This is a genomic window from Halomonas icarae, from assembly GCF_009901955.1.
Lineage (GTDB): Bacteria > Pseudomonadota > Gammaproteobacteria > Pseudomonadales > Halomonadaceae > Halomonas > Halomonas icarae.
Map to the genome: position 1 here is coordinate 1381067 of NZ_WUTS01000001.1, position 56402 is coordinate 1437468.

Annotated in this window: 51 protein-coding genes (2 of these 51 running past the window's edge); 24 read left to right on the forward strand and 27 right to left on the reverse strand. The window is 65.4% G+C overall.

Translation table 11 applies throughout. From position 1 onward, the window contains the following. On the forward strand, positions 1-720 hold the 3' portion of the coding sequence (locus tag GRB80_RS06480; protein ID WP_161422960.1) for a DUF2235 domain-containing protein. It extends 375 nt beyond the left edge of the window; only the last 720 of its 1095 coding nucleotides appear in the window; its start codon lies beyond the left edge, outside the window; the stop codon is at positions 718-720. A 131-nt stretch (positions 721-851) separates the two neighbouring features. On the opposite strand, the gene GRB80_RS06485 is transcribed toward GRB80_RS06480, so the two are convergent. Next, entirely contained in the window at positions 852-2399 is a 1548-nt protein-coding gene (locus tag GRB80_RS06485) for an alkaline phosphatase D family protein (protein WP_161422961.1), read from the reverse strand. 182 nt (positions 2400-2581) lie between these two features. Here GRB80_RS06485 and GRB80_RS06490 point away from each other — a divergent pair, with 182 nt between their 5' ends. The 3 genes from GRB80_RS06490 to GRB80_RS06500 are packed head-to-tail and all read left to right on the forward strand — an operon-like array spanning position 2582 to position 4808. After that, positions 2582-3055: a molybdopterin-dependent oxidoreductase gene (locus GRB80_RS06490; RefSeq protein ID WP_161422962.1), complete on the forward strand. Its 474-nt coding sequence runs from the start codon at positions 2582-2584 to the stop codon at positions 3053-3055. After that, positions 3055-4179, forward strand: a complete 1125-nt coding sequence (locus GRB80_RS06495) for a GGDEF domain-containing protein (protein WP_161422963.1) — start codon at positions 3055-3057, stop codon at positions 4177-4179. The genes GRB80_RS06490 and GRB80_RS06495 overlap by 1 nt, the downstream gene beginning before the upstream one ends. 26 nt (positions 4180-4205) lie before the next feature. After that, a complete protein-coding gene (locus GRB80_RS06500) occupies positions 4206-4808 on the forward strand; it encodes a DUF4202 domain-containing protein (protein WP_161422964.1) in 603 nt (200 codons plus the stop codon). A 16-nt stretch (positions 4809-4824) separates the two neighbouring features. Here GRB80_RS06500 and GRB80_RS06505 read toward each other — a convergent pair whose 3' ends face one another. The 3 genes from GRB80_RS06505 to GRB80_RS06515 form a co-directional block, all read right to left on the reverse strand. Beyond that, entirely contained in the window at positions 4825-5193 is a 369-nt protein-coding gene (locus tag GRB80_RS06505) for a DUF6746 family protein (protein WP_132041620.1), read from the reverse strand. Between the two features lie 104 nt (positions 5194-5297). Next, complete coding sequence (locus GRB80_RS06510; RefSeq protein WP_161422965.1) at positions 5298-6350, reverse strand: C45 family autoproteolytic acyltransferase/hydrolase; 1053 nt, start codon at positions 6348-6350, stop codon at positions 5298-5300. An 82-nt stretch (positions 6351-6432) separates the two neighbouring features. Next, positions 6433-7689, reverse strand: a complete 1257-nt coding sequence (locus GRB80_RS06515) for a dicarboxylate/amino acid:cation symporter (protein ID WP_132041618.1) — start codon at positions 7687-7689, stop codon at positions 6433-6435. A 403-nt stretch (positions 7690-8092) separates the two neighbouring features. Between GRB80_RS06515 and GRB80_RS06520 the strand changes: the two genes are divergently transcribed. Continuing rightward, positions 8093-9313: an ABC transporter substrate-binding protein gene (locus tag GRB80_RS06520; RefSeq protein ID WP_237561930.1), complete on the forward strand. Its 1221-nt coding sequence runs from the start codon at positions 8093-8095 to the stop codon at positions 9311-9313. Positions 9314-9410: 97 nt separating this feature from the next. Here the strand turns inward: GRB80_RS06520 and GRB80_RS06525 are convergent, their stop codons facing one another. From GRB80_RS06525 to GRB80_RS06560, 8 genes are all read right to left on the reverse strand, one after another. After that, a complete protein-coding gene (locus GRB80_RS06525) occupies positions 9411-10721 on the reverse strand; it encodes a branched-chain amino acid ABC transporter permease (RefSeq protein ID WP_161422966.1) in 1311 nt (436 codons plus the stop codon). Then, a complete protein-coding gene (locus GRB80_RS06530) occupies positions 10721-11725 on the reverse strand; it encodes a branched-chain amino acid ABC transporter permease (protein ID WP_161422967.1) in 1005 nt (334 codons plus the stop codon). The genes GRB80_RS06525 and GRB80_RS06530 overlap by 1 nt, the downstream gene beginning before the upstream one ends. A gap of 31 nt (positions 11726-11756) precedes the next feature. Continuing rightward, the gene (locus GRB80_RS06535) at positions 11757-12461 is read right to left on the reverse strand and encodes an ABC transporter ATP-binding protein (RefSeq protein WP_161422968.1); all 705 of its coding nucleotides are present in this window, start codon (positions 12459-12461) and stop codon (positions 11757-11759) included. After that, positions 12448-13227, reverse strand: coding sequence for an ABC transporter ATP-binding protein (locus GRB80_RS06540; protein ID WP_161422969.1), 780 nt, complete (start codon positions 13225-13227; stop codon positions 12448-12450). Before GRB80_RS06540 ends, GRB80_RS06535 begins: the two co-directional genes overlap by 14 nt. A gap of 140 nt (positions 13228-13367) precedes the next feature. Then, positions 13368-14813: a sodium-dependent transporter gene (locus tag GRB80_RS06545; protein WP_161422970.1), complete on the reverse strand. Its 1446-nt coding sequence runs from the start codon at positions 14811-14813 to the stop codon at positions 13368-13370. A gap of 121 nt (positions 14814-14934) precedes the next feature. Further along, positions 14935-15258, reverse strand: coding sequence for a hypothetical protein (locus GRB80_RS06550; protein WP_161422971.1), 324 nt, complete (start codon positions 15256-15258; stop codon positions 14935-14937). A gap of 160 nt (positions 15259-15418) precedes the next feature. Further along, positions 15419-17269: a translational GTPase TypA gene (typA, locus tag GRB80_RS06555; protein WP_161422972.1), complete on the reverse strand. Its 1851-nt coding sequence runs from the start codon at positions 17267-17269 to the stop codon at positions 15419-15421. A gap of 158 nt (positions 17270-17427) precedes the next feature. Then, entirely contained in the window at positions 17428-17979 is a 552-nt protein-coding gene (locus GRB80_RS06560) for a glycosyltransferase family A protein (RefSeq protein WP_132041605.1), read from the reverse strand. Between the two features lie 433 nt (positions 17980-18412). Here GRB80_RS06560 and glnA point away from each other — a divergent pair, with 433 nt between their 5' ends. Continuing rightward, positions 18413-19819 carry a glutamate--ammonia ligase gene (gene glnA, locus GRB80_RS06565; protein WP_132041604.1) on the forward strand — a complete coding sequence of 469 codons (1407 nt, stop codon included), beginning with the start codon at positions 18413-18415 and terminating at the stop codon, positions 19817-19819. 168 nt (positions 19820-19987) lie between these two features. Here the strand turns inward: glnA and GRB80_RS06570 are convergent, their stop codons facing one another. Further along, positions 19988-20701, reverse strand: coding sequence for a ZIP family metal transporter (locus GRB80_RS06570; protein WP_161422973.1), 714 nt, complete (start codon positions 20699-20701; stop codon positions 19988-19990). A gap of 168 nt (positions 20702-20869) precedes the next feature. Here GRB80_RS06570 and GRB80_RS06575 point away from each other — a divergent pair, with 168 nt between their 5' ends. The 8 genes from GRB80_RS06575 to GRB80_RS06610 all read left to right on the forward strand — a co-directional run bounded on the left by GRB80_RS06575 (position 20870) and on the right by GRB80_RS06610 (position 29699). Beyond that, entirely contained in the window at positions 20870-21430 is a 561-nt protein-coding gene (locus GRB80_RS06575) for a DUF4124 domain-containing protein (RefSeq protein WP_132041602.1), read from the forward strand. Positions 21431-21745: 315 nt separating this feature from the next. Continuing rightward, positions 21746-22792 (forward strand): nitrogen regulation protein NR(II), encoded by a 1047-nt coding sequence (glnL, locus tag GRB80_RS06580; RefSeq protein WP_161424255.1) that lies wholly within the window; start codon positions 21746-21748, stop codon positions 22790-22792. Further along, positions 22785-24200, forward strand: a complete 1416-nt coding sequence (gene ntrC / locus GRB80_RS06585; RefSeq protein ID WP_132041601.1) for a nitrogen regulation protein NR(I) — start codon at positions 22785-22787, stop codon at positions 24198-24200. Before glnL ends, ntrC begins: the two co-directional genes overlap by 8 nt. Positions 24201-24500: 300 nt before the next feature. Next, positions 24501-25451, forward strand: coding sequence for a hydroxymethylglutaryl-CoA lyase (locus GRB80_RS06590; RefSeq protein ID WP_161422974.1), 951 nt, complete (start codon positions 24501-24503; stop codon positions 25449-25451). Between the two features lie 8 nt (positions 25452-25459). Next, positions 25460-26662 (forward strand): CaiB/BaiF CoA transferase family protein, encoded by a 1203-nt coding sequence (locus GRB80_RS06595; protein ID WP_161422975.1) that lies wholly within the window; start codon positions 25460-25462, stop codon positions 26660-26662. A 90-nt stretch (positions 26663-26752) separates the two neighbouring features. Then, positions 26753-27748: a Bug family tripartite tricarboxylate transporter substrate binding protein gene (locus tag GRB80_RS06600; protein WP_132041598.1), complete on the forward strand. Its 996-nt coding sequence runs from the start codon at positions 26753-26755 to the stop codon at positions 27746-27748. After that, a complete protein-coding gene (locus tag GRB80_RS06605; RefSeq protein ID WP_161422976.1) occupies positions 27745-28197 on the forward strand; it encodes a tripartite tricarboxylate transporter TctB family protein in 453 nt (150 codons plus the stop codon). The genes GRB80_RS06600 and GRB80_RS06605 overlap by 4 nt, the downstream gene beginning before the upstream one ends. Before the next feature lie 8 nt (positions 28198-28205). Continuing rightward, entirely contained in the window at positions 28206-29699 is a 1494-nt protein-coding gene (locus tag GRB80_RS06610; RefSeq protein ID WP_161422977.1) for a tripartite tricarboxylate transporter permease, read from the forward strand. 135 nt (positions 29700-29834) lie between these two features. Here the strand turns inward: GRB80_RS06610 and GRB80_RS06615 are convergent, their stop codons facing one another. Next, positions 29835-31649 carry an aminopeptidase P family protein gene (locus GRB80_RS06615; RefSeq protein WP_161422978.1) on the reverse strand — a complete coding sequence of 605 codons (1815 nt, stop codon included), beginning with the start codon at positions 31647-31649 and terminating at the stop codon, positions 29835-29837. Position 31650: 1 nt separating this feature from the next. Continuing rightward, a complete protein-coding gene (locus tag GRB80_RS06620) occupies positions 31651-33225 on the reverse strand; it encodes a peptide MFS transporter (protein ID WP_132041594.1) in 1575 nt (524 codons plus the stop codon). Between the two features lie 239 nt (positions 33226-33464). Here GRB80_RS06620 and GRB80_RS06625 point away from each other — a divergent pair, with 239 nt between their 5' ends. Next, positions 33465-34814 carry a deoxyguanosinetriphosphate triphosphohydrolase gene (locus GRB80_RS06625; protein ID WP_161422979.1) on the forward strand — a complete coding sequence of 450 codons (1350 nt, stop codon included), beginning with the start codon at positions 33465-33467 and terminating at the stop codon, positions 34812-34814. 135 nt (positions 34815-34949) lie between these two features. Here GRB80_RS06625 and GRB80_RS06630 read toward each other — a convergent pair whose 3' ends face one another. After that, complete coding sequence (locus GRB80_RS06630; protein WP_161422980.1) at positions 34950-35222, reverse strand: EF-hand domain-containing protein; 273 nt, start codon at positions 35220-35222, stop codon at positions 34950-34952. A gap of 377 nt (positions 35223-35599) precedes the next feature. Continuing rightward, the gene (locus GRB80_RS06635; protein ID WP_132041591.1) at positions 35600-36496 is read right to left on the reverse strand and encodes a nuclease-related domain-containing protein; all 897 of its coding nucleotides are present in this window, start codon (positions 36494-36496) and stop codon (positions 35600-35602) included. A 99-nt stretch (positions 36497-36595) separates the two neighbouring features. On the opposite strand from GRB80_RS06635, the gene GRB80_RS06640 reads away from it, so the two are divergent. After that, positions 36596-37489: an NAD-dependent protein deacetylase gene (locus tag GRB80_RS06640; RefSeq protein WP_161422981.1), complete on the forward strand. Its 894-nt coding sequence runs from the start codon at positions 36596-36598 to the stop codon at positions 37487-37489. Here the strand turns inward: GRB80_RS06640 and GRB80_RS06645 are convergent. Next, entirely contained in the window at positions 37470-37844 is a 375-nt protein-coding gene (locus GRB80_RS06645; RefSeq protein ID WP_132041589.1) for a translation initiation factor Sui1, read from the reverse strand. The genes GRB80_RS06640 and GRB80_RS06645 overlap by 20 nt on opposite strands. Before the next feature lie 68 nt (positions 37845-37912). Further along, positions 37913-38599, reverse strand: coding sequence for an HAD-IA family hydrolase (locus GRB80_RS06650; protein ID WP_161422982.1), 687 nt, complete (start codon positions 38597-38599; stop codon positions 37913-37915). A gap of 211 nt (positions 38600-38810) precedes the next feature. Between GRB80_RS06650 and GRB80_RS06655 the strand changes: the two genes are divergently transcribed. The 4 genes from GRB80_RS06655 (at position 38811) to GRB80_RS06670 (ending at position 42784) form a co-directional block, all read left to right on the forward strand. After that, a complete protein-coding gene (locus tag GRB80_RS06655; RefSeq protein ID WP_132041587.1) occupies positions 38811-39194 on the forward strand; it encodes a DUF6394 family protein in 384 nt (127 codons plus the stop codon). Positions 39195-39210: 16 nt separating this feature from the next. Continuing rightward, positions 39211-40971 carry a potassium channel family protein gene (locus GRB80_RS06660; protein WP_161422983.1) on the forward strand — a complete coding sequence of 587 codons (1761 nt, stop codon included), beginning with the start codon at positions 39211-39213 and terminating at the stop codon, positions 40969-40971. Between the two features lie 165 nt (positions 40972-41136). Further along, a complete protein-coding gene (locus tag GRB80_RS06665) occupies positions 41137-41427 on the forward strand; it encodes a DUF4235 domain-containing protein (RefSeq protein ID WP_132041585.1) in 291 nt (96 codons plus the stop codon). A gap of 124 nt (positions 41428-41551) precedes the next feature. Next, entirely contained in the window at positions 41552-42784 is a 1233-nt protein-coding gene (locus GRB80_RS06670) for an amino acid deaminase (RefSeq protein ID WP_161422984.1), read from the forward strand. Positions 42785-42789: 5 nt separating this feature from the next. Here GRB80_RS06670 and GRB80_RS06675 read toward each other — a convergent pair whose 3' ends face one another. The 7 genes from GRB80_RS06675 to tkt form a co-directional block, all read right to left on the reverse strand. After that, entirely contained in the window at positions 42790-43767 is a 978-nt protein-coding gene (locus GRB80_RS06675; RefSeq protein ID WP_161422985.1) for a 2-hydroxyacid dehydrogenase, read from the reverse strand. 192 nt (positions 43768-43959) lie between these two features. Continuing rightward, positions 43960-45024 (reverse strand): class II fructose-bisphosphate aldolase, encoded by a 1065-nt coding sequence (gene fba / locus GRB80_RS06680; RefSeq protein WP_161422986.1) that lies wholly within the window; start codon positions 45022-45024, stop codon positions 43960-43962. Positions 45025-45106: 82 nt separating this feature from the next. After that, on the reverse strand, positions 45107-46276 hold the full coding sequence (locus GRB80_RS06685) for a phosphoglycerate kinase (RefSeq protein ID WP_161422987.1): 1170 nt from the start codon (positions 46274-46276) through the stop codon (positions 45107-45109). A gap of 38 nt (positions 46277-46314) precedes the next feature. Next, positions 46315-47340, reverse strand: coding sequence for a type I glyceraldehyde-3-phosphate dehydrogenase (locus GRB80_RS06690; RefSeq protein ID WP_161422988.1), 1026 nt, complete (start codon positions 47338-47340; stop codon positions 46315-46317). Positions 47341-47392: 52 nt separating this feature from the next. Then, positions 47393-48109, reverse strand: a complete 717-nt coding sequence (locus GRB80_RS06695) for an LrgB family protein (RefSeq protein WP_161422989.1) — start codon at positions 48107-48109, stop codon at positions 47393-47395. Then, a complete protein-coding gene (locus GRB80_RS06700) occupies positions 48102-48476 on the reverse strand; it encodes a CidA/LrgA family protein (RefSeq protein WP_161422990.1) in 375 nt (124 codons plus the stop codon). Before GRB80_RS06700 ends, GRB80_RS06695 begins: the two co-directional genes overlap by 8 nt. 113 nt (positions 48477-48589) lie before the next feature. After that, complete coding sequence (tkt, locus tag GRB80_RS06705; RefSeq protein WP_161422991.1) at positions 48590-50602, reverse strand: transketolase; 2013 nt, start codon at positions 50600-50602, stop codon at positions 48590-48592. A 253-nt stretch (positions 50603-50855) separates the two neighbouring features. Here tkt and metK point away from each other — a divergent pair, with 253 nt between their 5' ends. The 3 genes from metK to ahcY all read left to right on the forward strand — a co-directional run bounded on the left by metK (position 50856) and on the right by ahcY (position 55356). Next, positions 50856-52076, forward strand: a complete 1221-nt coding sequence (gene metK, locus GRB80_RS06710) for a methionine adenosyltransferase (RefSeq protein WP_161422992.1) — start codon at positions 50856-50858, stop codon at positions 52074-52076. 112 nt (positions 52077-52188) lie between these two features. Further along, entirely contained in the window at positions 52189-53880 is a 1692-nt protein-coding gene (ligB, locus tag GRB80_RS06715; RefSeq protein WP_132041575.1) for an NAD-dependent DNA ligase LigB, read from the forward strand. Positions 53881-53946: 66 nt separating this feature from the next. Then, a complete protein-coding gene (ahcY, locus tag GRB80_RS06720) occupies positions 53947-55356 on the forward strand; it encodes an adenosylhomocysteinase (protein ID WP_161422993.1) in 1410 nt (469 codons plus the stop codon). 31 nt (positions 55357-55387) lie between these two features. On the opposite strand, the gene GRB80_RS06725 is transcribed toward ahcY, so the two are convergent. After that, the gene (locus GRB80_RS06725) at positions 55388-56191 is read right to left on the reverse strand and encodes an AraC family transcriptional regulator (protein WP_161422994.1); all 804 of its coding nucleotides are present in this window, start codon (positions 56189-56191) and stop codon (positions 55388-55390) included. Positions 56192-56283: 92 nt separating this feature from the next. Here GRB80_RS06725 and GRB80_RS06730 point away from each other — a divergent pair, with 92 nt between their 5' ends. Continuing rightward, positions 56284-56402: the 5' portion of a bile acid:sodium symporter family protein gene (locus GRB80_RS06730; RefSeq protein ID WP_132041572.1), read on the forward strand. 898 nt of this gene lie beyond the right edge of the window; only the first 119 of its 1017 coding nucleotides appear in the window; its start codon is at positions 56284-56286; its stop codon lies beyond the right edge, outside the window.

Below are 56402 nucleotides of genomic sequence, written 5' to 3' on the forward strand. Positions count from 1 at the left end.
TCGCTCTATCGCAACAAGCGCATCGCCCCCGATGCGGTGCCCTGTAGTGTCTTTCGCCGCCACTACAGCCGCGAGATCACGATCGACTTCATCGGCGTCTGGGAAACCGTGGGTGCCCTGGGGATCCCCGGCACCCAGCTTTCCGAACATGGCCGCTTCTCCTGGCACGATACCGAGCTCTCCTCCATCGTGCGGCGGGCCTATCAGGCACTCGCGCTGGACGAGCATCGCGCGGCCTACGATGCGGCCCTGTGGTCGCACCCCACCGGCAAGTTGAAGGAACGCCAGCGTGAGGTGGAGCAGCGCTGGTTTGTCGGTGCGCACGCCAATGTGGGAGGGGGATACGAGATGCCCGACGGCGGCGTCGACCCGCTGGCCGACCTGGCCTATGCGTGGCTGTGCCGCAAGGCTCATGAGGCGGGGCTGGCGGTGGATCTGTCGGAGGCGGCGGAAGCGGCGCACCGCGGCGAGATACGGGACTCCCATGCCGAGTTCTTGAAGGGGCTCTATCGCTGGTACCGTTCGCTGCGCGATCGTGATGGCAGCGGTCGTCACTTTCGGCACTATGGCCGGGACTCGCAAGGACTGCCCGCCGTGGGCGTCAGCGTGGATCCCTCGGTGTGGCGGCGCTGGCAGGAGAATTCGAATTACCGGCCGCCCACCCTGGTACGGGCCGGCTGCACGCCGCCGTCTTCTTCCCCTTCCCCTGCGGAGGAGTGACACGGCCTGGGTTGAAGCGCCAGCATTGCCGCTTACCATTGGATAGGCTGTCTTGCATGTTTGAGCTGCCCCTGTTGATCGCCATCGCTGCCCTGATCGGGGCGGCGCTTCGTTGCAGAGTGGCCGATGCTTTACGCCCGTTGGGGCGCCAGTGCCTGGGTATGCAGGGCGTTCCCGGCCGCATCCATCAGGGTGACGGTGAGGATCTCGCTCTCGCCGTCGAGGTCCACCTGGCCGAAGAACTGGTAGCCGTCGGAGGGCGGCAGGTTGGACTGTCCCGCCGGTGGTGCCTTCTGGAACACCACCTCGGGACCGAAGGTGCCATCCAGCTCGCCGGGCCCGAAGGTGCCGGCGTGGAGAGGACCGCTGACAAACTCCCAGAAGGGGGCGAACTCCTTGAAGCTGGCGCGTTCGGGTGAGTAGTGGTGGGCGGCGGTGTAGTGCACATCGGCGGTGAGCCACACCACGTTGTGAATGGCGTCATCGCGGATGGCGCGCAGCAGCTCGGCGATCTCCATCTCACGTCCCAGCGGCTCACCATGGTGATCGTTGGCGATGGCCTCGAAGTGCTCGCCGTCGCGCACGACCAGCCCGATCGGCATATCGGCGGCGATGATCTTCCAGGTGGCGGTGGAGCGGCGCAGGCCCTCGAGCAGCCAGCGTAGCTGATCCTGCCCCAGGAAGGTGGCTGCCTCACCCTCGGCCTGCCGGTTGGGACTGTTGGCCGCGCGGTAGGTGCGCATGTCGAGCATGAAGACCTCTAGGCTGGGACCATAGGCGAAGCGTCGATGGATCCTGCCGGGCGCCTCGGGCAGCTCGCGCAGCGGCATGTACTCGAAGAAGGCACGCCGCGCGCGAGCCGCCAGCAGGCTGGCGTTCTTCTCGGTGTAGCGGTCGTCGTCGAGGAGTTCGCCCGGGTACCAGTTGTTGGTGGTCTCGTGGTCGTCCCACTGGGCGAGCATGGGGACCTCGGCGTTGAACTGGCGAACGTTGGCGTCCATCAGGTTGTAGGCGTACTGGCCGCGGAACTCCCTCAGCGTTTCCGCCACCTTGAGCTTCTCCGGCGTGACCAGGTTGCGCCAGGTCTCACCGTTGGCCAGCGTCACACTCTCCTTGAGCGGGCCATCGGCGTAGACGGTGTCGCCGGAGTGGATAAAGAAGTCGGGACGCTGTCGGCGCATGGTAGCGTAGGTGGTCATGCCGCCGCGCGATTCGTCGATGCCCCAGCCCTGACCGACGGTGTCGCCAGACCAGACGAAGCGCACGTCGCGGCGGGTGGCGGGCGGTAGGCGCAGCCGGCCGGTGATCGGTTCACTGATGGCGCGATGGTCGTCGAGGGCGGCGAAGCGCACACGGTAGTGAGCGGTATCCATGCCGCCAAGGCCGGTGACGTCGAGCTTGGCGGTGAGGTCGGTGGCAGGCAGGACCTCGGGCCCCATCAATTGACGAGCGTGACGAAACTCAGGGTTGTCGGCGACTTCCACCAGCATGCGTGCGGGCCGGTCGGCGCGTGCCCAGAGCATGGCGCGGTCGTGACGCATGTCGCCGCTCATCACGCCGTAGGGCAGTATCGGGCGGCGGTCCTGGGCCAGCACGATGGAGGGAGCGGCCAGGCAGGCCCCGAGGGTGCTGCCTGCCCTGAGACCGAGCTTGAGGGCATCACGACGAGTGATATTCATGAGTAACTCCGAGGGTGATGAGGTCGGCCACCGCATCATCCGCGGCGATGATGACAACCTCTTGTCGGCGTCATGACATCTGGCTTTCCTTGTTAAGCCATTGATGTTTCGGCGTCAGGCTAACCTTGAAAGTTGGGGTCAAGCTGCGCATAGTCAAAATGATCAAGATTGAGGAGCTCAGCTTGCCCCGTTTACGCCAATATCTTATCCATGCGGCATGGCTGCTGCTGATGGTCGGGGGAGTGGCGCTGGCTTCCCCGGCTGGGTTGATACTTTCTCAGGGCACCACGAAACGCACCCTGACGCTGGACGAGGTGGAGGCTGTGCCAACGACCAGCATCGATATGCGGCATCCGGAAGGTTTCGAGGGGCGCTTCGCCGGGGTCTGGCTGGATGATTTCCTGCGCGAGTATGGCCTGGATTCGGCGCCTCGGGTGCGCTTCGTCGCCCATGATGGCTACACCACCTTTCTGACGCCTGCTCAGCGTCGCGAGAAGGCCTATCTGCTGGTGACCCGGATCGATGGAGAGCCGCTTACCGTCAGGAGCCATGGGCCCTTCATGCTGGTGGTGCCGGAGGAAGCCGAGGCCGTGATCGAAGGCAGCGAGCCCATGACACGCTGGATCTGGGCCATTCGCGAGATCAACGTCAGGTGATGTCACGCCTGTGGGCAAGAGGCCTGCTGCTGGCTTATTTGCTGGTCGTGCTGCTGTGTCTCTCGACCTTCGGGGTCTACTACTCCGAGGCGCGGCGGCTGGTGGGTGCCAACTACGCGGCGATGGTGACCGATCTGGTGCGTGCCCAGCATGACCCCGATCGATTGCGGCTGATCCTGGAGAGCCTGGTCGAGAGGCCCGACCCTATCTATCTGGAGCAGCTGCGTGATCTGACCTGGAGGATCCCACTCAGGATACAGGGGCTTGATAACCACCTGCGGCACAGCGATCTGCCCCCCCAGGATTATCGGCCCTTCGTGGCGGAGCTGGCGGATGCGGAAGGCCGCCTGTCGGAGCTGGAGCGGGTGATTGACCGTGTGGGCCGCGACAGCACCCTGACACCCCAGGAGGCCCACCTGCTGCGCGAACTGGGGCTGGATATCGAGGAGTCGCTGGCCTGGTCCTATAGCGAGCTGAATCAACTGCTGCACCAGGCCTCGGCCGATCAGCGGCACTTCATGCAGCGCCTTACCCTGGCTGTCGCCGTGTTGATGTGGTCACTGCTGGTGGCCATCGGGGGTGTGCTGTTGATGCTGTGGCGTTTGCAGGTGCAGAGCGAGGCGATGCAGCGCCTTAGCCTGACCGACCAGCTGACCGGACTGGGTAATCGCCGCCGCCTGCTGCAGGAGGCGGAGGGGGCCTTCGCGCGCCGTGAGCGAAGTGATGAGCCTCTCGGCCTGGTCCTGCTGGATCTGGATCATTTCAAACGCTTCAACGATACCTATGGCCACCCTCAGGGCGATGAGGTCCTGGTGCGGTTTGCCCGGCTGTTGCAGGAGAGTGTGCGTCGCATGGATGTGGTGGCTCGCATGGGCGGAGAGGAGTTCGCCATTCTGATGCCTCACAGCGACCTCGATGCGGCCCATCGCCTCGCCGATCGCCTGCTGGAAGCGGTAGGGAAGATGCCCCTGCCTGGAGCGGCGGCCACCGGTGAGCTTAGTGTGAGTATCGGCATCGCCGAGGCGGGCGAACAGGATGACTTCGACAGGCTCTATGCCCGCGCCGACCGTCGGCTCTATCGTGCCAAGGAACTCGGCCGCGACCGCGTGGAGTGGGCGACATAGCGAGTGAATCTTCGGGAGATGTGTAAATGACGGTTCCGTCTATCGACGAAGCCCCCTTCCAGCAGGTCATGGCGGCGCTCGATGCGCTGCATGCCCAGGACCCTCGCCACGTCACCGTGGAGGGCGAGAGCGTGCCTCGGGAGCTATGGCATGCCGGGCGCATGAGTGCCTGGTTGGAGCGGTTGCACGACCACCCCGAAGCACGCATGCGGCTGGCCGTGCGGGGTCAGCATCTGCAGCGCTGGGAGGTACCGCGCAGCGACTATCCCGAGGGCCGGGTGGGCTACCTGACCTGGCGTCGCGATCAGGGGCAGCGCGCCGGCGCGACCACCGCGGCGCTGATGCGCGAGGCGGGCTATGCAGAAGAGGATGCCGAGGCGGTGGCGCGGATGATTCGCAAGCAGGGGCTGGGGCGAGAGGCGGGTGCCCAGGCAGTGGAGGACTGTGCCTGCCTGGTCTTCCTGGAGAACTATTTCGCCGACTTCTCCAGGCAGATCGACCATGATCACCTGATCCGCATCGTCCAGAAGACCTGGAAGAAGATGTCGCCGCGGGCTCACGAACTGGCGCTTGAACTGCCGATGAGCGAGGAGGCGCGAGCCCTGGTGGAGGAGGCGCTGGCGGGCTGAGGCCCGCCGCGCGTGATTAGTCGAGCAGCGGGGCCATGCCGTCCAGGTAGGCCTCGCCGTTGCTGCGTACCCGTTCGCGATCGAAGGCCTCGGAGCCGAGGTGGACCTCTTCCAGGGTGCCTTCCAGCTGGTAGACCTCCTCGTGGATCCGCCCCAGGGCGTTTTCCATGGTGTAGGAGAGCTGGTGGATCCTGGCCAGGTCGGCGTCGCTGAGCTCGCCGTCCAGCAGCTCGGCAAGCTCCCGGTTGGCTTCGCTGGCGTTGGCCACGGCCTCGGCCATGGTGTCGGCCGGCTTGCCGCTGAAGTGCTGGGGCTGGTCGTCGTCGGCCAGGGCGGGGGTGGCCATCAGGCCGGCGAGCAGCAGGGGCAGCAGATGACGCGTCATTGGTAGTTCCTTCTTGCAGAGTAATGAGAATCGGTCGCGTATGCAAACTATGCGCTTTCACGGGCCTCGTCGCAAGGCCCCCTTCGCGACTCCGTTGATCCAGATCAGGCCGGCGTCAGGCGTATTTCGAGGCTATCTTCGCTCTCGCACGGCTTGCCGTGGCGCAGCGTCAGGCGTCGCTCGGTGAGATTCATGACCACGCCGAACAGCGTCTCCATGCGCTCCTCGGCGGGTTGATCGGGATTGAAGTGGCGGCAGATCGACAGCGGATGGTGCTGGTGGTCGGCGAGAACCTCGAACAGCTGGGTTTCATTCACCGGGGCGTCTTCCGCCAGGCTACCCAGCAGCGTATCCAGGCGCTCCAGGCGAGGGCGTGAGTCGGGGCGCGGGAAGTCCTCGATCTGGCAGGTCACGGCGGCGTCATAGAGATGGTTGGTGTGGGTGACCGCGCCGCCGCGGGGGGAGAGCACGCCGGGCTCGCCGGGGTGAACCTCGAGGCCCACCGCCCGGCCATCGGCACTCGCCACCAGGAAGTGCGCCGGAGAACAGACCCGGCTGTCGGTGGCCACCGCCCGGGCGGAGGCCAGGTCGGGGCTCTCGAGTATCCGGCGCAGCGCCACATGGATCGGCAGCCCCTCGCCGCAGGTGCGGGAACGGATGGCATTGAGGCAGACGCCGATGCCGTGGGCATTCATGCCGATCTTGGCCACCATGCCGGCCTCGCCGATGCTGACCAGCGGCGGGGCGTCGTCGCCCTCGATATGCAGCGCCACCACATTGTCGAGCTGGTCGGCGCGCCAGTCCCAGTTCTGGGCTAGCCACTGTGTTTCAGCGCGTTCGAGGGCGAAGGCGGAGCAGCCGCCGCTGGCCTGGGTGAGCGATATCTCGCTGCGGCAGTTGAGGGTCAGGATATCGGCAAGCTCGAGTCCGGCGCCCTCGGCGATGCCGGCCATCTCTTCGAGAATGGCGGGAAAGCGTTGCTCGATCATGCCGCCGAAGCGCTCGGCCTGGTGGCGCGCCTGGGGCCAGTCGAGGCCGACGAAGTCCCGGAACAGGCGGTCGTAGACCTCAATGCTGGCGTGGATCAGTGGCGCATGGGCACGACCGTGCCCCAGGCCGATAGCGCGGCGGCTGCCGCTGAGGTGAGTGATCTGCATGGTGACCTCCGCACGCGGATGTGTCGGGTCACTCTAGCATGGGGAGGCGGGCGGGGCCGGCAGGGTGCCGGCCCCGGATGGATCAGCTCTTGCGCGGGGCGTTGTAGATGCTCTCGTCGAGCTCGCCTTCGCTCTTGCCGACCAGGGTGGTGACCATCAGGTCGCCGGCCACGTTCACGCTGGTGCGGGCCATGTCGAGGATGCGGTCGATGCCGGCGATCACGGCGATCGCCTCCAGCGGCAGACCGATCTGGGCCATGACGATGGAGAGCATCACCAGGCCGGCACCGGGTACACCGGCGGTGCCGATGGAGGCCAGGGTGCCGGTGACGATGATCATCCCGTAGTCCATCAGGCTGAGGTCGACGCCGAGCAGCTGGGCGATAAATACCGCGACCACACCCTGATAGATGGCGGTACCGTCCATGTTGATGGTGGCACCGACCGGCAGCACGAAACCGGAGACACCCTCCGAGACGCCGAGGTTCTTCTGGGCGCAGCGGATGGAGACCGGCAGGGTGCCCGACGAGGAGGCGGAGGAGTAGGCCACGACCAGGGCGTCGAGGATGCCCTGCAGGTAGCGCAGCGGATTGAGCTTGCCGATCAGGGCGAGCATGCCGGAGTAGACCACCAGCACATGCAGGATACTGGCCAGGTAGGCGACTGCGATCACCTTGGCCAACGGTAGCAGCACCTCGAGGCCATAGCTGCCGGCCACATGGGCGATCAGGCCGAAGACGCCGAACGGGGCGAAGGCCATGACGATACCGGTGAGCTTGTACATCGCCTCGGCGAAGCTGTCGAAGACGCGTACCGCCGGTTCCCCTCTCTCGCCGATCAGGGTCAGCGAGATGCCCAGGCCGATCGCAAACACGATGATCTGCAGGATATTGCCGCTGGCCAGGGCGCTGACAGGGTTCTGAGGCACCAGGCCGACGATGATCTCCACCAGGCTGGGAGCCTCCTTGGCCTCGGCACCGGCCTCGAAGCTCAGCTCCAGGCCGACCCCCGGCTGGAAGATCCAGGAGGCCAGCAGGCCGATGCTGATGGCGAAGGCGGTGGTGATCAGATAGAGGGCGATGGTGCGGGCCCCGATGCGTCCCATCTTCTGCGGGTCGCGCATGGCGGTGATGCCGACCACCAGGGTCGAGAACACCAGCGGCACGATCAACATCTTGATGGCGCTGATGAAGATATCGCCGATGGGTTTGAAGACGCTGGCGCTTTCGCCCATCAGGGCGCCGACCAGCACACCGAGTACCAGGCCGGCCAGGATCTTCTGCCAGAGCGGCGTGCGCCGCCAGAAGTTGCCCCTGGGGCTATGCGAGGATCGGGTCATTGCATGACTCCTTGCCGGATAAATGCAGCTTTATGGTGAACTTGTTATGCAGGGCGGTGATTCTACAGAAAGAAGTTCTGTCGTTTCCGCTACAACGATGCTTTTCACGTCAACGTTAGGCTGCCTGCTGCAAGGCAGGCCGTGCCGGCGACGGTGTCGTCACGTCAGTCTGTGATGAACCGGAATTACAGGGTGACGAATCATATCGGTAAACTCCCACAGGTGGGGTTGCCTGGCTCAGTACCCGCAGGTGGGGTTGCCTGGCTCAGTATAGGTGCCACTTCGCCACCCTGAGGGGCCGAGCGTTGGCTGGGCAGACTTGAGTTTTTTCCTTTGCCCTTCCAGATTTAGGGGGTGTGGCATCCTTGCAAACCATCCTTGAAAACCAAGCGAGACGAACAATATGAATAAGAGCCCGGTACAGAAGAGTCTGGTAGCGATGGCGGTGGCGGCTTCCGCCCTGGCCATGGGGTCGGCCCAGGCCGAGGTGAAGGTTGGCTTCCTGGGCGGCTTCACCGGTCCGATCGAGACCCTCACTCCACCGGTCTATGATGCGGCGCAGCTGGCCATTCAGCATGTCAACGAGCAGGGCGGCGTGCTGGGCGGTGAGCAGATCAGCATGCCCAGCGGCGATACCACTTGCTCCGATGCCTCGGCGGCCTCCAACGCGGCCGACCGCCTGGTCAACAGCGAGCAGGTCACGGCCATCGTCGGTGCCCTGTGCACCGGTGCCACGATTGCCGCGGCCAACAACGCCGCCATTCCGGGTGGGGTGGTGATGGTCTCGCCGGCCTCCACGGCGCCGGCGGTGACCGAGCTGGACGACAACGACCTGGTATTCCGTACCGTGCCCTCCGATGCCTTCCAGGGTGAGGCGCTGGCCAAGATGCTGCTGGAGAAGGGCATCGATGAGGTCGCGGTCACCTACGTGAACAACGACTACGGGCGCGGCCTGGCCGATGCCTTCGTGGCCACCTATGAGGCCGAGGGCGGCACGGTGGCCGAGAACCTGGCCCACGAGGACAACCGCGCCGACTACCGCTCCGAGCTGGGTACGCTCTCGGCCACCGGGGTCCCGGATCTGGTAGTGCTGGCCTATGGCGATACCTCCGGCCAGACCGTGGTTCGCCAGGCCTACGAGAGCGGCATGTTCAACCGCTATATCGGCGCCGATGGCATGGTGATCTCGGGGCTGCTCGATGGCGTGGGTGAGGAGGTGTTGAACGACAGCTTTATCGCCACGCGGCCGGGCAACCCCGACAGCCCCGGCACCGAGCGCTTCGTCGAACTGGCCGAGGCGGGGGCTATCTCCCACGAGGCGGTATTCGCCGGCCAGGGCTACGACGCCGCCTTCCTGCTGGCGCTGGCCATCGAGCAGAACGGCAGCGCCGAGCGCGAGGGCCTCTCCGAGGCGCTGCGCAGCGTCTCCTCCGCCCCGGGCGAGGTGATCCTGCCCGGCGAGTGGGAGAAGGCCGTGGAGTTGATCGCCGCCGGTGAGGAGATCAACTACGAAGGCGCCTCGGGCAGCCATGAGTTCGACGAGAAGGGCGACGTGCCGGGCATCGTCGAGGAGATGGCGGTCGAGGACGGCAAGTTCGTCAGCAAGGGCTTCCTGGACAAGTAAGTCCGCTCTCGGTGTTGATATCCACACCCTGAAAGCATCGGCCCCGGCGGGAAACCGCCGGGGCCGATGTGTTTGTATTGCTTACAGCTTATGGCCATCAGCCATGATGCTTGACCTTCTCGGGCAGCAGTCCCTTGGGCGCGAAGCGCAGCACCAGGGAGATCAGCAGGCCGATCACGAACACGCGGGCCTGCAGGGCGCGGCTGTCGAGGTTGGTAGTGGCCTCCCAGCCGAAGCTGCTTTCGCCCAGGGTGACTGCCAGTTCGAGCACCGCCAGCGCCAGGGGCTCCGACATCACCCAGATGATATAGACCGCGAAGGCGCCGAAGATGGTGCCGAGGTTGTTGCCCGGACCGCCGAGGATCACCATCACCAGCACCAGGAAGGTGTGGTTGAGGGGCAGGTAGCCCTGAGGGTCGAAGAGACCGTTGAAACTGCCCAGCGCGGCGCCACCGACCCCCATCAGGATGCAGCCCAGCACGAAGATCTCCAGGCGGCGGTGGTTGATATCCTTGCCCATGGCCGCGGCGGAGATCTCGTTGTCGCGAATGGCGCGGATCATGCGTCCCCAGGGGGCGTGATAGGCGCGGGTGAGCAGATAGAAGATCGCCACGATCATCACCGCGGTCACCGAGAAGTAGAGTGCCCGTGCCAGGGTGAAGCCAACCTCGGCGGGGCCCGGCACCGGCCAGGGCAGCGGTGAGACGGTGGCGGTGCCACGGGTCAGCCAGTCGGCATTCTTGAGCACCGCCTTGATGATCTCGGCGATGCCCAGGGTGGCGATGGCCAGGTAGTCACTGCGTAGCCCCAGGCAGACCTTGCCGATGAAGTAGCCCACCACTCCGGCTACCACACCGCCGACGATCCAGCCCAGCCAGGGGGGCAGTCCCAGGCCGCCGATATAGTCGTACTGCGACTCGATCTGCTCGGTGACCACGCCGAGGCGGGCCGAGACCAGCATGTAAAAGAGGAGCGCCAGGACCACCGCCAGAGCGGTGCGCAGGCGCTTGGGGACGCCCAGGTGATGCAGGCGACTGGCGCCGACCACCACCAGCAGGCCTCCCAGGGCCATCAGGGCCACCATGCCCAGCTCGCCGGCGAGGGGGCTTGCCCAGAACTCGCCATTGACCGGCATGCTGAAGGCCATGGCGCAGTAGCCGCCGAGCGCCACGAAACCCATCACGCCGGCATTGAACTGGCCGGCGTAGCCCCACTGAATGGTCAGGCCCAGGGCCAGGATGGCGTAACAGGCGGCCTCCACCAGCATGCGGGTGCTGTAGGCGGCGCCCATGGTGGTAAACACCCCGAGGATGGCGGCCATCAGGATGGCGAAGAGTATCACCTCGCGCAGGGGGAAGCGCGACGGCGCGGCGACCAGATCCTCTCGTTGTGTTTGCTGTGTGCTCATCAGATCACCTTACCCTTGAAGATGCCGGTGGGGCGCCATACCAGGATGGCGACGAGGATGAAGAAGGGCACCACGATCTTGTACTCGGAGCCGACGAAGGCCAGGTTGCCGGCAGCTGAGAGCCACTCCGGCAGGCTGTCGCGGAAGGGCCGCAGCAGCACGCCCCAGTTGAAGACCGCCAGGGTCTCGGCGAATCCCACCAGGAAGCCGCCGGCGATGGCGCCGTAGGGGTGACCGACGCCGCCGACGATGGCCGCGGCGAAGATCGGCAGCAGCAGGAAGAAGCTGAGGTCAGGCTTGAAGGTGACGTCCAGTGATAGCAGGGTGCCGGCGATGGCCGCCAGCCCCCCGACGATCACCCAGGTCACCGCCACGATCAGGTTGGTGTTGATGCCCGAGGCGCGGGCCAGATCGGGGTTGTCGGACATCGCCCGCATCGCCTTGCCCAGCCGCGAGCGCGACAGGAACAGGTGCAGCCCCACCACGCAGATCACGGTCAGCACGAACAGGATGAGCTGCGGCTCGGTGACCACGATCGGCGCTCGGGCGCCCTCGAAGGGCAGGGCGAGGCGGAAGATCTCCTTGCGGTCGTCGACATAGAGGCTCTCGCCGCTGGTACCGGCGAAGACCCGGATCAGCCCCTGCAGCATCAGGGTCACCCCCAGCGAGGCGATGACCATGACGATGGGCTTCACGCCGTGGGCGCGCAGCGGCTTGTAGAACACCCGGTCGATGCTTACGGCCAGCAGAGCGGTCAGCAGCATGGCCAGCGGCAGCATCACCACGGCGGTGGGTAGCCCGACGGCGGCGCCGGCCTGGGGAAAGGCCATGGTCAGCAGCAGCACCATGAAGGCGCCGAAGGTCATCATGTCGGCATGGGCGAAGTGGGCGAAGCGCATGATGCTGAAGACCAGGGTCACCCCCACCGCGCCGATGGCGTAGATCGAGCCGGTCACGCTGCCGGCGACGATCACGTTGTTGATAAAGAAGACGAGTTCATTCACGAGGCTGATTCTCCTTGTCCTCCCGGGCCGCTCAGCCGCCCAGGAAGCTCCTGGCCACTTCCGGATCCGCCAGCAGGGCGGCGCCGGTATCGGTGAAGCGGTTCTGGCCGGCGGCCAGCACGAAGCCCTTGTCGGCGATGGCCAGGGCCTGCTTGGCGTTCTGTTCGACCATCAAAATGCCGACGCCGGCGGCATTGACCTGCTTCACCTGGGCGAAGATCTCGTTCATGTAAAGCGGCGAGAGGCCGGCGGTGGGCTCGTCGAGCAGCAGCACGCTGGGCTCGGCCATCAGTGCACGGCCCATGGCGACCATCTGCCGCTGGCCGCCGGAGAGTTCGCCGGCCGGCTGGTGTCGCTTGTCGTATAGGGGCGGGAAGAAGTCGTAGATCTGCTTGAGCATGCGCTTGACGTTGCCCGGCTTGAGGAAGGCCCCCATCTGCAGGTTCTCCTTCACCGTCAGGCTCGGAAATACATTGTGCTCCTGGGGCACGAAGCCCATGCCCTGCTGTACCAGGCGATGGGGCGGCAGGTTGTGGATGGGCTCGCCGCGCAGCAGGATCTCGCCCTGGGTGACGACAAGCTGGCCGAAGATGGCCTTGAGCATGGTGGACTTGCCGGCGCCGTTGGGGCCGACGATGACGCCGATCTCGTCGGCCTCGAGGGTCATGTTCACCCCGTTGAGGATGTTCATGCCGCCGTAGCCGCCATAGACGTCACGCGCTTCAAGTAGTGGCATCTTGGGACGCTCCAAAGTAGGCCTCGATGACCTCGGGGTTGTTCTGGATCTCCTCGATGGAGCCCTCGACCATCACGCTGCCCTGGGCGAGCACGATCACCGGGTCACAGAGCCGGGCGATCATGTCCATATCGTGCTCGATGACCAGGAAGGTGTAGCCCATCTCGCGGTTGAGCCGCTCGATGTTCTCGACCAGATCACCGAGCAGGGTGCGGTTGACTCCGGCGGCGATCTCGTCGAGCAGCACCACCCGGGCGTCGGTCATCATGGTGCGACCAAGCTCGATCAGCTTCTTCTGTCCTCCGGAGAGGTTGCCGGCCAGCTCGTTGCGCACGTGATGCAGGCCGATGAAGTCGATCACTTCCAGTGCGCGGCGGCGCACCTCGGCCTCCTGGGAGCGCACCAGGCCGGGCTTGAGCCAGGTGTTGAACAGGCTCTCGCCGGCCTGGGCCGGGGGCACCATCATCAGGTTCTCCAGCGCGGTCATCTGGGAGAACTCGTGGGCGATCTGGAAGGTGCGCAGGAGTCCCTTGTGGAACAGCTCGTTGGCGGGACGATTGGTGATCTCTTCGCCATTCAGAAGCACCTTGCCGCTGTCCAGCGGCAGGGCTCCGGCGATGATATTGAACAGGGTCGACTTGCCGGCGCCGTTGGGGCCGATCAGCCCGGTGATCGACCCCGCTGCTACCGAGAGCGAGCAGTCGTTGATCACCTTGAGGCCGCCGAAGGCCTTGTTGACGTGTTGCACGTCGATCATGGGTACCATGCGGTATATCTCGTGGTTGTTGACTCTGTTTGTTATCGACTTGTCGTATCTGCGTATTGTTACTATTGACTTTGTCCAGCTGCCGACTCTGCTGAGGGTGGCATGTCGTGTATCTGCCCCGCCGATGAACGGCGCAGGGATCAATGCACCTGGTCGTCCTCCATCAGGAAGATGCGGCTGGCGGCGACGACACCGACGATCACCACAGCGCCGATGGCCGGGATCAGGTAGCCCCCGACCTGGGGAATGGCGTGAAGGAAGACGAAGGCGACCGCCGCCGGAGCGATGAAGCGCACCAGGAAGCGCCAGGTACTGAACCAGAGACCGTTGGTGCCCATCTCCTTCACCACCTCGGACTGAGTCAGTGCCCAGCCGGCGAATAGGGCGATCAGCATGCCGCCCAGTGGCATGAAGATATTGCTGAGCAGTTCGAAGAGGTCGAAGGGGCGGTAGCCGAACAGGCCGTGAAACACGCTCTCCTCGGCCCAGAGGTTGAAGCTGATCACGGTGAGCAGACCCAGTGCCCAGGTGGTCAGCACCATGGCGAGCACCGCCTGGGGACGAGTGAGGTCGAAGCGCTCGACCAGGTAGGCGGCCACCGGCTCGATCAGCGAGATGGAGGAGCTGAGCGCGGCCCCCAGCACGAGAATGAAGAAGATGCCGCCGATCAGTGCACCGGCGGGCATCTCGGCGAAGGCCAGCGGCAGGGTGACGAACATCAGCCCGGGGCCCTGTCCGGCATCGAGCCCGGCGCCGAAGACCAGCGAGAAGATCGCCAGGCCGGCGACCACGGCCACGGCGGTATCGACGATGGCAACGATGATCGCGGTGCGGGTCAGCGAAACCTCGCCGGACATATAGGCGCCGTAGGCCATGATGGCGCCCATGCCGAGGCTCAGGGTGAAGAATGATTGGCCCATGGCCTCCAGCCAGCCCTCCAGGCTGAGGTCGGCGATGTTGAAGGTGAACAGGAAGTCGACCGCGGTGGGAAAGTCGCCGTGGGTCACGCCGTAGGCGAGCACCACCAGCAGGATCACGAATAGCGCCGGCATGATCACCCGCAAACCGCGTTCGATGCCCTGGTGGACCCCGAGGCCGACGATCAACCCCGAGGCGGCGATAAACAGGGTGTGATAGAGCGTGAGCAGCGCGGGGGAGGCGAGCAGGGCATCGAAGCCGGTGGCGATGCCCTCGATATCGGCCCCGATCAGGGAGCCGGTCAGCATCTGCCAGGTGTAGTGGATGGCCCAACCGGCGATCACCGAGTAGAAGCTGAGAATCAGGAAGGCCGAGATGCCGCCTAGCCAGCCGATGGCTTCCCAGCTCCGCGAGGTCTTGTGGGTGCGGGTAAGGAAACGCATGCCCATGATCGGGCTGCGTCGACTGTTGCGGCCCAGCATGGTCTCGGCGATCAGAATCGGAATGCCCACGGCGAAGATGCAGAGGGCGTAGACCAGGAAGAAGGCTCCGCCGCCGTTCTCGCCGGCCAGATAGGGGAAGCGCCACAGATTGCCGAGGCCGACCGCCGAGCCGATCGCTGCCAGCAGGAAGGTACCCTTGTGGGTCCAGACGTTATGGGTGCTCATCGTGGCTCCGAGACTGAGTCTGTTGGCCGGTGGCCGTGTGGCCACTGTGCGACAAAACCCGGTCGGTAACCAGTGTGCTCCGTTTACGTCTCGTTAACGTTCTGGAAGTTAAGGGTATCGACTAGTCATCCTGGTCTCTATCGTCGGGGTCACCCAGGGTCGGTTCCAGGGCGCGGCAGGCGTCGGGGAGGCGCACGGTGTCGCCCAGGGCAAGCTTGCCGTGGGACTTGAGGCGGCGGCCGTTGTCCACGGCGATGATCGCCGCCACATCGCCGATGCTGGTGCCATCCACGTAGGCCTCGACCTTCACTCGCACCACGGCGCCTTCGTGGCGCGCCGAGAGGATATCGCCGGGCCCCGGTTCGGAGTGGCCGCTGTTGTCCTGCTGGAAGTGGCGCATCACGCTGTCGGCGCCGGGGTCGTCCCACTCCACGTGCTTGTGCATGCTGGGTCTCCTGCTCGAGTGGCTGTCGGCGCGGCAAGTCGCGCCCGTCATGGATGACTCCAGCATAGAAGGTTGCAGCAGCCCAGGGAAAGGCACGGCCGACGAGCGGCCATGAAAAAGCCCGCTGGGTGGCGGGCTTGGCAGAGCGATACGGCAGCGCTTACTTCTTGGCGGCGCGCTTGCGCTCGTTCTCGGTCAGGTGCTTCTTGCGCAGACGAATATGGTTGGGGGTGATCTCAACCAGTTCGTCGTCATCGAGGAACTCGATGGCTTGTTCCAGAGAGAACCTTACCGGCGGGGTCAGCACGATGTTCTCGTCGTTGCCCGAGGCGCGCATGTTGTCGAGCTTCTTGCCCTTGGTGGGGTTGACCACCATGTCGTTGGCGCGGTTGTTGATGCCGATCAGCATGCCCTCGTACACCTCGGTGCCGTGGTCGATGATCAGCTTGCCACGCTCCTGCAGCGCATAGAGGGCGTAGGCCAGCGCCTTGCCCGGGACCATGGAGACCAGCACGCCGTTGCGACGCTCGATGGCAGCGTCGGGCTTGAGCGGGCCATAGTGGTCGAAGCGGCTGGTCAGGATGCCGGTGCCCGAGGTCAGGGTCATGAACTGGCCGCGGAAGCCGATCAGACCACGTGCCGGGATGATGAAGTCCAGGCGCACACGACCCTTGCCGTCGGGGTTCATGTTGCTGAGCTCACCCTTGCGATAGCCGAGCTCCTCCATGATGGCACCCTGGTGCTGCTCCTCGCAGTCGATGATCACTTCCTCGTACGGCTCCTGCATCTGGCCGTCTATCTCGCGAATGATCACCTCGGGGCGGCCTACGGCGAGCTCGAAGCCCTCGCGGCGCATGGTCTCGATCAGCACCGAGAGGTGCAGCTCGCCGCGACCGGATACCTTGAACTTCTCCGGGGTATCGCCCTGCTCGACACGCAGTGCCACGTTGTGGATCAGCTCCTGCTCGAGGCGATCCTTGATGTTGCGGCTGGTGACGAACTTGCCGTCCTTGCCGGCGAACGGCGAATCGTTGACCTGGAAGGTCATGGAGACGGTGGGCTCGTCCACCGAGAGCGGCGGCAGCGCCTCGGCGGCGGCCGGGTCACACAGGGTGTCGGAGATCGCCAGGTTGTCGATACCGGTGATGCAGACGATGTCGCCGGCGGTGGCCTCGTCGGTCTGCACGCGCTCCAGGCCCAGGTGGGTCATTACCTGGCCGATCTTGCCCTTGCGCGACTCGCCCTCCTTGGTGATGACGGTGACCTGCTGATTGGGCTTGACGGAGCCGCGGGTGATGCGGCCCAGGCCGATGACGCCAACATAGCTGTTGTAGTCCAGCGCCGAGACCTGCATCTGGAAGGGACCGTCGAGCTCCACCTTGGGCGGCTCGACGATATCAACGATGGCCTGGAACATGGGCGTCATGTCCTCGGCCAGCTGGTCGGGTTCGGGACCGGCGATGCCGTTGAGTGCCGAGCAGTAGATGATCGGGAAGTCGAGCTGCTCATCGGAGGCGCCGAGGTTGTCGAACAGGTCGAAGATCTGGTCGATCACCCAGTCGGGTCGGGCGCCGGGGCGGTCGATCTTGTTGACCACCACGATCGGCTTCAGCCCCTGGTCGAAGGCCTTCTGGGTCACGAAGCGGGTCTGGGGCATGGGACCATCGACCGCGTCGACCAGCAGCAGCACCGAGTCGACCATCGACATGACACGCTCGACCTCGCCGCCGAAGTCGGCGTGTCCGGGGGTGTCGACGATGTTGATGTGGTAGTCCTGGCCGGCCGGCGCTTGCCAGCGGATCGCGGTGTTCTTGGCCAGGATGGTGATGCCGCGCTCCCTCTCCTGGTCATTGGAGTCCATGACGCGCTCCTGGCCTTCGGCCTTGCGATCCAGGGTGCCGGACTGGCTAAGGAGCTTGTCGACCAGGGTGGTCTTGCCGTGGTCGACGTGAGCAATAATGGCGATATTGCGAAGATTGCTTACATCAGAATGACTTACGGTCGTGCTCATAAGGTGTGACTCGCTAAAATGTACGCACCTATGTACACGTTCTGGTAAGTACCCTAGGCGCGGGGCAGGGATGGGGGACGCGTATTGTACAGATTAGAGGTGCCCAGGAGTAGCAAGTTTGGCGATGGGATCTTGTGCGTCCTGCTAGTAGAGAAGATTTAGCCAGCCTGGTGGACCGGGGTGATGCACTCCAGGCGCGCCCCACAGTGGCGCAGGCGCTCCACCAGGTCGTCGAGGGCGTCATGGTCTAGCTGGGGGTCGCAGCCGCCGAGGCGTTCGTACCATTGACGAGACATGCAGATACCGACGACGGGAGCAGGCTTATGACGCTTCAGCAGCCGGGCGAGCAGCCCCGGCGGACTGCCAGACAGGGTCACGGCGTCAACCTCGCCGGCACCGATGCGTCGCACCAGCTGCAGCAGGGTGCGAGTCGAGCCGATACAGCCAAGGAGAGGAAACACCAGTACCGAACCACGGGTACCAGCGATGGTGGTATTGAGCCGTTCCCCCAAGGGAAGGACACAAAGCCGTACATGGCGTGCCTTGTAGCGGCGGGCGATACGGGTGACCCTGACGTCCTGGGTATCGTCGATCACGATCAGCTCGATGTCCCGGTCGACGATAAGAGGTGTTACCAATGACAGCTCTCTGGGCAGCCTGGCACCGGCATTGCGCGCATCGATGAGTAGAGTGCCGGATGGTAAGGCCATGATGAACTCCGAGGCCAGAAGAGAGGGCTCTGGGCGACGGCCTGGAGTCGCGGCCGGCGATCAAGATGTAATGAAGTGTAGCCCGGAGTTAATTAACGTATCAAATGCTATTGGTGCTGCCTGGTGGTGCGTACCTCCTTATCTGTGCTTCATTTTGGTGCATTGACCGTTGAGTTCTGCCGTCGGTGCGCGGCCTCGTTCCCGTTGGCACTGACTGGCCTCGGGAATAGCCCTATAGATTTCAATATATTGAAAAAAATAATGCGGCATTGCGCCGGGTTGGCACGCTGCCTGCAGTGTTATCATCACTAGCCAGTAGTATCGGGTCATCGTGGGCAGTGTGCCTGCGGCGTGCTACAACGAATCTTCGGGACTCCTGCATCCTGATGCCTGAATCCCACCATCATCGAGCCATGCTCAACCGGAGGACACCATGTCTACCAAGACGCTCGCCCTGATCGAAGAACATGACGTCAAGTGGGTCGACCTGCGCTTCACCGATACCATCGGCAAGGAGCAGCACGTCACCATTCCGGCGCGAGATGTCGATGAGGAGTTCTTCGAGAACGGCCAGATGTTCGATGGCTCCTCCATGTCTGGCTGGAAGGGGATCAATGAGTCCGACATGATTCTGCGGCCCGAGGATGGTACTGCCTTCCTGGACCCCTTCACCGAAGACGCCACCCTGGTGCTGCGCTGTGATGTCATCGAGCCGGCCACCATGCAGGGCTATGACCGCGACCCGCGCTCCATCGCCAAGCGCGCCGAGGCCTATCTGCAGTCCACTGGCATGGGCGACACCGCCTTCTTCGGTCCGGAGCCCGAGTTCTTTATCTTCGATGAGGTGCACTGGAAGGCCGATCCCGAAGGTGCCATGTACAGGATCACCTCCGAGGAGGGTGCCTGGGCTACCGATCGTCAGGTCGAGGGGGGCAACCTGGCCCACCGGCCGCGGGTCAAGGGTGGCTACTTCCCGGTGCCGCCGGTGGACAGCTTCCACGATATTCGCGGTGCCATGTGTAACACCCTGGAGGCGATCGGCCAGAGCGTCGAGGTGCACCACCACGAGGTGGCCAATGCCGGTCAGAACGAGATCGGGGTCAAGTTCAACACCCTGGTCAAGAAGGCCGACGAGGTCCAGGAGATGAAGTACGTGATCCACAACGTGGCTCACGCCTACGGCAAGACCGCGACCTTCATGCCCAAGCCGGTGGTGGGCGACAACGGCAGCGGCATGCATGTGCACCAGTCCTTCTGGAAGGAGGGGGTCAACCAGTTCGCGGGCGACGAGTACGCCGGTCTCTCCGAGATGGCGCTCTACTACATCGGCGGCATCATCAAGCACGCGCGTGCCCTGAACGCCTTTACCAACGCGTCCACCAACTCCTACAAGCGTCTGGTGCCGGGCTTCGAGGCGCCGGTCATGCTGGCCTACAGCGCCCGCAACCGTTCGGCCTCCATCCGTATCCCCTACACCGCCAGCCCCAAGGGCAAGCGTGTCGAGCTGCGTTTCCCCGACCCGACCGCCAACCCCTACCTGTGCTTCGCGGCGATGCTGATGGCCGGGATCGATGGCATCAAGAACAAGATCCACCCCGGCGATGCCATGGACAAGAACCTCTATGATCTGCCGCCGGAAGAGGGGAAGAAGGTGCCGACCGTGGCCCATAGCCTCGACCAGGCCCTGGAAGCGCTGGAAAATGACCGCGCCTTCCTGACCGAGGGCGGTGTGTTCACCGATGACATGATCGATGCCTATATCGAGCTCAAGAGGGAGGACGTGGATCGTCTGCGCATGGCGACTCATCCGATCGAGTTCGACATGTACTATAGCTGTTAACGACGGCTGTTAACGACGGCTGTTAGCTATGCAGTGCAGCCGTTGACCACGCATTGTAGCCATTGATAAGAGCCCGCGGGCTCTGATTCGACCTGCGCAAGCGGCGCGCCTTCGGGCGTGCCGCTTGCGTTATCACGGGTCCAATGCCGTGGTCTTAATACCGTGGGCTCAGTGGATCAGCATATGGCCCATGATGCCGAGGGCGAAGCCGAGCACCGCGCCGAGAGGAGGGCCCCAGTGGCGCTCGAGTCTGGCCTGGGGGGCCAGATCCTGGAACACCGAGTAGAGGATGCCGCCGGCGGCAAACAGCATGATGGCGGCGACGACCGAGGGGTAGTCGGCCAGCCACCAGAACCCACCGAGGCCGGCGAGTGGTCCCAGCCAGGCCATGGTGAAGAACATCCCGACCAGGCGGCGTGCTGAATAGGCGGTGCTCTGGCGAAGCTCATGATAGGCGTTGAAGCCTTCCGGCAGATTCTGCAGCGCCATCAGGCCGGCCAGCAGCATGCCCCCGCTGCTGCCGTAGGCGAATGCGGCCCCCAGTGCCAGCGCCTCGGGCACGAAGTCGGCGAGCATGGCGGCAAGCTGGCTGGCCGAGGAGCCGCTGCGCGCCAGCATCACATCCAGTGCCATGAAGGCAATGCCGCCAGCCAGAAACCAGGCGGCAGCGCTTCCCAGGGAGAGATCCGGCAGGCTATCGGGCACCAATACCAGGGCCACTGCCGAGAGCAGTGCCCCGCCACCGAAGGCGATGATGCCATGGCGCAGCTCGCTCTCGAGCCACGGGATATCGATACGCTCCTTCCAGGCCGCCCAGGCGCCGACCGGCATCGCCATGCCCGCCATCAACGTCAGCACCACCACCGCTTGCCAGTTGTCCACCATCGGTCTCCTTGGACTGTCGTTTGAATAAGCCATCCTAGGACGAAGCCTCGCCGCTCGGCCAGTTGCCGCTGGCGCTGGGGCATCGGGCCTGCTTATGATGTGACCTATATTACCGGTAGGCGGCGGGTTGCCGGCGATCGACTCTTTGGCAAGGCGGAGAACTCCATGGGCAAAACGGTCCTGACCCTTATGCTGGCACTGGGCGTAACACTGACGGCCTACGGCCAGACCATCTATCGCACCACGGATGCCCAGGGGAATGTAGTATTCACCGACGATCCCGATGTGGGCGGCGAACAGGTGGAGCTGGCCCCGGTGACGGTGGTCCCGGCGCGGGGGAGTGCAGACGCCGGCCAGGTCGCGCCGCGCCGCGATAGTGCGCCCGCGACGTCCCGTCCGGGGCAGCCCTTCATGCCCTATGACAGCTTCCGTATCATCTCCCCGACCCATGAGCAGGCCTTTCCGGTAGGCGTGGCGGGCAATGTCGCCGTGGATCTGGGGATCTCGCCCGACCTGCGCGAGGATCATCGCGTCAGGCTGCTGGTGGATGGCCAGATCAGCCAGTCGGCGATGCATACCTCGGCCTTCATGGTGCCCAACATGAACCCCGGTGAGCACGTGCTGCAGGCCGAGCTGCTGGATGCCCAAGGTGGGATTCGCCATCGCACCTCACCGGTGACGATCTATGTGCTGCGCGCCAACGTGAATCGCCAACCCAATGGCTGACGACCCTTTCGGGCGTCCCTGTCTCTTCCTGTCATGACACTGTCTCCCTCCTGATCAACGCCTGCCGATGAGAGGGGGGCGGTGTGTCCCGCTGTCACGATCCACGCAATCTCCATCCCCGCTGTCTCGCTTGTCGCCGGGGGCGGTGCAGGGCGCCACAAGATGCACTAATTTGGTGCATATATGGCACGTCTCGTCCCGTCATAAGCGCGGCCAGAGGGGCTCGCGCCTGGCCCGCTTCTTGCTTCATCTAGATGTCCCTCTTGCATAAGCCCCTCTTGCACAAGCTGACCCGGAACCGATATGGCCGCTGCGATGTACCAACGCCTGATGGAACACCTCTCCACTGCCGTGCTGCTGCTGGATGGCGAGCTCAGGGTGACATGGATGAATCCCGCCGCCGAGGCGCTGCTTTCTGTGAGCCTCAGCCGGGTTCGGGGGAGCACGCTCTGTTCGTCGATGGAGCAGGAGGATGGGATGGAGGCGGTGCTTACCAAGGCGCTGGACGCCTGCCACCCCTTCACTCGCCGTGAGGCGCGCCTGGTGCTGTTGGGAGGCGAGCCACTGACCGTGGACTTTACCGCCACTCCCCTCGCCGAGGACGAACTGCTGCTGGAGGTGGAGCCCCGCGATCGGCTGATTCGTATCTCCCGGGAAGAGGCGCTGATGACCCGCCAGGAAACCGTCAAGGTGTTGACTCGTGGGCTGGCCCACGAGGTCAAGAATCCGCTGGGGGGCATTCGTGGCGCGGCTCAGCTGCTGGAGCGCGATCTGGAGAACCCGGCGCATCATGAGTTCACGCGCATCATCATCGAGGAGGTGGATCGCCTGCGCGATCTGGTCGACTCCATGCTGGGGCCCAACCGGGTGGCCCGGCACGAGCCTCTCAACATCCACAAGGTGCTGGAGCGGGTCCGCACCCTGGTGCTTGCCGAGCATCCCGGGGTGCGCATCGAGCGTGACTACGACCCCAGTCTGCCGGATCTCTCCGCCGACGAGGCGCAGCTGATTCAGGCGGTACTCAATGTGGCGCGCAATGCCATGGAGGCGATGCACGAGGCGGCCACCCCCGAACCACGCCTGCGGTTGCGCACCCGGGCGCGTCGTCAGTTCACCCTGGGCGCCGAGCGGCATCGGCTGGTGTGCGAGGTGGCGATCATCGATAACGGACCGGGCATCGCCGAGGCGCTGCAGGAGACACTCTTCTATCCCATGGTGTCGGGACGTGCCGGGGGCAGCGGTCTGGGGCTCTCCATCGCCCAGGGCATCCTGCATCAGCACCAGGGGCTGATCGAGTGCGCCTCGGCGCCGGGCCATACCGAATTCCGACTGCTTATTCCTCTGGAGACGCGCCATGACTGACGTTGCACGCGTGACGGTTGTCGATGACGACCGTGCCATCCGCTGGGTGCTGGAGCGCGCCCTGGCTCAACCCGACCTCGAGGTGGAGTGTCATGAACGTGCCGACTCGGCGATCGAGCGCCTGCTGGCCGACCCTCCAGACGTGCTGATGACCGATATCCGCATGCCGGGTATCGATGGTCTCGACCTGATGGCCAGGGTACGCGAGACGCATCCAGAACTGCCGGTGATCGTGATGACCGCCCACTCAGACCTGGACAGTGCCGTGGCCTCCTATCAGGGCGGAGCCTTCGAGTATCTACCCAAGCCCTTCGATGTCGACGAGGCGTTGGCCTTGGTGCGCCGTGCGGTGGCCCATGCCCGCGAGCGCCGCAGGCCGATCAGTGTCCCGGAGGGGTTGGATGCCGAGATCATCGGCGAGGCGCCGGCCATGCAGGAGGTGTTCCGCGCCATCGGGCGGCTCTCCCACTCGCCCATCACGGTGCTGATCAATGGTGAGTCGGGCACCGGCAAGGAGCGCGTTGCCCGGGCACTGCATCAGCATAGTCCGCGCACGGACAAGCCCTTCGTCGCACTGAACATGGCGGCGATTCCCCACGACCTGATTGAGTCCGAGCTGTTCGGTCATGAGAAGGGAGCCTTTACCGGGGCGACCGCAAGCCGGCAGGGCCGTTTCGAGCAGGCCGACGGGGGCAGCCTGTTTCTCGACGAGATCGGCGATATGCCCGCCGAGGCTCAGACTCGGCTGCTGCGCGTGCTGGCCGACGGTGAGTTCTATCGGGTGGGCGGGCATACTCCGGTAAAAGTGGATGTGCGCATCATCGCCGCCACGCATCAGGATCTGGAGCGGCTGGTAGAGGAGGGGCACTTCCGCGAGGACCTGTTTCATCGGCTCAATGTGATTCGTGTGCATCTGCCGCGGCTGGCTGAGCGTCGCGAGGATATCCCGCAATTGACGCGCCACTTCCTGGCCGAGGCGGCCAGGGAGATGGCAACCGACGTCAAGGTGCTGACCCCCGAGGCGGAGCGCTATCTGGCGCGACTGCCCTGGCCCGGTAACGTGCGCCAGCTGGAGAATACCTGCCGCTGGCTGACGGTGATGGCGTCGGGGCGCGAAATTCTCTGCGAGGATCTGCCACCGGAGCTGCGCCAGACGAACGAGGAGAGGCTCAGTGCCGGCGACGACTGGCGTGATGCCTTTCGCGACTGGGCCGACCATGCCCTGGCCGCCGGCCATACGCACCTTCTGGAGGAAGCCGTCCCCGACTTCGAGCGTATCCTGATAGAGACCGCGCTCAAGCATACCGGTGGGCGAAAGGGAGAGGCCGCCGAACTGCTGGGCTGGGGCCGCAACACGCTCACCCGCAAGCTCAAGACGCTGCTGCCGGCGCTGGCCGAGGGGGAGTGAGCCGCGGAGCCGCGCGGCTATACGGCGTTAAAAATCGACTCGAAGTGCTCATTTACACTCCGTAACCTTCGTCTTTTCGCCGATTTTTGGCCTTGTCTGACCTTCGCTCGTCGACTCTTCAGGCAAAGCCTAGCGACAGGTGGATAGGGGTTTCCGTGTCAAGAGGTAATGACCTTGTCAATAGGTAATGGATGAAAGAAATGTAAGTTTATTGCCATGGGTATAGGACGAAAGGTGCATTGTTAAGGCCTGGCACTCTCATTAGCGTATATAAGATTGCATTGATTCAGCAGGTCTGCCATGTCCGCTCTTGCCCCGCCACCTCGGCACATTCACATTACCGAGGTGGGATTACGCGATGGTCTACAGAATGAGCCGGTGGTATTGAGCACCGAGCAGAAGCTGTCATTGGCTCGTGCTCTGGTGGATGCCGGCGTACACGAATTCGAGGTCAGCTCCTTCGTCAGTCCGCGGGCTGTGCCGGCGTTGGCCGATGCCGCCGAGGTGGTCGAGGCGCTGCGTGGTGTGGCTGGCCTCCATCTCTCGGCCCTGGTCCCCAATCTGCGTGGCGCCGAGCGTGCACTGGAAGCTGGCGTCGACTCGGTGGTGCTGTTCGTCTCCGCTTCCGAGCGTCATAACGCCAAGAACGTCAACCGCAGCGTGGCGGCCTCACTCGAGGGGTTCGAGCAGGTGGCACGCCTGCTCGACGGAAGCAACGTGGCTCTCAGAGGCGCCATCGCTACCGCCTTCGGTTGCCCTTTTACGGGTAATGTCCCGGTCGAGTCGGTGACCGAGATCGCACGACGCTTCGCCGACCTGGGCGCAACGCACCTGTCTCTCGGCGATACTACCGGCATGGCGACGCCGCCGTTGGTCACCGAGCGTGTTACGCGGTTGCGAGAAGCGGCCCCGAACCTTCCGCTGACACTGCACTTTCACAATACTCGTGGCATCGGCCTGGCCAATGTCATGCAGGGGCTGGCACTCGGCGTGGACCGCTACGAGAGCTCCATCGGTGGCCTCGGCGGCTGTCCCTTTGCGCCGGGGGCCTCGGGCAATATCGCCACCGAGGACCTGGCCTATCTGCTCGAGGAGATGGGCCTGGAGACCGGCCTCGACCTGGAGGGGCTGATCGCCGCGGCGGGCCGTGCCAGCGAGCTGATGGGGCGGCGCCTGCCGGCCCAGGTCTCGCAAGCCGGCCCGCGCCTGGCTCTGAGCGATTGCAGTGCCGTACCTACCGCACAGGGATAATGGCGAAAATGATTCCTACCTCCTCTCGTTCAACCGGCTCGCTTGCGGGCGTCCGCGTGATCGATCTGACCCGAGTGATCTCGGGGCCGTTCTGTACCCAGATCCTCGGCGATCACGGCGCCGACGTGATCAAGATCGAGCCGCCCGGCAAGGGCGACGTGGTGCGTCAGCAGGGCAATATGGTCAATGGCGAAAGCTGGTATTTCGCCCAGTTCAATCGCAACAAGCGCTCGCTTACACTCGATCTGCGCAGCGACGAAGGCAAGCAGATCCTGCATAGGCTGCTCGAGGATGCCGACGTGCTGGTGGAGAACTTCCGCCCCGGAGTGCTGAGCAAGATGGGGCTCGACGACGACACCCTGCGCCAGCGTTATCCTCGGCTCGTGGTGGGTCGCATCAACGGTTTCGGCTCCAGCGGGCCCTATCGTGACCGCCCGGCCTACGACTTCATCGCCCAGGCCATGAGTGGCTTCATGGGCGTCAATGGCACCGCCACCGGCGAGCCGATGCGTGCGGCGCCGCCGATCAGCGATATGGTGGCCAGTCAGAACCTCGCCTTCGGGATCTGTGCGGCCCTGGTGCGTCGCGCTACCACTGGGCAGGGCGATATCGTCGAGACGGCCCTGACCAACGGTCTGATCGCCATGATGGGCTATCTGGCGGCGGAGTACTTCGCCACCGACCGCGTGCCGGCCCGAACCGGCAACGATCACCCCATGCTCTATCCCTACGGACTATTTACCGCCCGTGATGGCGAGGTGGCGATTGCGCCCAGCAACGACACCATGGTCGAGCGTTTCCTCGGCGCACTGGACATGCTGTATCTGCTCGATGACGAGCGCTTCGCCGACAATCGTCAAAGGATGGCTCATCGCGAGCCGCTCCGCGAGATTCTCAATGCGGTCATCAAGACCCGGAGTGTCGACGAGTGGATCGAGCACTTCAATCGTGCGGGGGTTCCCTGTGGACGGGTGCATGACCTGCGCGAGACCTTTGATGACCCTCAGGTGCAGGCTCAGGAGATGCGCCTGGAGCTGACCCAGGCCTCTGGCCGGGTGCCCGTTACCGGCTTCCCGGTCAAGTTGCGTGAAGCGCCTGCGAGCCTCTACCACCCGGTGCCGCGGCTTGGCGAGCATACCGACGAGCTGCTGGCCGAGCTGGGTATCGAGGATGATGAACGAGCGACGCTTCGTGAGCGTCGCGTGATCTAACTCAGCGCTGTACTCAGCCGCCGTGCCGGCGGGAGAACCGCAGGCAGGCCAATTGCGCCTGCCATAACAACAAGCAGGAGGAGCACACCAATGCGTACCGTCAAGAAGGGGGGCCTCGGCCTCGTCGCCGCCTCCCTGGTAGGGGCCGGGCTCGCCATCAGCGCGCCGGCCCAGGCGTTGCCGATCAGCGAATGCATCGCCCCGGCCGATCCGGGTGGTGGCTGGGACTTTACCTGCCGTTCGGTCGGCAAGCTGCTGCTGGAGCTGGACCTGGTGGAAAGCCCGGTGCAGGTCACCAACATGCCGGGTGGCGTGGGGGCGGTGGCCTTCGCCAGGGTAGCGAGCAGCCGTGCCGATGATAGTGACCTGGTCGTCGCCACCAGTACGGTCGGGGTGACGCAGATCGCCCAGGGCAAGTACCCCGGCGGTGCCGATACCATGCGCTGGCTGGCCATGCTGGGCACCGATGTAGGCGTCATTCTGGTTGACGATGAGAGCGAGTTCGAGAGTCTAGAGCAGCTGGTAACCACCATGGTCGAAGATCCGAGCGCCCTTGCGGTGGGCGGTTCCAGTGGCGCGGGCGGCTGGGATCATATCCGTGCCCTGATGCTGGCCAAGGAAGCGGGCATGCCCAATGAACAGATTGGCAACCTGCGCTGGGTGCAGTTCGACGGCGGCGGTCCCGCGGTGACCCAGATGATGGGTGGCCACGTCGACGTGGTGTCTACCGACCTGGGTGAGATTGCCGGCTTCATCGAGTCAGGCGATGTACGCGTGTTGGCGGTGCTTTCTGATGAGCCGCTGCCCGCCCCCTTCGATGATCTGCCGACCGCCGTTTCCCAGGGTTATGACGTGACCGGCTATAACTGGCGTGGTTTCTATACCGGTGGCGAGGTCTCCGATGAGGACTATGCCGGCATGGTCGCTGACCTTAAGTCTCTCTACGACAGCGAAGAGTGGAAGACGGTCGCCGAGCAGAATGGTCTGGTGCCGCTGTGGCGTGGCGGCGATGAGTTCAACGGCTTCGTGCTGGAGACCATCGATCAGGTCGAGTCCATTTCTCGAGAGATTGGAGTCATCGAGTGAGAGAAGGGGTAGGAGCGCTGGGTGACCGCATTGCCGGTGGGTTGCTGCTGGTGGTGGCTGCCGTCGCCTGGTGGCTGTCGCATGATTTCACCAGCGGCTTCGGGCAGGCGATAGGACCGGGCGCCTTCCCGCGCCTGGTCAGTGTGCCCCTGGGACTGCTGTCGCTCTACCTGATCATCCACCCGGGAGTGAACCAGCGCTGGCCTGAAAGGTCAGCGCTGTTCCGCCAGCTTGGTCTACTGGTGCTGCTGATGATCTACGCGGGGCTGATTCAGCCGCTGGGCTTTCTGCCTACCGCTCTGCTGACCGTGACCCTGATGATTCGTCTGTTCGGCGCAACATGGCGCCAGGCCCTACCGTTTGGGGGGCTGCTGACCGTGGGTCTCTATCTTCTCTTTGAATTCGCCCTCGGCATGCCGCTTCCCGACATGCCTGGCCTGAACTGGTAAACGCGTTCATGGAACTTCTCGCCTTTCTTGGTCAGGGCTTCGTCGTGGCGCTAGAGCCCCAGCACCTGTTCCTGGCGCTGGTGGGGTGCGCCCTGGGTACCCTGATCGGAGCGCTGCCTGGCCTCGGACCGGTCAACGGGGTGGCGCTGATGATCCCGCTGACCTTCAACTTCAGCCTCTCGGCCACCGCCGCGCTGATCCTGCTGGTCAGCATCTACTACGGCTGCATGTATGGCGGCCGCATCAGCTCCATCCTGCTCAATATTCCCGGCGACGAGCCGGCGATGATGACCACCCTGGATGGCTTTCCCATGGCACAGCAGGGCCGTGGCGGCGAGGCACTGGGGCTGACCGGTGTCGCCTCCTTCGTCGGCGCCCTGGTGTCGACGATCGGACTGGTGCTGTTTGCCCCGATGCTGGTGGACTTCGCCATTCGCTTCGGCCCGGCCGAGTATTTCGCGCTGTTTGTGCTGGCCTTCGCCACCATCGGTGGAGTGACCGGGGGGCATCTGGCCAAGAGCTTCCTGGCGGCCTGTCTGGGACTGCTGTTGGGCACCGTGGGGATCGATGCGGTCAGCAGTGTGCCCCGCTACACCTTCGGCTGGTATGAACTCTACGACGGCATCGACTTCATCGTGGCGTTGGTGGGGTTGTTCGCCATCTCCGAGTGCCTGGTATTCCTGGAAGACAGCCATCAGGGACGCAAGCCCGCCATGACCCTGGGCTCGGCCCTGCCGGGCGTGCGCACCGCCTGGCATTGTCGTGGCAGCATCGGGCGTAGCTCCGTGCTGGGCTTTATCGCCGGCGTGCTCCCCGGGGCGGGGGCGGCGCTGGGCAGCTTCCTCTCCTACACCCTGGAGCGTCGCTGGCAGGGCGCGCGTGGTGACTTCGGCAACGGTGACCCTCACGGGGTGGCGGCACCTGAGGCGGGCAACAACGCCGCCGCCGGTGGTGCGTTGATTCCCATGCTGTCGCTGGGCATTCCCGGCAGTGGTACCACGGCCATCCTGTTGGCGCTGCTGCTGTCGATGAACATCACGCCGGGGCCGCTGCTGTTCGAGAACCAGCCCGAGCTGGTGTGGGGGCTGGTCGCGGCGCTGTTCATTGGCAACCTGATGCTGCTGGCGCTCAATATCCCGCTGGTGGGACTCTTCGCCCGCGTGCTGCGCGCGCCGGGCTGGTTCCTGATGCCCATGGTGGTCATGGTCGCCTTCGTCGGCGTCTACTCGCTTGGCAACAGCGCCTTCGACCTCTACATGATGCTGGCCTTCGGCGTGCTGGGTTATGTGCTGCGCAAGCTGGAGATCCCCACGGTGCCGGTGGTGCTGGGGCTGCTGCTGGGCGGCCAGATGGAGTACAACCTGCGCCGCGCCATGTCGATCTCCGGCGGCGACTGGAGCATTATCTGGAACAGCGGTATCTCGGTGGGGATATACCTCTTCGCCATTGCGCTGCTGCTGGGCGGGCTGCTGTTCCACTGGTTGATGAAGCGACGGATATAGAGCACGGCTTCTTTCCTTCGAGTCGCTCTGTCACCGAGGATTTAACGACTCCAACGACTCCAATGAAATAGGGGCGCCGGCATGCCGGCGCCCCTTGTCGTGTCGGGCATCGCTCAGCGGGTGAGCGACGCTCGGTCAGCCGCGTGCGAGCGGCCGAGTGCGTGCCTCGAGCCAGGCCAGGGCGTCGCCCTCGAGGTGAGGGGCGAGCCGTTCGTACACCTCGGCATGGTAGGCGTCGAGCCAGGCGGCCTCGGCGGCGTCGAGCAGCGCGACGTCGAGACAACGGGTATCGATCGGACACAGGGTCAGCGTCTCGAAGCGCAGGAAGTCACCGAAGTCGCTCGCCTCCGCCGGCCGGTTGGCGACCAGGTTCTCGATGCGCACCCCCCACTGCCCCGGGCGATACACCCCGGGCTCGATGGAGGTGATCATTCCCTCACGCATGGCGGTGTGAGGTGCGACCGGCGCGCCGATGCTGATCACCTGGGGCCCCTCATGGACGTTGAGGAAGTAGCCCACGCCGTGGCCGGTGCCGTGGCCGTAGTCGCGGCCGGTGGCCCACAATGGTGCCCGGGCGATGGCGTCCAGACGGGGCGCGGCGATGCCCTGCGGGAACCGGGCCCGGGAGAGGGCGATGGTGCCCTTGAGCACCAGGCTGCAGTCCTCGCGCTGGGCCGCCGAGACCTCGCCTACCGGCACCATGCGAGTGATGTCGGTGGTGCCGCCGTGGTACTGGCCGCCGGAGTCGATCAGCAGCAGGCCGTCGCCCTCGATCACCGCGTGGGCCTCGGGGGTGGCCCGGTAGTGGGGCAGGGCGCCGTTGGCGTTGAAGGCGGCAATGGTGTTGAAGCTCTCGCTGACGAAGTGCGGGTCCCGGGCGCGCTCCTCGCGCAGCCGCGTCTCCACATCCAGCTCGGTGACCCGCTCGCCGCGCGCAAGCGCCTGCTCCAGCCAGGCGAAGAAGCGGCACAGGGCGGCCCCGTCGGCCTCCATGGTGCGACGCACATGGGCGAGTTCCTGGTCGGTCTTGCACCCCTTGTCCAGGGTGCTGGGCTGGAAGGCCTCGGCCACCGCCATCTCGGCGGGCAGCGCCTGGCGGGTGCCCAGGGTCAGCCTGGCCGGGTCGAGCAGCACGCATGACTCGGCGGGCAGGGCGGCGAGATGCGCGCGCCAGTCGTCGTAGGGGGCGATGTCGATGCCGTCGGCGGCCAGCGCCGCCTCGAGCTCAGCCTCGACGGTGCCGGGGGCGACGAACAGGGTGGCAGTGTCGCGGCCGACCAGCAGATGGGCGAGGAACACCGGGTTGTAGGCGACGTCGTCGCCGCGCAGCTGGGTCAGCCAGGCGATGTCGTCCAGAGTCGAGATCGGGTGCCAGTCGGCACCCTGCTCGGCCATGGCCGCGCGCACCCGAGCCAGGCGCTCGGGGCGAGTCTCGTCCCGGAAGGCGGCGGGCTGGGCGTAGAGCGGCTGGGCGGGCAGCGCCGGACGGTCCGGCCAGATGGCGTCGAGCAGGTCCAGGTCGCCGCGCCGGGCGATGCCGACCGAGCCGAGAATCTCCTCCATCTGCGTGGCGTGGGCCAGGGCGACGACCTGGGCGTCGTAGCCGACGGTGGCGCCGGCCGGGAGGCGTTCGGCCAGCCACTCCATGGGCGCCGTGGCCTGGCCCTGGACGAGCTTCATCATGGCAATGCCGGAGCCTGCCAGTTGAGCCTCGGCCTGCACGAAGTAACGGCTGTCGACCCACACGCCGGCGGCGTCCTGGGTCACCACCAGGGTGCCCACCGAGCCGTCGAAGCCGGAGAGCCAGGCGCGCCCGGCCCAGTGCTCGGGAAGGTACTCGGAGTTGTGGGGATCGGAGGAGGGCAGCCACCAGGCGTCGATGGCGTGCTCGCGCATGACGGTGCGCAGGGCGGCGAGTCGGTCCGCGGGCGTCGAGAGGACTTGGCTCATGTCAGGCTCCAGAGGTCGTTGAGGAGGAGGATGTGGCGGTGGTGTGCTGGCCGCCCTTGAGCATGCGGCCGATCAGCGGTGTCAGCAGCGCCAGAACCAGGGCACAGAGTACCAGTGCCACGGCCGAGCGGCCGAACAGTGCCGGCAGCTCGGTGAGCTTGTCGGCGCTGACGTTGCCGCCGATCAGGCCGGCCACCAGGTTGCCCAGCGCCAGGGAGGTGAACCACAGGCCCATCAGCTGGCCGCGGATGCGCTGGGGCGCCAGGGTGCTCATGGTGGAGAGGCCCACCGGGCTCAGGCACATCTCGCCGAGGGTCAGCAGCAGCAGACTGGCGGTGATCCACAGCGGCGAGACCAGGCCGTCGCCGACCAGCACCTGGCGGGCGGCGAGCATCATCAGGCCGAAACCCGCGGCGGCGAACAGCAGTCCCATCACGAACTTGGTGGCGCTGCCCGGCTCCAGTCCTCGGCGGCCCAGGGCCGGCCACAGCCAGCCGAACAGCGGGCCGAGCAGAATGATGAAGACGGCATTGAGCGACTGAAACCACACCGTGGGGATCTCCCAGCCGAACAGGGCGCGGTCGGTGTAGTCGTTGGCGAAGAGGTTATAGGAAGTGGGCTGTTGTTCGAAGGAGGCCCAGAAGAAGGCCGAGGCGACGATCAGCAGGAAGGCCACCACCACCCGGGCGCGCTCCCGGGCGTCGAGACCGGCGAAGGCCATCAGATAGACGAAGAAGCCCAGGGCGCAGACGATGATCACGCTGGTCATGGCCTCGGCGATCGCCACCGGGTCGAGCCGAATCACGCCGACGGCTGCAAGCGCCACCAGGGCGGCGCCGAGGATCGACAGCCCCGAGACCGCCAGGCCCACGCCGCGGCGCTTGACCGCCGGGGCGTCCCAGCTGGCCTCTCGACCGCGCTCGGCGTCGGCACGGCGCATGGCGGGGATCGCCCATAGGCGGAAGATCAGCAGAGCCGCCAGCATGCCCAGGCCGCCGATGCCGAAGCCCCAGTGCCAGCCGCCGCTCTCGATCAGCAGGCCGGTCATCAGCGGGGCCAGCAGGGCGCCCAGGTTGATGCCCATGTAGAAGATCGCAAAGCCGCCGTCACGGCGCGCATCCTCTTCCTCGTAGAGGCTGCCGACCATCACGGTGATGCAGGTCTTGAACAGCCCCGAGCCGAGCACGATCAGCAGCAGGCCGACGAAGAAGGCGCTGGCACCCCATAGCGCCGAGAGGGCGATGGCCAGGTGGCCCAGGGCGATCAGAATCGAGCCGTACCAGACGGCGCGTCGCTGGCCTAGCCAGTTGTCGGCCAGCCAGCCGCCGGGCAGGGCCGAGAGGTAGATGGCGCCGGCGTAGATGCCGACGATGGCCGCGGCATCCTCGCGGCTGAAGCCGAGGCCACCCTCGGCGAGACCGGCGGCCATGAACAGCACCAGCAGGGGGCGGATGCCGTAGTAGGAGAAGCGCTCCCACATCTCGGTGAAGAACAGCGACCCTAGCGGTCGGGGGTGGCCGAAGAAGCCGCGATCCCCTCGGGATGGCGCGGCGGGAGCATCGGAAGTCGAGGACATGAAGCGTCTGCCTTGTCAGTTGTTTGTGGCGTCGGGGCCGCGTCGAGCGGGATGCTGCCAGGCGAGCCTGCGGTCTGATTCCATTCTTGCCTGGTGTTCTTGCTGAATGACGCGGTCTGGGCAGACGATTCTATGGAAATTCGTTAGTAGGCGAAACGATATTGGTCGGGCGTGGTGCATCGCGATGGCCAGGTTGCATCCGCCGGTGCCAGAATGGGGCTTCCAAGGAGAGATTACCCATGACGCAGATGAGCTGGGAGCGGTTGCTCGACCCGGGACGGCTGCATGACCGACGCGGCGCGCGCCCCGGAAACGGCCGCGGTGAGATCGGCCGCAGCCCCTTCCACAAGGATCACGACCGGATCGTCTTCGCCGGCTCCTTCCGGCGCCTGGGGCGCAAGACCCAGGTCCACCCGTTGACCGACAATGACCATATCCATACACGACTGACCCACTCGCTGGAGGTTGGCTGTGTGGGGCGCTCGCTGGGCATGATCGTCGGCGAGGGGCTGAGCGGCCGGCTGCCGGCATGGATCACACCCGCCGACCTGGGAGTGATCGTTCAGGCCGCCTGCCTCGGTCACGATATCGGTAACCCGCCCTTCGGCCATGCCGGCGAGTACGCCATCCGCGACTGGTTCAAGCGCGCCGAGGCCGATGGCAAGGGATTGCTCGAGGGGCTGTCACCCCTGGAGCGCGAGGACCTGTTGACCTACGAGGGCAATGCCCAGGGCTTCCGGGTGGTCACCCAGATCGAGTACAACCAGTTCCGTGGCGGCATGCGCCTGACCACGGCGACCCTGGGAACCCTGCTCAAGTACCCCTGGACGGTGGAGCATGGTGGGACGGAGGGCAAGTTCGGCTGCTACCAGAGCGAGCGCGAGCTGCTGGTCGAGGTGGTCGAGCGGCTGGGGCTGCTGCCCAGGGGAGAGGGGCGCTGGTGCCGCCACCCCCTGGCCTGGCTGGTGGAGGCCGCCGACGATATCTGCTATGCCCTGCTCGACCTGGAGGATGGTCTGGAGATGGACATCCTTCGCTATGACGAAGTCGCCGAGATCCTGATCCAGATCGCCGGTGGGGCCCCGAGAGACTACACCGCCATGCAGCGCCAGGGGGTCTCCCAGCGTCGGCGCATCGCGGCCCTGCGCGGGGCGGCCATGGAGCGCGCGGTCAACGACGTGGGGGCGGTGTTTGTGCAGCATGAGGCGGAACTGCTGGGGGGGCGACTGCAGGCAGATCTGCTGGAGTTGTGTCATCCCGATCTGGACTGGGGGGTGAAGGCGGCCAAGCAGCTGGCCCGGGAGCGTATCTTCCAGAACGAGCGCAAGGCCAAGCTCGAGATCGGCGCCTACACCACCCTGGGTATCCTGCTCGAGGCCTTTATCGGTGCGGCCCATGAGCTTCACTACACCGGCAGGTCGACCTTCAAGCACCAGCGGGTGCTGGCGCTGATCGGCGAGAATACGCCACGCTCCTCATGGAGCCTCTACGACAGCTATCGACGCATGCTCGACTTTATCGGCGGCATGACCGATCACTACGCCGTGGACCTGGCGCAGGAGATGGGGGGACGACTGCGTGGGGATTGAGCTTATGGCAGATGCAGCGCGCCCTTCACTGTCTAGGTGAGGTGTCCACTGCGGTTGAGCAAGATCAGTCTCGAGGCGTATCTGTCGCAGAAAAGGAGAAGCCAAGGCTTCTCCTTCTCTCGGGTCGGGGCATGATCAGTGCTCGGTAAAATTGAACTCCTTCCGAGAGATCATGTTGTCACCGTTCTTGTCCATGAAAATAAAAAGTCTGGGCAGGTTTCCCGCCCTGGCTTCTACTCTTGAGATCTGGCCATCACCATTCAGGTCGTTATTGTTGAAGCTTTTTTGCCCGGTATTGGTTGAGGCGATGACCAGTGACTCGTTCGATATGGCAGATCCTTGCTCGGCAAAGGCGAAACCCGAGACGAGGACGGCTGCGAAGAACAGCACAGTTGTCTGAATCTTCATGACATTCACCATTTACAGGATCATGCAAGTATTGGACTGCCTGGCCAAGCATTGGTTGTGTGCCACAGAAGGAATGAATTGCGATAAGCAGTGCGTTTTTCCTGATTTCAAGCAATACAAGCGATTCAAGCAATACAACCAATACAAGCAATAAGCGAAGCGCTTGTGCGGGGCAGAAAGCCTGGTGATTTTCCTAGAAATAGCTGTGCCGGTGCGTGGTTGTCGAGGCTAGTCGTTGGATCTCGTCTCTGCTGAGACGATGAGTAGTGGTACACCAGCCGGTGGCCGCCACGACGTGTGATCAGAATTATCCTGAGCTCATCGATGGTGCCGTGACGCCATACAGAGGCAAGCAGGTTCAATGAACGTTGGCCAGGCTACTCGCCTGGTGCCTGACTCGCCCCGGCATGCTCTAGCAGGGTGGCGATGACCGCGTCGTGGGTGGCGGCGTCGAAGTCGCCGGGACACAGTTCGGCCAGGCGACTGGCCAGCTGGTCGCCGCTGACCACCAGCAGGTCGTCGGGTCCCTGGCTGGCATCCACCTGCCAGCCGGGAAGGGTCAATACGCCCATCACCGGTACCCTGCGGCCGGTGCGTGAGCTCAGCCACTCGGCCATCCAGCGCGCCAGCTCGCGAGTCCTGCTCAGCGGTGTGCGCTCGCTCCAGCCCGGGAAGCGCAGCCGCGAGGGTTCTACCACGAGCCGGTATTGCTCTTCTCCGGAGGGGGTAAAGGGGCGGGAGCGGGCTCGGGTCTCCACCACGAAGACGCCACAGGGCGTGACCACCACGTGATCGATGCGTGTATCGGCCGCCGGCACATCGTGGAAGACGTAGAAGGGGTGGGCCTCCGGGCGCACCAGCCGCTCCAGCTCCTGGCCGACTGCCAGTTCGCAGGCCAGTCCCAGCTTGAGGCGGCGGATGCGCTGAAAGTCCCGCATCAGTCGAAAGCTGAAGGTCAGCACCAGCAGGGTGCTCAGCGCGCCGTAGAAGGCCCACTCCACCCAGATCTGTTCTGTGGCAAGGAGCATGCGGCCCATGCCGTAGACCAGCGGGGCAAGCGTGATGATGGGGCCCAGGGCGCCACTCAGGTAGAGCCCGGCGAAGGCGTCGTCGAGACGGTCGCGCAGCTGCTGGCCGGGTTCACGCAGCGGTTGCGCATCGAAGGGCGAGTGCACTCGTGCATCATGAAGATTACGAAGCGCCACGACGATTCCCCCCATGGCGGCGAGCGGAAACAGAAAGATCAGGGGTAGCAGGTATTCCAGCCAGGCCATCGGGATTCCTTGCTAGGGGGAAGCGGCGAGAGGCCCATTCTAGACAACCTGCCCCGTGCGGGGCCATGCTCTGTTTGGCGCAGACAGCGAGGCATCAGGATGACGGCAGCACAGGTGAAACCCGAGACCAGCGAGGCAGAGCTGGCGGCACTCGTCGAGTTTGTCGAGCGCCATCCACGGCTGGCGGTGCTCGGTGGGGCCGGCATCAGCACCGCCAGCGGCATTCCCGATTATCGCGATGCCGCCGGCGAGTGGAAGCGTTCGCCGCCCATGGAACATCGCCAGTTCATGGGCAGTCATGCCGCCCGACAGCGTTACTGGGCCCGCGCCCTGGTGGGCTTTCGCACCCTGGACGAGGCACGGCCCAATGCGGCTCACCAGGCCCTGGCGCGACTCGAGAGCCTGGGACATGTTCGCGGGATGATCACCCAGAACGTGGATGGCCTGCATCAGTGCGCCGGCTCGCGACGGGTGATCGATCTGCATGGTCGCGCCGACCGGGTGCGCTGCATGGGATGCGGCTCCAGCCGCATGCGTCATGCCCTGCACGCGGAACTCGAGAGCCTCAATCCGCACTGGGCGACCCTCGGCGCGGCCGCGGCGCCGGACGGGGATGCCGATCTGGAAGCGGACTTCTCCACCTTCCGGGTGCCCGACTGTTCGCGCTGCGGCGACGGTATCTGGAAGCCCGATGTGGTGTTCTTCGGTGACAGCGTGCCGCGTGGTGTGGTCGAGCGCGCCTTTGCCCTGATCGAGGAGTGCGATGCCCTGCTGGTGGTGGGCTCCTCGCTGATGGTCTATTCGGGCTTTCGCTTCGCGCGGGCCGCGGCACAGCAGAGTAAGCCCATCGCCTGCCTCAACCTGGGGCGTACCCGCGCCGACGACCTCTATACTCTGAAGGTGGCGGCCCCGGTAGATGCCTCGCTCGGGGCGTTGGTCGGGCGGCTGGAAGGCCGGCTTGTCGAGGGGAGGCTCAACCGCCGGCCAGCTTGACCGTGTAGCCGCGGCTCTCGAGCTCTGCCTTGAGTGTCTCGCGGTGGTCGCCCTGAATCTCGATCACCCCCTCCTTGACGGCGCCGCCGGTGCCGCAGCGTTTCTTCAACAGCTTGGCCAGACGCTTGAGCTCGGCCTCGGGCAGTGGTACGCCACTGATCGTGGTGACGCCCTTTCCCTTGCGGCCGCTGGTCTCGCGGCGAATCCGCACGATGCCGTCGAGCTCGGCGAGGCGTGCCTGTTCCGCCTGCTCGGCACAGCGACAGTCGGCGACGGGTTGGCGGCAGTCCGGACAGGTCTCGCCATGCTCGGTGGAGTAGACGAGGCCGCGCAGCTGGTCCTGGAGGGATGACATGGTGTGACTTCCGGGGTGGGGGCTTCAGACGGGGATGATAGCGGCTGTGGCTGCGATCTGCATGACCCTCAGCGCATGGCGGTGCGTGATTCCAGATCGCGTGAAAGGTGCGCCACCACCGTGGGCAGCTGGAACATGCTGGTAATCATGATGGCACCCTCGGGGGTGATTTCCGCATCGGGGAAGCGGTTGAGGTGGACCACCAGCATGCCGGCATCGAGGGCCGCCTTGACGCCGACCACCGAATCCTCGATGGCCAGGCAGTGGTGCGGAGAGTAGCCCATCCCCTGTGCCGCATGCAGATAGAGGCAGGGGTCCGGTTTCCAGCAGTTGGCGGTGTAGGCACTGAACAGGTGATCGCCGAACAGGGTATCCAGGCCAGTGGCCACCAGCGAGGTGCGGATCTTGTTCTCGGGCCCGTTGGAGACCACGCCCATGGGAAACGTCGACAGGGCCGCCAGCGCCTCGGTGGCCCCTTCGATGGGAATGAGCTCTGTCGCCAGACGCCGGTCGAGGTTGGCTCGCATGCTGGTTTCCAGTGGCCCCAGCACGTCGGGATCGACGCGGCCATGACGACTCTCCAGCTCGGCGACGATGCGTCGGAAGCGCGCCCCGCGGAACTCGCCGATATAGTCGGTGGCCTGGAACGGCAGGCCCACGGCATTCAGCGCCGTGGCCATCTCGTCGGCGAGCAGCGGCTCGCTATCGACCAGGGTGCCGTCGCAGTCGAAGAGCAGGCAGAGTGGATGTGCCATCACCGGGCCTCACGAGGAAACAGGGCGTTATAAATCCATTGTTACAGATGTCGGGGTCACCTGCCCATTATTAAAGCCCAGTTACGCTGATTTTTGAACACTGTTCATAAATATTCCGAAAAACGGGATGTCATGGGGTCACGGCGCTGGTATTCGCGGTCTTAGAGGCCACCCACCTATACTGACGACGCGTCTCGGTAGGAAGCAGCCAATGAATTTCGAACGTGTCGTCTTCGGTTTCTTCATCATCCTCACCCTGAGCCTCAATGCCGCCTTCGTTGCGCATGGCCTCGAGGCGGCAGCGCATCATAATGTGTGGATTCTCACCCTTGCCATCATCGCCAACCTGGTGGCGATCGGCCTGAAGCTGGGGGATCGCTCCGAGACTGGCGCCTTGCTGTTGGCATCCGGGCTGGTAGCGGGGGCCTTGCTGATCACGGCGCGTATCATCTGGATCGTCACGGTGCCCAGTGGCTGGGGCGTGCCGGAAGCGGGTGCGATGGCCGATATCATCTCGATCGCCAGGGGGGCGCTGGTGGCGAATATCATCGCAACGGCAATCCTGGTCGGCGATACGCTGTTATCGCGGCGCTAGTTGAGCGAACGAGCCGATGACGACCACTTCCGATCTCGACCGTGTAGGAATGATCCTGCTGCGCTACATGCGCCGGCCGCTGTTCGTGCTGCTCTTCGTCTATTCGTTGGGGATCATCGGCATGGTCCTGATGCCGGGGCGGGTCGTCGATGGTGAAACGACCCATATGGACCTCTTCCACGCCTTCTACTTCTTTACCTATACGGCGACCACGACCGGCTTTGGCGAACTACCCAACGGTTTCAGCGATGAACAGCGCCTGTGGACGATCTTCTGCCTCTATACCGGTGCCATCGCCTGGTTCTATGCGATTGGGTCGCTGATCAACCTAGTTCAGAACCCTCACTTCATCCAGTCCATGGAGGGGTTCCGGTTCGCGCGCAAGGTCAGGCGTAACGCGGAGCCTTTCGTCATCCTGTGCGGTTTCGGTGATGCCGGCAGCCTGCTTGCCCGGGGGCTGAGCGACCATCGCATGCGAGCGGTGATTCTCGATGTGGACCCGGAGCGCATCAAGGCGCTGGGGGTACGCGACTACACGGTGGCGATGCCGGGGCTCTGCGCGGATGCCGGTGCACCCAAGCATCTCCTGGCGGCGGGTGTCGAGCACCCCGCCTGTCGAGCCCTGGTGACATTGACCAATGATGACGACACCAATCTCAAGATTGCGGTGATGGCACGGCACCTGAACCCGAGGCTTCAGGTCATCTGCCGTTCCACATCGACGCGTCATGGCGGCACGCTACAAGCGCTGGACAATGTCACGGTGGTCGATCCCTTCGCGATCTTCGCGCAGCTTCTCTACTGGGTGATCGCACGCTCCGAACTGCATAACCTCAATGCATGGTTCGTCGGAGCACCCGGCGTGACGCTCGGCAGCCCGTTGCGGGTGCCCCAGGGGGAGTGGATCCTGTGCGGGTTCGGCCGAATGGGCCACCGAATCCATCGTTGTCTTCACGACCATGGCATCGGCGTCCGCGTTATCGATCCAGGCGAGGAGGGTGAGGCAACCGAGACAGAGAAGGATCCGGTGTTGGCCCAGGCCGACCACTCGTCGCTGGAGGCGGCCGGGATCGGAGACGCTGCCGGTATCGTTGCCGCGATGAATCGCGATGCCGACAATCTCAGCACGCTGCTGTCGGTCAATGAGCTCAATCCCGATGTATTCCGCATCGTGCGTCAGAACAGCCATGAGAATCAGGTAGTCTTCGATGCCGCCAGGACCGATCTGGTCCTTCAGCACAGCCTGACGACGGCGCGCCGTATCCTGAAGCTGCTGATCTCGCCGCTGATCCAGGAGTTGATCGACTGGCTGGCGCAGCGGGAGCCGAACCAGACGGAGGCACTGGTGGCTCGACTGCAGGTGGCCGTCGGTGACGAACCCCCACACCTGTGGTCGGTCAGACTGAACCCGGACGAGGCGCCGGCCGTGACTCGACTCCTGAGCGAGGAGGGCGTGGTCACGCCCGGGGCCCTGTGTCGCGATGCGCGCGCCTTCTCACAAGCGCTACCGTGCGAAATGCTGGCCATTCGCCGTGAGGGGCAGTCGATCATGCTACCGGACGCCGACTTTCCCCTCGCGGCGGGGGATGAGCTGCTCTTCTGCGGAGTCCAGGCGGCGGAGCCCATGCTGCAGGCGACGCTCCATAATCCCTATACGCTTCATTATGTGCTGACGGGGGTCGATCCACCGCGTGGCTATGTGTTCACATGGTTTGCCGATAGGTTTGGGGAGCGTTGCCGTGATAACACGTCGGACAGCCGGCACCCTCGAACATGACGCCCGAGGCTTGCACAGGGGCGGTATGGTTCACACAGGTGGTGGCGTTGGCCTGGCGCGCGTTTTCCAGGTCAGTGTCGACTAGCATGAAGCAAGGCCCGGAGCGGTCGTTTCCTGATCGATGATCCCTCCGGTGAGATTCACACCCAGCAGGCGAGGTACAGCATGAAGCAGGACACCCTCTGGTCGCTGGCCGGTTCCGCCGCGGCGGTGGCGGCCAGCATGATGGCCCGCAAGGCGGCGGACAAGGCCTACCAGAAAGAGGTGGGCGAGACCCCACCGGAAAATCCCGATGAGCCTGACGTGGAGTGGCGTCAGGCCCTGCTGTGGGGCGCCGCCACCGGCGTGCTGGTGGGAGTCGCCCGGGTGGTGGGCAGGCGCGCCGGGCGCGAGGTCATGCACAGGGCGCCCGGTACTGGCAAGAAGGGGGGAGTGTTGCCCCGGCTGAAGCGGTAGCACGTCACGCAGAGCTCGGAGACAATACAAGGCAGCGGCCCCCCGAACCAACGGTGGGGCCGTTTACGCTATTGGTCATGGGGCATGTGGCTACCGCCGCCCCGATACGAGGAGAGGGTCTGTAATGAGCGAAGTGGGACTGCACTGCGACAAGGGGCGCGTCGAGACCAGCTCGGCGCTGCTTACAGGTGTCAGCCTACCGGCGGCGGTGATTCATGAGGCGCCCCTGGCCCATAACCTGATCTGGATGCAGCGCTTCGCCGAGGCCCATGGTGCCCGACTGGCTCCCCACGGCAAGACCACCATGAGCCCGACGCTGTTCCGGCGCCAGCTCGAGACCGGCGCCTGGGGCATTACCCTGGCCACCGCACCCCAGTGTCGAGCCGCCTTCGCCCATGGGGTGACGCGACTGCTGATGGCCAACCAGCTGGTGGGAGAGGCCAATATGGCCATGGTGGCGGGGCTGATCCAGGCCGGGGCGGAGTTCTACTGCGTGGTGGACAGCAGCGACAACGTGGGCCAGCTGGGGCGCTTCTTCGCCGATCGGGGCCTGCACCTCAATGTGCTGATCGAGCTCGGTGTGCCCGGCGGGCGCTGTGGCTGCCGCACTACCGCCCAGGTCGAGGCGCTGGTGGCGGCGATCGCCGAGCAGCCCGCCCTGCGCCTGGTCGGCATAGAGGGCTATGAGGGTCTGATCGCCGGCGGCGACGAGGTCGCGGCGGTGCGTGCCTATGGGGAGCGGCTGGTCGAGACCGTCAAGGTACTGCACGGCAGCGGGGTGCTGGCAAGCGAGGCGCCCATCGTCACCGCGGCGGGCTCCCGGTGGTTCGATCTGATTGCCCAGGCCTTCGACGAGGCGGAGTTGAGGGAACACTACACACCGGTGCTGCGGCCGGGGTGCTATGTGGTGCATGACCACAGGCTCTATGCCGACGCCATGGCCGAGGTGAAGGCGCGCGACCCGCACCTCCAGGGCGAGCTGCAGCCGGCGCTGGAGGTGTTCGCCCATGTGCAGTCACTGCCCGAGCCGGGACTGGCCATCGTGGGCCTGGGCAAGCGCGATATCGGTCACGAGCCGGACATGCCGCTGCCGTTGCGGCACTATCCGCGCGACACGCTCGCAACGATGGACGGGGCGGTGACTGCGCCTAGTAGCTGGCGCGCCACGCATATCATGGATCAGCACCTCTTCCTGGAGATCCCCCATGATTCCGAGATGGGTAGTGCCGAACTCGCGGTCGGTGATGTTATCGCCTTCGGCACCTCCCACCCCTGCCTGACCTTCGACAAGTGGCGCCACCTGCTGCTGGTGGACGAGACGTTGACGGTTACTGAGTCCGTGGCGACCTGCTTCTAGGCGGCTCAGGGCCTCCAGGCCTCCTCGTTGACCAGGCTGATGGGACGCTGCCCCTGTAGTGCCCGGCTGATGTTGTCCACGGCACGCTGTGCCATGGCATCCCGGGTCTCGCGAGTTGCGGAGCCGATATGCGGCAGGGCGACCACGTTGGGCATATGGGGCAGGGGGGACTCGGGGGAGAGCGGCTCCTGCTCGAAGACATCGAGCCCGGCGGCACGCACCTGGCCCTTCTCCAGCGCCGCGATCAGGTCTGCCTCCCGCACCACTCGGCCGCGGGCAATATTGACGAAGATCCCCGAGGGCTTCATCAGGCTGAATTCACGAGCGCCGATCAGGTGTTCGGTCTCGGCGGTCAAGGGGACGGTCACACAGATGATATCCGCCTCTTCGAGTAGCGCGTCCATCTCACGACGCTTGGCCCCCAGCTCCTGCTCCAGGGCCGGCTTGGGTGAGGCGTTGGAGTAGAGTACGCGCATGCCGAACCCCAGGGCACCGCGGCGCGCGATGGCGGCGCCGATGCGGCCGAAACCGATCATGCCCAGCGTCTTGCCGTACACGTCGCTGCCGAACTGTGCCTCGCCGATGCTGGCCTGCCAGTCGCCACGCCTGACGAAGTCGGCCAGTTCGACCACGCGGCGAGATGCCGCGAGTATCAGCGCGAAGCCGGTATCTGCCGTGGTCTCTGTGAGCACATCGGGCGTGTTGCAGAGCAGGATGCCGCGCCGTGTCAGCTCCTCCACCGGGATGCCGTCGTAGCCCACGGAGATGGTGGCGATCGCCTCCAGGTTTGGTGCGGCATCGAGCCACTCGGGGGTGATGACGAGTCCGCTGCCGATCAGACCATGGGCCCTGGGCAGGGCGTCAAGGAAGGCGGGGTCCTCGGCAGGGGTGGCGCCCTGACAGACCTGAACCTCGAAGTGTTCGCCGAGCTGCGCCAGCTGGACGTCCGTCAGGCGGCCATGGACCAGGATATGTTTCTTCATGCTGCACCGTTCCATTAATCAATCATCGATGAATATCGAAGCGGGACCATTATCTGGTATCTGAAGGTATAACACCTCGCGTTCTGCCCGTGCCCTTGCGAGTCACACCGGGCAGTGGAGCATCAACCAGGGGCAGATACAAAACGGGCGGCCCTGAGGCCGCCCGTTGATCATGCGAGGTGCGAGGTATGCTTAGCGCACCTTGGGGTCCAGCTCGCCGCTTGCGTAGCGCTCGAACATCGCTTCCAGATTGATCGGCTTGATCTTGGACGCGTTGCCGGCGGTGCCGAAGGCCTCGTAGCGATCGATACAGAGATCGCGCATGGCGGTGACGGTCTCCTTGAGGAACTTGCGCGGGTCGAACTCGCTGGGGTTCTCGGCCAGGAAGCGACGCACCGCGCCGGTGGAGGCCAGACGCAGGTCGGTATCGATATTGACCTTGCGCACCCCATGCTTGATGCCCTCGATGATCTCCTCGACGGGCACGCCGTAGGTCTCGGGAATCTCACCGCCGTGGGCGTTGATGATCTCGAGCCACTCCTGGGGCACCGAGGAGGAGCCATGCATCACCAGGTGGGTATCGGGGATGCGGGCGTGGATCTCCTTGATGCGCTGGATGGAGAGAGTGTCGCCAGTGGGCGGCCGAGTGAACTTGTAGGCGCCGTGGCTGGTGCCGATGGCGATGGCCAGGGCGTCGACACCGGTGGCCTTGACGAAGTCGGCGGCCTCTTCCGGGTCGGTGAGCAGCTGCTCCATGTCCAGCTTGCCCTCGGCGCCGATGCCATCTTCCTCACCGGCCATGCCGGTTTCCAGGCTGCCCAGGCAGCCCAGCTCGCCCTCCACTGAGACCCCACAGGCGTGAGCCATCTCCACGGTGCGGCGGGTCACGTCGACGTTGTATTCGTAGCTGGCCGGGGTCTTGCCATCCTCGCCCAGGGAGCCGTCCATCATCACCGAGGAGAAGCCCAGCTGGATGGAGCGCTGACATACCGCCGGGCTGGTGCCGTGGTCCTGGTGCATCACCACCGGGATGTGCGGAAACTCTTCCACTGCGGCCAGGATCAGGTGGCGCAGGAAGGGGGCACCGGCGTACTTGCGGGCACCGGCAGAGGCCTGGACGATCACCGGGGAGTCGGTGCGGTCGGCGGCTTCCATGATGGCGCGCATCTGCTCGAGGTTGTTGACGTTGAAGGCCGGCACGCCGTAGCCATGTTCGGCGGCGTGGTCCAGCAGCTGGCGCATGCTGATCAGTGCCATATTCTCACCTGTCGTTCGTGGTGGCGGCGGCGCCCGGAGGCAGCCGCCGCGTGTAGAGTCGTGTCGGGATTCGTCTAGTCTATCAGGCCTGGGCCGCGGCGGCTTCCAGGGCGGCGACCGCCGGCAGGGTCTTGCCCTCGACATACTCGAGGAAGGCGCCGCCACCGGTGGAAATATAAGAGACCGCATCGGCGATACCATACTTGTCGATGGCCGCCAGGGTATCGCCGCCGCCGGCGATGGAGAAGGCCGGGCTGTCGGCGATGGCCCGGGAGATCACTTCGGTGCCCTTGCCGAACTGGTCGATCTCGAAGACGCCGACCGGACCGTTCCATAGAATGGTGCCGGCATCCTTGAACATGTCCGCCAGGCGAGTGGCGCTCTCCGGACCGATATCGAGGATCATCTCGTCATCGGCGACCTGGTCCACCGGCTTGACGATGGCCTCGGCGGCGTCGGAGAACTCGGTGGCCACCACCACATCGCTGGGCAGCGGGATCTCCACCCTGTCCATCAGTGCCTTGGCCTGGTCGATCAGGTCGGCCTCGTGCAGCGACTTGCCCACGTTATGGCCGGCTGCGGCGATAAAGGTGTTGGCGATGCCGCCGCCGACGATCAGCTGGTCGCACTTCTCGGAGAGCGCCGTCAGCACCTCCAGCTTGGTGGAGACCTTGGAGCCGCCGACGATGGCGGCCATGGGGCGGGCCGGAGTGGCCAGCGCCTTCTCCAGGGCATCCAGCTCGGCGGCCAGCAGCGGGCCGGCACAGGCCACGGAGGCGAAGCGTGCCACGCCGTGGGTGGAGGCCTGGGCGCGGTGGGCGGTGCCGAAGGCATCCATCACGTAGATATCGCAGAGGGCGGCATACTGCTTCGCGAGCGCCTCGTTGTCCCTCTTCTCACCCTGGTTGAAGCGCACGTTCTCGAGCAGCACCACCTCGCCGTCGGTCACCTCGACCCCGCCGTCCAGGTACTCCTTGACCAGCCGTACCGGGCGGCCCAGCAGCTCGCCCAGGTGGTCGGCCACCGGCGCCAGCGAGAACTCCTCGGCGGGCTCGCCTTCGGTGGGGCGGCCCAGATGGCTCATCAGCAGCACCCGGGCGCCGCCATCCAGGGCGGCCTGGATGGAGGGCAGGGCGGCACGCAGGCGCGCATCGCTGGTCACCTTGCCGTTCTTGACGGGCACGTTGAGGTCCTCGCGGATCAGCACACGCTTTCCGCTGAGGTCGAGGTCGGTCATCTTGCGCACGTTCATCGGGGGGTGTTCCTCATCTTGGGGAAACCGTAAGGGGATCAGGGAGCGTCGAGGGGCATGGCGGCCAGGCGCCGCGTGACATCGAGCATGCGGTTGGCGAACCCCCACTCGTTGTCGAACCAGCACAGCAGCTTGATCAGGCGGCCACCGGCCACCCGGGTCTGGGTGGCGTCCACGATACCGGAGCGTGGGTCGTGGTTGAAGTCGACCGAGGCCATGGGCTCCTCGGTGTAGCCCAGCAGGCCGGCCAGGCGCCCGCGGCTGGCCTCGGCGAGCAGATCGTTCACCTCGCTGGCGCTGGTGTCCTGGCGCACCGTGATTGCCAGGTCCATGGCCGAGACATTGATGGTCGGCACCCGCATATGCAGGCACTCGAAGCGACCGGCCAGGTGAGGCATCAGGCGGTTGATGCCGCGAGCCAGGCCGGTGTCCACCGGAACGATGGAGTGCATCGCCGAGCGGGTCAGGCGCAGGTCGGTCTGGTGATAGGCGTCGATCACCGGCTGGTCGTTCATCGCCGAGTGAATGGTGGTGGTGACGCCGTGTTCGATGCCGAGTGCCTCGTCGAGCACGGTGAGCACCGGTACCAGGCAGTTGGTGGTGCAGGAGGCCGCCGAGACGATACGCCGGGTGGGGACCAGTTCGTGGTCGTTGATGCCGCTGACGATGGTGGCGTCGACGTCGGCCTCCGCAGGCTGGGAGAACAGCAGCCGGCCGGCGCCGGCGTTCAGGTGGCACTCGGCCGTGGCGCGATCCTTGAAGCTGCCGGAACACTCCAGTACCAGATCGATATTGAGCTCCTGCCAGGGCAGGCGGCGGGGATCGGGCTCGGAGAGCACGCGGATCCCACGGCCGTCGATCACCAGATGGTCGCCATCGACCTCGACCCGCGCCGGGAAGCGGCCATGGGTGGTGTCGTAGCGGGTCAGGTAGGCGATGGTGTCGAGCCCCGACAGCTCGTTGATGGCCACCACCTCGAGCTGTGGCTCGGCACGCTCGACAAGAGCGCGCAGCACGCACTGGCCGATGCGGCCGTAACCGTTGATGGCGATGCGATAGGCCATGGCGTCGAGCGTCTCTCCAGCGGTTAGTGAAGATCGGCGATTCTAGCGTATTTCAGCCGACGAGTCCCGGCAGCCGCCAGGCCAGTGGCAGCAGCAGGGCGGTGAGGATGCCGGTCAGGCTCATGCCCAGCGAGGAGAAGGCACCGGCGGTGGGGCTGATCTCGAAGGCGCGAACCGTGCCCAGGGCATGGCCATTGATGCCCAGCGCCAGGCCGAGCAGGCGCTCATCCTGGATGCCGAGCCAGCGTGCCACCAGGCTGACGCAGCCGATCGCCGCCACACCGGTGACCAGCAGGCCGCCCATCAGCAGCGCCACCGAGCCGCCCAGGCGTTCGGTGATGCCGATGGCGATGGGGGCGGTGACCGACTTGGGGGCCAGCGAGGCGAGGATCTCGGCGGGGGCCCCCATCACCCAGGCGATGCCTACCGCGTAGAGGGCGGCCATGGTGGCGGCGATGGGCAGGCAGAGCAGCAGCGCTCGCCACAGCTCGCGGATCTTTCCCATCTGCTGGTAGAGGGGCAGGCCCAGTGCCACCGTGGCCGGTCCCAGCAGCAGCGTCATCCAGCCGGCTCCCGCACGGTAGTCGGCATAGTCGATGCCGAGCAGCCATAGCGCGGTGGCCAGCAGCAGGGCGGCCACCAGCAGCGGAGGACACCAGGCGGGGGCACGCAGGGCACGAAACAGCCGGTCGCCGGTGAAGTAGGCGGCGAGCGTGAGTGCCACGGCGGCGAGGGGGTTGGTCATCAGCTGCTCGATCAGATCACTCATGGGAGGCCTCCCGGCTGTCGGTGGTGGCATCTGCCAGCAATCGACGCATCAACCACAGGGTGGTGAAGACGCTCAGCAGGGTACCCAGCAGCAGGGCGACCAGGATGGCGGTGAGTTGGCCGGCAAGCTCGTCGAGGATAAAGAAGATGCCCACCACGCCGGGCATGATCAGCAGTGCCAGGGCGGCGATCAGCGGCCGGGCCGCGGCGGCGATATCGTCGAAGCCGCCGCCGTGGAGCGCTAGCCAGGCGGTGAGCAGCAGCATGCCGATCACGCCGGCGGAAACCGGCAGGCCGGTGAGAATCACCAGTGCCTCACCGGCCAGAAGAAAGCCGATCAGCCAGAGGAAACCACGCAGCGCAGACATGTTGTTCCTTTTGCAAAAGGGGGTAAGAGTGAAGTCAAAAGGGGGCGCGACCGTGGTCGCGCCCCCTTTGCATTACAGCGGTTCAGTCTCGGTGACCGGCGGCGTCCGGGGACTCACTCTTTCTCCAGCAGCTCACCCGCCTGCTTGACCAGATTCTCCACGGTGAAGCCGAAGAGCTTGAACAGCTCGCCCGCCGGGGCAGACTCGCCATAGCTACGCATGCCGATCACGCGACCGTCGAGGCCCACATACTTGTACCAGAAGTCGGCATGGCCGGCTTCGATGGCGATGCGACGGGTCACGGCCCTGGGCAACACGCTCTCGCGGTACTCGGCATCCTGGGCGTCAAAGCGGTAGGTGGAGGGCATGGAGACCACACGCACGGCGTGGCCGGCCTGCTCCAGCTCGGCGGCGGCGTCCATGGCCAGGCCGACCTCGGAACCGGTGGCGATCAGGATCAGGTCGGGGGTGGCGTCACAATCCTTGAGCTCGCTCTCTTTCAGCACATAGCCGCCGCGCTGGATATTGGCCAGCTGCTGCTTGGTGCGCGACTGGTGGGGCAGGCCCTGGCGGGAGAGTACCAGCGCCGTGGGGCCGGCGTTGCGCTTGATGGCGGCATCCCAGGCGGCGGCGGTTTCGGTGGCGTCGCAGGGGCGCCAGGTGGCCAGGTTGGGGGTGGTGCGCAGGTTGGTGAGCTGCTCCACCGGCTGGTGAGTGGGACCGTCTTCGCCCAGACCGATGGAATCATGGGTGAAGACGTAGATGGCACGTTTGCCCATCAGGGCCGCCATGCGCACCGCGTTGCGCATGTACTCCATGAAGATCAGGAAGGTGGCGCCGTAGGGAATGAAGCCGCCGTGCAGGACGATGCCGTTCATGATCGCGCCCATGCCGAACTCGCGGACCCCGTAGTGGAGGTAGTTGCCCTCCGGGGTCTGCGGGGTGATCGCCTGCGCCCCCTCCCAAAAGGTCAGGTTCGAGGGTGCCAGGTCGGCGCTGCCGCCGAGCAGCTCGGGCAGCTGCGGCCCTAGCTCGTTGAGGCAGTTGAGCGAGGCCTTGCGCGAGGCGATGGACTCACCCTTCTCCTGGGCACGCTGCACCATGGCTTCGCTGGTGAAGGCGGTGGGCAGCTTGCACTCCATGCGGCGAGCAAACTCGCGAGCCAGCTCCGGGTGGGCCTCGGCGTAGCGCTCGAAGCGGGCCTGCCACTTATCCTGTTGGGTCTGGCCGGCCTCGCTGGCGTCCCAGCCACGATAGATCTCCTCGGGCACATGGAAGGGCGCGTGGGGCCATTCGAGGCGCTGACGAGCGGCGGCGACCTCGTCCTCGCCGAGCGGGGCGCCATGGGTGGCGGCGGTACCCTGCTTGCCGGGGGCGCCGAAGCCGATGATCGTCTTGCAGATGATCAGGCTGGGCTTGTCATCCTGGCTGCGTGCCATCTCGATGGCGGCCTGGATCTCCTCGGGCTTGTGGCCGTCGACGTTGGGTACCACGTGCCAGCCATAGGCTTCGAAGCGCTTGGCGGTGTCCTCGGTGAACCACTCCTCGACCTCGCCATCGATGGAGATGCCGTTGTCGTCATAGAGGGCGATCAGCTTGCCGAGCTGCTGGGTGCCGGCCAGGGAGCAGGCCTCGTGAGAGACGCCCTCCATCAGACAGCCGTCGCCGACGAATACATAGGTGTAGTGGTCGACGATGTCGTGACCGGGGCGGTTGAACTGGGCCGCCAGGGTCTTCTCGGCGAGCGCCATGCCCACGGCGTTGGCCAGGCCCTGGCCCAGCGGGCCGGTGGTGGTCTCGATCCCCGGCGCGTAGCCGTATTCGGGGTGGCCGGCGGTCTTGGCATGAAGCTGGCGGAAGTTCTGCAGCTCCTCGAGGCCGAGCTCGTAGCCGGTGAGGTGGAGCAGGGAGTAGAGCAGCATGGAGCCGTGACCGTTGGAGAGCACGAAACGGTCGCGGTCTGGCCACTTCGGGTCGGCCGGGTTGTGCTTGAGGTAGTCGTTCCACAGCACCTCGGCGATGTCGGCCATGCCCATGGGCGCGCCGGGGTGGCCGGAATTGGCCTTCTGGACGGCATCCATGGAGAGGGCGCGAATGGCGTTGGCCAGTTCGAAACGTGACGGCATGGGAGAGCTCCTCGCCTGCGTTCCACGCCGTACGGAGGCGGGGACGGGCTGTCTGGCTGGATCGGACACCGCGCGGGAGGGGCGCGGCGTGGTCGAATTCGGTGGCGTATTGTCGCCGACTTGACGTTGCGCTTCAAATCGTGGATGCCTCGCCACCTGCCAGCGTGTAGACTCTTGGCCCCAATATGAGGCCCACCGCGGCCTGTTTTTTGTGACTTGTTGTGACATCCGTGACTCCACGGTCGAGGACGCCATGAGCGAATACTCCCTGTTTACCTCTGAATCCGTCTCCGAGGGGCACCCGGACAAGATCGCCGATCAGATCTCCGATGCCGTGCTCGACGCCATCATCGCCCGCGACAAGCAGGCGCGTGTGGCCTGTGAGACTCTGGTCAAGACCGGCGTGGCGATCGTCGCCGGCGAGATTACCACCTCCGCCTGGGTCGACCTGGAGGCGATCGTGCGCGAGGTGATTACCGGTATCGGCTATACCTCCTCGGATGTCGGCTTCGATGGTCTGACCTGTGGTGTGCTCAATCTGATCGGCAAGCAGAGCGTGGATATCGCCCAGGGCGTCGACCGCAGCAAGCCCGAGGACCAGGGTGCCGGCGATCAGGGCTTGATGTTCGGTTACGCCACCAACGAGACCGATTCCTTCATGCCGGCGCCGATTCACTATGCCCATCGTCTGGTGGAGCGCCAGGCGGAACTGCGCAAGCAGGGCCTGCTGCCCTGGCTGCGCCCGGATGCCAAGAGTCAGCTCACCTTCCGCTACGATGCCGAGGGCAAGCCCTGCGCCGTGGATGCCATCGTGCTCTCCACCCAGCATGATCCTGAGATCGACCAGCAGGAGCTGCGCAAGATGGTTCGGCGCGAGATCATCGAGCAGGTGGTGCCTGCCGAGTGGCTCTCCGACGAGACCAAGTACCATATCAACCCGACCGGCAAGTTCGTGATCGGCGGCCCGGTGGGCGACTGTGGCCTGACCGGCCGCAAGATCATCGTCGACACCTACGGTGGCACGGCCCGCCACGGTGGTGGCGCCTTCTCCGGCAAGGATCCGTCCAAGGTGGACCGCAGTGCCGCCTACGCCGGTCGTTACGTGGCCAAGAACATCGTCGCCGCAGGGCTCGCCGACAAGTGCGAGATCCAGGTCTCCTACGCCATCGGCGTGGCCGAGCCCACCTCGGTCGCCATCAACACCTTCGGAACCGGCAAGGTGGATGAGGCGAGGATCATCGAGCTGGTCCGTGAGCACTTCGACCTGCGGCCCAACGCCATCACTCGCATGCTCGATCTGCTGCACCCCATGTATCGGCTGACCGCGGCCTACGGTCACTTCGGCCGTGAGCCCTTCGAGACCTCCTACACCTGGACCGATACCGAGGGGCAGCCGCACACCGAGACCTTCACGGCCTTCCCCTGGGAGAAGACCGACAGGGCCGCGGCCCTGCGCCAGGCCGCCGGTCTCTAGGAAAAGCCTGATGCAATAGGCTCAGGCCTACGCGAGATGATGGGCCCCGCCGGCAGTAGCGGGCGGGGCCCATTGCTAGGGTAAGAGCAAGCCCCTCGCCGAGGTGCCGCCCATGCACCTACTTCGCCTTTCGCGCTCACTGCACCTGACCTGCCTGCTAGCCCTTCTTCTGGCCGTGCCGGTTGCCTCTGCTTCCTGCACGTCACCGCCCTCGCCGGATTCCGTCGCCGCGCTGCTGGCTCGCCTGGCCGAGTGGGACGACGCCTACTTCCGGCGTGGCGAGTCGCTGGTGAGCGACGATATCTACGATCAGGCCCGGGCTCGGCTCGAGGCCTGGCGGCGCTGCTTTCCCGATCGGGTGCCCGCGCCGGAAATGGCGAGTTATCCCGCGGGCGAAGGCGTTCACCCCGTCGCCCAGACCGGTCTTGCCAAGCTCGCCGATGCCGCTGCCGTGGGACGCTGGTTGATGCGCCGGCCCGACGCCTGGATCCAGCCCAAGGTGGACGGGGTGGCGGTGACCCTGGTCTATCGTGATGGCCGCTTGGCGGCAGCGATCAGTCGCGGCGATGGGGTGACCGGACAGGACTGGACCGAGCGTGTGCGGCGCCTGCCGTCGGTGCCAGCTCTGCTGCCCGAGTCGTTCGATGGCGTGCTGCAGGGGGAGCTCTACCTGCGTCGGGAGGGGCATGTGCAGGCCGAGCGCGGCGATGCCGGGGCGCGTGCCGAGATCAGCGGCCTGATGGCGCGCAGGGTGCTGAACGCTGACGACGCGGGCCGGGTCGGGGTGTTTATCTGGGACTGGCCCGACGGTCCGGCCGATATGGGCGAGCGCCTGGCGGGGCTCTCGAGGCTCGGCTTTGTCGATACGCTGGGCTTTACCCATCCGGTAGCGGATCTGGCCACGGTCAAGCAGTGGCGACGCGCCTGGTTTCAGGGACCGCTGCCCTTCGCCACCGATGGGGTGGTGCTGCGTCAGGCCTCGCGGCCACCCGCCGAGGCCTGGCGGGCCGAGCCGCCGGAGTGGGCGGTGGCTTGGAAGCATCCGCCCCGGGAGGCACTGGGCGAGGTGCGTGGGGTGGAGTTTCGCATCGGCCGTACCGGGCGCATCACCCCGCTGCTCCACCTGCACCCGGTGACGCTCGAGGGGCGCACCATCCGCCGAGTCAGCGTGGGATCGCTCTCCCGTTGGCAGGCGCTGGACATTCGCCCCGGGGATCACGTCGTTATCGCCCTGGCCGGACTGACCATCCCGCGCCTTGAGGGCGTGGCCTGGCGCACTGTCGAGCGTCGCCCGCTGGTGCTTCCGTCCCCGGCACGCTACCACGCCCTGAGCTGTCTACGCCTGGTGCCGGGCTGTGAGGAGCAATTCCTGGCGCGGCTTGAGTGGTTGTCCGGCGATCAGGGGCTGGCCATGACCGGCGTCGGCCTGGGAACCTGGAAAGCGTTGGTCGAGGCGGGGCTGGTCGAGGGGCTGCTCGACTGGCTGGAGCTGGATCGACAGGCGCTGCGCCGCGCCCGAGGCATCGGCGAGCGCCGAGCCGACACTCTGGTGGGGCTCTTCGCGACGACAGAGGAGGCGCCCTTTGCGCGCTGGCTGCAGGCGCTGGGAGCGCCGCCCGGAGTAGAGGCCGCCCTGCCGGCCGACTGGCACACCCTGGAGCGTCACGCCGAAGACGACTGGGGAGCCATGCCCGGTGTGGGGCCGGGGCGCGCCGAGGAGCTTGGCGAGTTCTTCGCCCACCCGGAGGTGCGGCGCCTCGCCGAGCGGCTTGGCGAACTTGGGGTCGCCGGGTACGGGCGTTGATTGTCGGTCGCCGGAATCGCCGCCTATAGTGAAGGTCACGCTTTCAGCACGTGACGAGGTGCGCCCATGAACCAGCCCGCCGTGACCACTCCCGCCCAGCAGGACTTCAAGGTTGCCGATCTCGCCCTGGCCGACTGGGGGCGTCGCGAGATACGCATCGCCGAGACCGAAATGCCGGCGCTGATGACGATCCGTGAGCAGTATCGCGATGCTCGGCCACTGGCCGGGGCCCGTATCGCCGGCTGCATTCACATGACCATCCAGACCGCGGTGCTGATCGAGACCTTGGTCGATCTAGGGGCCAGCGTGCGCTGGTCCTCCTGCAATATCTTCTCCACCCAGGACCATGCCGCGGCGGCCATTGCCGCCGCCGGCATCCCGGTATTTGCCTGGAAGGGGGAGAGCGAGGAGGCGTTCTGGTGGTGCATCGAACAGACCGTTGCCGGCCCCGACGGCTGGACGCCCAATCTGGTGCTCGACGACGGCGGCGACCTGACCCTGTTGCTGCACGAGAAGCGCCCGGAGCTGCTCGATGCCGTTCATGGTATCAGCGAGGAGACCACCACAGGCGTGCATCGGCTGCAGGAGATGCTGCGCGCCGGCACCCTGCGTGTGCCGGCCATCAACGTCAATGACGCCGTGACCAAGTCGAAGAACGACAACAAGTATGGTTGCCGCCATTCGCTTAGCGATGCCATCAAGCGCGCCACCGACCATCTGCTGTCCGGCAAGCAGGCACTGGTGGTGGGCTACGGCGATGTGGGCAAGGGGTCGGCGGCGTCGCTTCGTCAGGAGGGGATGATCGTCAGGATTGCGGAGATCGACCCGCTGTGCGCGATGCAGGCCTGTATGGACGGCTTCGAGGTGGTCTCTGCCTATGTCGGTGGCATCAATCGGGGCGTGGAGAGCATCGACCGTGAGTTGTTGGGCCGGATCGATCTGGTGGTGACCTGCACCGGCAATATCGCCGCCTGTGATGCCACCATGCTGCAGGCCCTCAAGCCAGGGGCGGTGGTGTGCAATATCGGCCACTTCGACAGCGAGATCGACACCGGCTACATGCGCCGCCACTGGCACTGGGAGGAGGTGAAGCCCCAGGTGCACAAGGTCTATCGCGACAGCAGGCCGGGCGACTTCGATCCCACCAGCCGCGACTATTTGCTGCTGCTCTCCGAGGGACGCCTGGTAAACCTGGGCAACGCCACCGGACACCCTTCCCGGGTGATGGATGGCTCCTTCGCCAACCAGGTGCTGGCGCAGCTGCATCTCTACCGGGGGCGGTTCGCCGAGTTGCCGGCCGAAGAGAAGAGCGAGGCGCTGGGGGTGAGCGTGTTGCCACGCCACCTCGACGAGGAGGTAGCTCGCTATATGGTGGAAGGCTTCGGTGGTGTGATCACCCGCATGACCGAGGCCCAGGTCGAGTACACCGGCGTGCCGGCGGATGGCCCCTTCAAGCCTGACCACTATCGTTATTGAATGGTCGGCGTTACTGAATGAATGGCCCGCGCTAAAGAGGGGCCCGGTTAACCAGCTCCCCGGGAGTTCTGCCGAACTCCTCGCGAAAGGCGGCGATAAACGCCGACAGGCTCTCGTAGCCGCAGGCCAGGGCGACGTCGGTGACCCGCTCCCCGGCTTCCAGCCGGGGCAGGGCGGCGAATAGCCGGCAGCGCTGGCGCCAGCGGCGAAAGCCGAGCCCGGTCTGGGCGCGAAAGGCGCGGCTCAGGGTACGCTCGGCCACCCCTAGCCGGCGGGCGTGATCGCTGAGCCGGTGGGGCGCATCGGGGCGTTCCTGGATGCGCTGACATAACCGGGTCAGGCGGGGTTCGCGGGGCCAGGGTAGCATCAGCGGCACCCGGGGGGCGGCCCGTAGACGGTCCAGCAGCACCTGGGCCAGCCGGTTGTCAGCGCCCTCCCGGTCATAGAGCACCGGCAGCTCCCCGAAGGCGCGGATCAGCTCGCGCAGCAGCGGCTGCACCTCCAGCACATGGCAGTCGGGCCACTCCAGGTCGCAGGCCTCCGGATCGAGATAGAGGCTGCGGATCTCGCTGTCGCGGGAGCAGCGTACGCCGTGGAGGCGGCCGGGGGGGATCCACACCGCGCGGTCGGGCGGGGCGATGAAGCGTGCCTCGGGGGTGGCCACCTCGACCACCCCCCGGGCGGCGTAGGAGAGCTGGGCCCAGGGGTGGCGATGGCGGCGTGGGATGGCGCGGTTGGGCAGCGTCTCGCGATGGCCATAGAGCGGGCGGGGCAGGCGCTTCAGCTCGCCGAGACGCGTCGGTTCGGGGTGTGGGATGTCCGTTTGTCGATACATGGTGTCTTGTTGGCGTGAAAACGACGTGACCGTTCAGGATAGCCTGTGGCGATCCCTTCGGTCATGGCCCTTCTGTCACTCGAGGTGCACTCATGTTGTCGCGACTGCGTACCCTGTTCGATACCTTCACCCTGCTGCTGATGGCGGTGGTGGCCGTGGCCACCCTGCTGCCGGCCCAGGGAGCGGGGGAGGTATTCTTCGTCTGGTTGAC

Bases quoted from the DNA above. Each gene is read 5' to 3' on its own strand.
- GRB80_RS06485 (WP_161422961.1), bottom strand. From the start codon at position 2,399: ATGAATATCACTCGTCGTGATGCCCTCAAGCTCGGTCTCAGGGCAGGC.
- GRB80_RS06495 (WP_161422963.1), top strand. From the start codon at position 3,055: ATGTCACGCCTGTGGGCAAGAGGCCTGCTGCTGGCTTATTTGCTGGTC.
- GRB80_RS06500 (WP_161422964.1), top strand. From the start codon at position 4,206: ATGACGGTTCCGTCTATCGACGAAGCCCCCTTCCAGCAGGTCATGGCG.
- GRB80_RS06505 (WP_132041620.1), bottom strand. From the start codon at position 5,193: ATGACGCGTCATCTGCTGCCCCTGCTGCTCGCCGGCCTGATGGCCACC.
- GRB80_RS06510 (WP_161422965.1), bottom strand. From the start codon at position 6,350: ATGCAGATCACTCACCTCAGCGGCAGCCGCCGCGCTATCGGCCTGGGG.
- GRB80_RS06515 (WP_132041618.1), bottom strand. From the start codon at position 7,689: ATGACCCGATCCTCGCATAGCCCCAGGGGCAACTTCTGGCGGCGCACG.
- GRB80_RS06520 (WP_237561930.1), top strand. From the start codon at position 8,093: ATGAATAAGAGCCCGGTACAGAAGAGTCTGGTAGCGATGGCGGTGGCG.
- GRB80_RS06525 (WP_161422966.1), bottom strand. From the start codon at position 10,721: ATGAGCACACAGCAAACACAACGAGAGGATCTGGTCGCCGCGCCGTCG.
- GRB80_RS06535 (WP_161422968.1), bottom strand. From the start codon at position 12,461: ATGCCACTACTTGAAGCGCGTGACGTCTATGGCGGCTACGGCGGCATG.
- GRB80_RS06540 (WP_161422969.1), bottom strand. From the start codon at position 13,227: ATGGTACCCATGATCGACGTGCAACACGTCAACAAGGCCTTCGGCGGC.
- GRB80_RS06545 (WP_161422970.1), bottom strand. From the start codon at position 14,813: ATGAGCACCCATAACGTCTGGACCCACAAGGGTACCTTCCTGCTGGCA.
- GRB80_RS06550 (WP_161422971.1), bottom strand. From the start codon at position 15,258: ATGCACAAGCACGTGGAGTGGGACGACCCCGGCGCCGACAGCGTGATG.
- typA (WP_161422972.1), bottom strand. From the start codon at position 17,269: ATGAGCACGACCGTAAGTCATTCTGATGTAAGCAATCTTCGCAATATC.
- GRB80_RS06560 (WP_132041605.1), bottom strand. From the start codon at position 17,979: ATGGCCTTACCATCCGGCACTCTACTCATCGATGCGCGCAATGCCGGT.
- glnA (WP_132041604.1), top strand. From the start codon at position 18,413: ATGTCTACCAAGACGCTCGCCCTGATCGAAGAACATGACGTCAAGTGG.
- GRB80_RS06575 (WP_132041602.1), top strand. From the start codon at position 20,870: ATGGGCAAAACGGTCCTGACCCTTATGCTGGCACTGGGCGTAACACTG.
- glnL (WP_161424255.1), top strand. From the start codon at position 21,746: ATGTACCAACGCCTGATGGAACACCTCTCCACTGCCGTGCTGCTGCTG.
- ntrC (WP_132041601.1), top strand. From the start codon at position 22,785: ATGACTGACGTTGCACGCGTGACGGTTGTCGATGACGACCGTGCCATC.
- GRB80_RS06590 (WP_161422974.1), top strand. From the start codon at position 24,501: ATGTCCGCTCTTGCCCCGCCACCTCGGCACATTCACATTACCGAGGTG.
- GRB80_RS06595 (WP_161422975.1), top strand. From the start codon at position 25,460: ATGATTCCTACCTCCTCTCGTTCAACCGGCTCGCTTGCGGGCGTCCGC.
- GRB80_RS06600 (WP_132041598.1), top strand. From the start codon at position 26,753: ATGCGTACCGTCAAGAAGGGGGGCCTCGGCCTCGTCGCCGCCTCCCTG.
- GRB80_RS06610 (WP_161422977.1), top strand. From the start codon at position 28,206: ATGGAACTTCTCGCCTTTCTTGGTCAGGGCTTCGTCGTGGCGCTAGAG.
- GRB80_RS06615 (WP_161422978.1), bottom strand. From the start codon at position 31,649: ATGAGCCAAGTCCTCTCGACGCCCGCGGACCGACTCGCCGCCCTGCGC.
- GRB80_RS06620 (WP_132041594.1), bottom strand. From the start codon at position 33,225: ATGTCCTCGACTTCCGATGCTCCCGCCGCGCCATCCCGAGGGGATCGC.
- GRB80_RS06625 (WP_161422979.1), top strand. From the start codon at position 33,465: ATGACGCAGATGAGCTGGGAGCGGTTGCTCGACCCGGGACGGCTGCAT.
- GRB80_RS06630 (WP_161422980.1), bottom strand. From the start codon at position 35,222: ATGAAGATTCAGACAACTGTGCTGTTCTTCGCAGCCGTCCTCGTCTCG.
- GRB80_RS06635 (WP_132041591.1), bottom strand. From the start codon at position 36,496: ATGGCCTGGCTGGAATACCTGCTACCCCTGATCTTTCTGTTTCCGCTC.
- GRB80_RS06640 (WP_161422981.1), top strand. From the start codon at position 36,596: ATGACGGCAGCACAGGTGAAACCCGAGACCAGCGAGGCAGAGCTGGCG.
- GRB80_RS06645 (WP_132041589.1), bottom strand. From the start codon at position 37,844: ATGTCATCCCTCCAGGACCAGCTGCGCGGCCTCGTCTACTCCACCGAG.
- GRB80_RS06650 (WP_161422982.1), bottom strand. From the start codon at position 38,599: ATGGCACATCCACTCTGCCTGCTCTTCGACTGCGACGGCACCCTGGTC.
- GRB80_RS06655 (WP_132041587.1), top strand. From the start codon at position 38,811: ATGAATTTCGAACGTGTCGTCTTCGGTTTCTTCATCATCCTCACCCTG.
- GRB80_RS06660 (WP_161422983.1), top strand. From the start codon at position 39,211: ATGACGACCACTTCCGATCTCGACCGTGTAGGAATGATCCTGCTGCGC.
- GRB80_RS06665 (WP_132041585.1), top strand. From the start codon at position 41,137: ATGAAGCAGGACACCCTCTGGTCGCTGGCCGGTTCCGCCGCGGCGGTG.
- GRB80_RS06670 (WP_161422984.1), top strand. From the start codon at position 41,552: ATGAGCGAAGTGGGACTGCACTGCGACAAGGGGCGCGTCGAGACCAGC.
- GRB80_RS06675 (WP_161422985.1), bottom strand. From the start codon at position 43,767: ATGAAGAAACATATCCTGGTCCATGGCCGCCTGACGGACGTCCAGCTG.
- fba (WP_161422986.1), bottom strand. From the start codon at position 45,024: ATGGCACTGATCAGCATGCGCCAGCTGCTGGACCACGCCGCCGAACAT.
- GRB80_RS06685 (WP_161422987.1), bottom strand. From the start codon at position 46,276: ATGAACGTGCGCAAGATGACCGACCTCGACCTCAGCGGAAAGCGTGTG.
- GRB80_RS06690 (WP_161422988.1), bottom strand. From the start codon at position 47,340: ATGGCCTATCGCATCGCCATCAACGGTTACGGCCGCATCGGCCAGTGC.
- GRB80_RS06695 (WP_161422989.1), bottom strand. From the start codon at position 48,109: ATGAGTGATCTGATCGAGCAGCTGATGACCAACCCCCTCGCCGCCGTG.
- GRB80_RS06700 (WP_161422990.1), bottom strand. From the start codon at position 48,476: ATGTCTGCGCTGCGTGGTTTCCTCTGGCTGATCGGCTTTCTTCTGGCC.
- tkt (WP_161422991.1), bottom strand. From the start codon at position 50,602: ATGCCGTCACGTTTCGAACTGGCCAACGCCATTCGCGCCCTCTCCATG.
- metK (WP_161422992.1), top strand. From the start codon at position 50,856: ATGAGCGAATACTCCCTGTTTACCTCTGAATCCGTCTCCGAGGGGCAC.
- ligB (WP_132041575.1), top strand. From the start codon at position 52,189: ATGCACCTACTTCGCCTTTCGCGCTCACTGCACCTGACCTGCCTGCTA.
- ahcY (WP_161422993.1), top strand. From the start codon at position 53,947: ATGAACCAGCCCGCCGTGACCACTCCCGCCCAGCAGGACTTCAAGGTT.
- GRB80_RS06725 (WP_161422994.1), bottom strand. From the start codon at position 56,191: ATGTATCGACAAACGGACATCCCACACCCCGAACCGACGCGTCTCGGC.